We start from the raw sequence: 57,671 nt of genomic DNA, 5'->3' as shown, positions 1-57,671 counted from the left end.
ACAAATAAAGAAATGAATATCAAGCACGCGTGGCGTTACGACTACCCAGGTGAGAAGGTTTACGCACCGTACTTATTAAACCAACTGAGCCAACGCATGCCAAAAACTGGCGTTGTGTGTTGCGATGTAGGTCAGCATCAAATGTGGGTAGCACAACACATGAAGTTTACTCACCCGAGTAATCATTTAAGTAGTGGTGGCGCAGGCACAATGGGCTTTGGTTTACCGGCTGCTATTGGCGCACAAGTAGCACGCCCTGATGACTTTGTTATCACTGTATCGGGCGATGGCTCAATAATGATGAATATTCAAGAGTTGGCCACGATTCGCCGTAATAATTTACCTGTAAAAATATTAATTTTAGATAACCAGCGCTTGGGTATGGTTCGCCAATGGCAGGAACTGTTTTTTGAAGGACGTTACTCTGAAACTAACCTTTCGGATAACCCAGACTTTGTGCAACTAGCTGCTGTATTTGGTATTCCAGGGCAAACAATTACCCACGCTAACCAAGTTGATGATGCTATTACAGCATTAGTTAACAGCAAAGGCCCGTACATAGTACATGCCTGTATTGATGATAAAGAAAATGTTTGGCCACTTGTACCACCTGGGGCTGCTAACGACGAAATGATGACGGAGAAAGCAAAATGAAACACAGCCTAACTATTGCATTAAAAAGCCAAAGTATAGCGGTAGAGCGCTTTTTACGAGTGGTGCGTCATCGTGGTTTTAACCTAACGCATTTTCAGCTCAATATGGATGATGGCTTATACAACGTAGCCATGACGGTAGATAGTGATAAACCTATTCACCTACTAACCAGCCAGCTAAACAAGCTGGTGGATGTTAAAGAAGTCACTTTACAGAGTTTACAGCACCAACAGGCTGTGTAATTACGAATTAAAAAATAATTTACGAGTAACTGAGTCACTCGGTTATTCACCAATTTTAGAATGAGGAATGCCCGCTTATATTGCGGCAAAAACTGAGGTAACTATGGCTAAATTAAGAAGTGCAACAACAACTGAAGGACGTAAACGTGCAGGCGCAAGAGCATTATGGCGCGCAACAGGTATGACAGACTCTGATTTTGGTAAACCGATTATTGCCGTAGTTAACTCGTTTACACAATTTGTACCAGGGCATGTACACCTTAATCAGCTTAGTGAGCTTATGGGTGAGACAATAACCCAAGCCGGTGGCGTTCCAAAAGAATTTAATACCATTGCTATTGATGATGGCATTGCGATGGGACACGGCGGTATGCTTTATTCGCTGCCTTCACGCGATTTAATTGCTGACTCGGTTGAATACATGGTAAATGGTCATTGTGCGGATGCGATGATCTGTATTTCAAACTGCGACAAAATCACCCCAGGGATGATGCTTGCAGCACTACGCTTAAACATTCCGGTAATATTTGTATCGGGCGGTCCAATGGAGGCAGGTAAAACTAAACTTGCTAACATCGACATTAAACTTGATTTAGTTGATGCCATGGTTAAAGGCGCAGATGAGTCGGTAAGTGATGCAGATTCAGAGCAAGTAGAGCGCTCTGCATGTCCTACATGTGGTTCGTGCTCAGGTATGTTTACTGCAAACTCAATGAACTGTTTGTTAGAGGCAATAGGTTTAGCACTGCCGGGTAACGGTACCACGCTTGCTACCCATAAAGACCGTAAACAACTGTATGTTGAAGCAGGGGCTCGTATTGTTGATTTATGTCGTGAGTACTACCAAAAAGATAATCAAGATGTATTGCCACGCGCAATTGCCAATAAAACAGCCTTTATGAATGCAATGGTTGTTGATATTGCAATGGGCGGCTCGTCAAATACCGTATTACATTTACTCGCTGCTGCGCAAGAGGCCGGCGTTGATTTTGATATGTCGCATATTGATGCGCTTTCTCGTAAAACACCGTTTTTATGTAAAGTTGCACCAGCAACACCAGAGTACCATATTGAAGATGTACACCGTGCTGGTGGCATGATGGCAGTTGTACGTGAGCTTGGTAAAGCGGGCTTAGTTGATATGTCAGTGAATCATGTCGCAGGGTCAACGATGGCTGAGCTTGTTAAAAAATGGGATGCAACTGACCCAACTAACGAAGTAGCGCGCAAATTTTATCGTGCGGGTCCTGCGGGCATTCGTACTACTAAAGCAATGAGCCAAGAGTGTCGTTGGGATGAAGGTGATAATGACCGCGTGAATGGGTGTATTCGAAGCGTTGAACATGCTTTTCGCCAAGACGGTGGTTTAGCTGTGCTTTCGGGTAATCTAGCGGTTGATGGCTGTGTTGTAAAAAGTGCTGGCGTAGTTGATGAAATGCTACATTTTGAAGGCACCGCCATTGTATACGAATCACAAGATGATTCAGTAGAAGGGATTTTAAATAACGAAGTAAAAGCCGGCGATGTTGTTGTTATTCGTTATGAAGGCCCTAGAGGCGGCCCAGGTATGCAAGAAATGCTATACCCAACAAGCTACTTAAAATCGAAAGGCTTAGCTGAAAAATGCGCACTTATTACTGATGGTCGCTTTTCGGGTGGTACTTCGGGTTTATCAATTGGCCATGTATCGCCAGAAGCGGCGAGTGGTGGTGCAATCGCTTATGTTGAAAATGGCGACAAAATCATTATTGATATCGCAACACGTGAAATCACATTAGCGCTAAGCGATGAAGAACTTGAGGCACGTAAACAAAAGCAATTAGCACGCGGAAAAATGGCGTACAAGCCAGTTGATCGTGAGCGTTATGTCTCGTCTGCTTTAAAGGCTTATGCATTACTTGCAACAAGTGCTGATAAAGGCGCTGTGCGCGACTTAGCTAAATTGGAGGCGCTTAGTTAATTATGGTCTCTCAAGAGCTCGATTATTTTCGCGCTATTATTCAAGCAAACATGGAGCCTTTGGCTAAAGTTACTGAGGTTAGCGAAATGGCTGAACTCAGTAAAAAGCTAGGTAACCATGTTTGGTTAAAGCGTGAAGACCAACAGCCCGTGTATTCATTTAAGTTACGCGGTGCGTATAACAAATTAAATAAATTACCTAAAGGCTCAGTGGTTATTACTGCTTCTGCGGGTAATCATGCTCAAGGGGTTGCATTAAGTGCATCTCACCTTGGGCATCAAGCAACTATTGTAATGCCAGTAACAACGCCTGAAATAAAAGTCAGCGCAGTGCGCGCACTTGGCGGTGAAGTTGTATTACATGGCCATCATTTTGATGCAGCAAAAGCATATGCGCTTGAGCTTACAGAGCAGCGTAACGGTATATTTGTCCCGCCATTTGACGATCCGGATGTCATTGTTGGTCAAGGCACTGTAGCACGCGAGTTAATGCAGCAATTAAACGAGCTTGATGCTGTGTTTATTCCTGTTGGCGGCGGCGGTTTACTTGCTGGTATGGCGGTTTATATTAAATCGCTGCGTCCAGATATAAAAGTAATTGGCGTAGAGGCCGACGAAAGTGCGTGTTTACAAGCAGCACTTGAAGCAGGTAAGCCAGTAGAGCTTGATCGCGTTGGTAGTTTTGCCGATGGCGTAGCGGTTAAAATTATTGGCACTGAAACATTTCGTTTAGCACAAAAGTTTTGCGATGAAGTTGTAACCGTTACCAGCGATGAAATATGTGCAGCCATGCAGGATATTTTTGTATCTACCCGTGCAATTGCAGAGCCATCAGGTGCACTTGCAACGGCTGGGCTTAAAAAATGGAGTCAGCAGTCGGGGTTAAAAGGACTACATTTAGCGGCTGTGCTTTCGGGTGCTAATTTAAACTTTGATCGCCTGCGTTATGTTGCAGAGCGCACTGCGCTGGGTGAAAAAAACGAAGCGCTATTAGCCGTTACTATTAAAGAAGAAAAAGGCAGTTTTAAACAGTTTTGTGCTTCTTTAGGTGGCCGTGCTATTACTGAATTTAACTACCGTTATGCAGGGCCTGGTGAAGCACAAATATTTGTGGGCATTGCTCTGCGCCAAGGCGAGCAAGAGCTTAATGAGTTAAAGCAAGACTTAACAAATAACGATTATCAATTTTGCGATTTGTCGGATAACGAACTCGCTAAATTACATGTGCGTTATATGGTTGGCGGAAAAGCACCAGAGCAATTACATGAACGTTTATTGCGTTTTGAATTTCCTGAGTATCCGGGTGCGCTTGCACGCTTTTTAGATACTTTAGGCAGCAATTGGAACATTACCTTATTTCATTATCGTAATCATGGTGGTTCGATGGGGAATGTACTGGCAGGTTTTGCTATTGAGCCGAGTCAGTATGAAATGTTTAACGAGCATTTGAATCGCTTAGGTTACAGTGTACAAGATGAAACACAAAATCCGTGTTTTACCCAATTTTTAACATCAAAACCGCAAGCAGAAAAAGCCGAAAAACTCGCCTCAGTATAACCCTTCTTTAAAGGCAGGCACCTAACTAGGGTGCTTGCTTTATTACACGTTTTACATATAGTTACAGGTAATCGTCATACTTTTTGAGGACACCTATTTGCTATTTAAAGGATTAATCATTGGATTGTGCTTTTTTTGCAGCCATATCGCGGCGCAAGAATCAGTCACATTACAGCTAAAATGGACACATCAGTTTCAGTTTGCTGGCTACTATATGGCTAAGCAAAAAGGCTTTTATAATGAAGCGGGCCTTGATGTAACTATTAAACAAGCTAATCCAATGAAACCTGATACCTTTGGTCCTGTGGCCAGTGGCGAAGCACAATTTGGTGTAGGGCATTCTGGTATTTTACAGCAACGTATAAATGGCCAACCTCTTGTTGCTATGGCTGCCTTATTGCAGTTTTCACCTTATTGCTGGATGGTTAAAGACACGTCTGATATTTTTCATCCACGTGACTTTGTTAATAAACGTATCACTGCTGTGAGCAAAAATGACGGCACCGAGCTACTTATTATGCTTAAACGCAGTGGCGTTGATGTAGATAAACTCAAAGTTTACAATGGCGAAAATTTTAACCAGGCTTGGATTGAAAACAAGCTAGATGCTATGCAAGTTTATGTTACTACAGAGCCTTATTATATGACTCAACAAGGCGTAGCTCATCGGCTTGTTTGCCCACAGCGTTATGGTATGGATGTATATAGCGACATTTTATTTACCAGCGAAAACATGCTTAAGCAAAACCCACAAACGGTCGAAAAATTCTACCAAGCGAGCCTAAAAGGTTGGCGCTATGCAATGATGAATATGGATGAAGCCATTGCAGTCACCCAGCAAAACTATGCACCGAGTAAGAGCTTTCATCAGCTCGCCTTTGAGGCTGAAGTACTAAAAAGTTATATAACCCCACCCACTACCAGTTTAGGGCATATGTCGATAGCAAAGTGGCGTTTAATTGCTGACTTATATGGCATACAGCAAAACGAATTTGACGAAGTGAAATCTCACTTTATTTATAAATACCAAGAGCCAGAAAAGATGCAATTATCATGGATGCTTATAGCAGCTATTTTGGTGAGTATTATTTCAATACCTTTGTATTTACGGCTGATTTTTAGCCAAAAATAACTGCTTAATGAGAGCTCACTGAGCTGATATAATTAATTGTCTTTTTATTTTTTAAGCTGTTATGACTTTAGCCGAGCAATTTTTTGCACTTGATTCACTTTTAATGCGCCATCGTCAGTATTGGCAGTGCACCGCATTTGATTTTGACACTATTCCTTGGCCAGAGCTGCAAGGCATACTTAACGAACTAACTGATGATCAGGTAACCGTTCTTGATAACGATCAAAATCAGCTATACCAATTTTTTAGCCAACACATAAACCAACTTGATGAACTTGCTAAGCTATGTGAGTTACCTAGCTCTGCACACTCTCGATCTGATTATCCGTTTTGGATAAGTAACGGCATTAAAGGTCGTAAGTTTGATCAGTTACAAGACTTTGTATCTGCACTACCTAATACTAAGCAACCAGTTTTAGAGTGGTGCGCGGGTAAAGGGCACTTAGGGCGCATGCTTGCTTTTAATGGCGCAAGTGATGTGCATAGTATTGAACTGCAACAAAGCTTATGCGAGCAAGGACAAAAAAGTGCACAGCAACAAGGCTTGGCAATGCACTTTAGCCAAGCAGATGTATTAAAAGAGGATATCACTCAATTTTTTAATGCTGATATGCATGCCGTAGCGCTACACGCATGTGGTGGTTTGCACCAAGCATTTATGCGTCAAGCAAGTTTAGCGAAAGTACAGCAAATTAGCTTTTCACCTTGTTGCTATCATTTATTTACGGCTAATGAGTACCGTGTAATGAGTGAGGTTGCAAACCAAAGTGAGCTTAACCTAACGCATCGCGATTTAAAGCTCGCATTACAAGAAACCGTTACAGCGCCTTCTCGTCTGGAAAAAGTACGTAAAACAGAACTAGAATGGCGGCTTGGTTTTGACGCACTTAGAAAATCGATTACTGGCGAGCAATATTATGTAAGCGTACCTTCGGTTAACAAAGCTATATTCTCAGATTCGTTTAAATCATTTTGTGCATGGGCTGCAGATAAAAAGGCAATAAACCTACCTCAAGATACTGATTATAATAAATATTTATATATTGGTGTTGCTCGAAAAAAAATAACTGACCGAGTTGAACTGGTTCGACATGTGTTCAGAAGAGCAATTGAAGTTTGGCTTGTGCTCGATCGTGCTTTATATTTGCAACAGCAAGGCTATCAAGTAAGCGTTAAAACGTTTTGTGAAAAGCAGTTAACGCCTCGTAATATTTTGATTCTTGCTAATATCCATTAAATTTCCGTCCTCGACTTAATAAGAGATGCAATGAGAAAGTTAAAAAATTTATTCGATAACAATAAACGTTGGGCTGCACGTACAAGCGAAGCTGATCCTGAGTTTTTTAAAATTTTATCTATGCAACAAAATCCAGAGTATTTATGGATTGGTTGTTCAGACTCTCGTGTACCTGCTAATCAAATAGTTGATTTATTACCAGGCGAATTATTTGTGCATCGTAACGTTGCAAACGTGGTTGTACACACTGACCATAACTGTTTGTCGGTTATGCAGTACGCTGTAGAGGTTTTAAAAGTAAAACATATCATGGTAGTAGGTCACTATGGCTGTGGTGGCGTACAAGCCGTTTTAAACAATGCAAAATTTGGCTTTATTGATAATTGGCTACGCCATGTAGGGGATGTAAAAGAAAAGCATCTTGAACAACTTGATGCAATGCCAGAAAGCGAACGTTTAAGTCGCCTTATTGAGCTAAATGTAATTGAGCAAGTGCGTAATGTATGCCGTACTAACATTGTGCAAGATGCGTGGGAGCGCGGCCAAGAGCTAAGCGTTCATGGTTGGGTTTATGGTTTAGAAAACGGCCATCTTCATGATTTAGAATCTGTAGTAACGTGCGCGAGTGAAGAAACGCAAAGCTACAAAAAAGCAGTGCAGCACGTACTTAATAAAGTGGGCGAAAATAAATAAATTTATGACTAAAACGGCGATATTAATAGGTGCTACAGGTTTGGTCGGTAATGAGTTGCTACATAAGCTACTTAAGAGCGATCGTTATACCAAAGTGGTTACGTTAAGTCGTCGGGCTTTGCCTATTACACACGCAAAGCTAGTTAATCACGTTATTGATTTTGAAAAATTAACTCAATACGTTGAGCTTTTTAAAGGTGACGTATTGTTTTCGTGTTTGGGCACAACCCGTAAACAGGCGGGCTCTACACAAGCTCAGCGTAAAGTAGATTTTGATTATCAGTTTATAGCGGCGCAGTTAGCGGCATGTAATGGTGTTACGCATTACTGCTTAGTGTCATCAAGCGGGGCGAACACGCACAGTAATAGTGCTTATTTGAAAATGAAGGGTGAGCTTGAGCAACATATAAAAGCACTCCCTTTTGATAAAATAAGTATTTTACAACCATCTTTATTATTAGGTGATCGTGAGCAATTTAGAGTGGCAGAAAAGATAGGCAGTATTATTTTTCCTGTTATTACACGATTTGCGTTTTTAAAGCGTTACAAACCAATAACTGGCGAGCAAGTTGCGCAAAAAATGCTGAGTGTGAGTTTAGCGCAGCAGGCTAAATTATTTTATTACGTACTTGATGAGCTATTTGAATAAACTTAGTAAAACGCAAAAGGCAGCCTAAGCTGCCTTTTTTGTACATTAAATTAATACCAATTTTATTAAAAACATGATCATTCTAGCGTATTAAATAACTCACTAACTACGTTAAAAATTATTTATATAGAACAACTATGTATCATAATTTTAGCCTTGTTATAGAGCTATTTCCTTATCGCTATAATAGATCACTAATTTAATGCAATTGGTATAATTATTCAGCGTCAGTTTTAGTGCTAAGTTGTTGCTCAAGCAATGCAACTTTAGCTTCAAGTTCGGTTAGTTTTTCGCGAGTACGAATAAGTACTTGGCTTTGCACATCAAATTCTTCACGGCTCACAAAATCCATCTCAGCAAGCTTGTTTTGTAAAACTTGCTTTGTTTTACCTTCGAGTGTCTCTGCTAGGTTTTTTACACCTTGTGGCATATTGCTAGTAATTTGCTTAGCAATTTCTTCAAGTTTTGCTGGGTTGATCATATTTGTCCCTTTGATGCGGCCTAAAATAATAATGACTAATATTACCTTATACCCACGGTATTTAACACATGATCATCTTTACCTTAATTAATTAAGGCAATTGCTATGCTCGCAGTAATGGTTACGTTAAAATTGCGCGTCTTTTAAATTTCTTTGGTCGTTATGAAACTCAATCCTAAACAAGATGAAGCCGTAAAATATATTAGTGGTCCATGCTTAGTACTCGCAGGCGCAGGCTCTGGTAAAACCCGTGTTATTACGAATAAAATCGCTTATTTAGTGAAAAAATGTGAGTACAAAGCGCGAAATATAGCCGCTGTTACTTTTACCAATAAAGCAGCCAAAGAAATGCGTGAACGAGTACTGCAAACGCTCGGAAAGCAAGACGCTAAAGGTTTATGGGTATCAACGTTTCATACACTCGGTTTAGAAATAATAAAAAAAGAGTTAAGCACATTAGGGTTTAAACCCGGCTTTTCGTTATTTGATGATCAAGATACCAATCAGCTTCTAAGTGAGCTCACCGAAGATGAGCTAAAAAAAGACAAGGACTTACTCAAACTACTTAAAATGGAAATTGGTAGTTGGAAAAACGAATTAGTACTGCCAGAGCAAGCAATACGCGAAGCGCGTGATGCGCAAAAGGCATTGTTTGCACAGCTGTATGCTCGCTACCAAAATCAGCTACGTGCTTATAACGCACTGGATTTTGATGATTTAATTATGATCCCTACTTTGTTACTTACTAATAACGCCACATCTCGTGAGCGCTGGCAGCAACGCTTTAAATACTTGCTGGTGGATGAGTATCAAGATACCAATACAAGCCAATATCAACTTGTTAAATTGCTAGTAGGCGAGCGTGCCCGTTTTACTGTGGTAGGTGATGACGATCAATCAATTTACTCATGGCGTGGTGCTCGCCCGCAAAACTTAGTGTTATTAGGTAAAGACTACCCAGGGCTTAGACTTATAAAGCTTGAGCAAAACTATCGAAGTGCAGGGCGAATACTAAAAGCGGCTAACATTTTAATTGCGAATAACCCACATGAGATAGAGAAAAAGTTATTTAGTGAACTAGGTTATGGTGAGCCGATTAAAGTAATAGGGTGCCGCGATGAAGAGCATGAATCTGAGCGTGTGGTTGCTGAAATAATTTCACATAAGTTTATGAAGCGAACCAGCTATAAAGATTACGCGATTTTATATCGTGGTAATCATCAAGCACGTGGCTTTGAAAAATCTTTAATGAGTAACCGTATCCCTTATAAAATTAGTGGCGGTATGTCGTTTTTCGCTCGCTCAGAAATTAAAGATATTATGGCGTATTTACGTTTGCTAGTTAATCAAGATGATGACAATGCATTTTTACGTATCGTAAATACACCGCGACGCGAAATAGGCACGGTTACACTTGAAAAGCTTGGTACGCTTGCTAACGAAAAACACGCGAGCTTATTTGCTACCTGTTTTGATAACGATTTAGGCTACAGACTAAAAGGGCGTGGTTTTAATGCGCTTGCTGGATTTGCACGCTGGGTTGTTGAGCTATCTGATAACGCAGTACGCGGTGATACGCTCGAAGCTGTTAAAGACTTAGTGCGTAATATTAATTACGAGGCATATTTGTACGAGTCGTCACCGAGTGCAAAAGCGGCTGAAATGCGTATGAAAAACGTATCAGAGCTGTATCGTTGGATAACAGATATGTTGACCGGTGATGCCGACAACGAACCAATGACATTAGCCGAGGTTGTTAGCAAGCTAACCCTTCGCGATATGCTTGAGCGTAACGAAGAAGAAGATGAAACCGATGCAGTGCACTTATCAACACTACATGCATCAAAAGGCTTAGAGTACCCGTACGTATTTATGGTGGGTATGGAAGAGGGTTTACTTCCGCATCAGGTAAGTATTGATGAAGATAACGTAGATGAAGAACGCCGCTTAGCTTATGTTGGTATTACTCGTGCACAGCAGGAGTTAACACTTACTTACGCAAAAATACGTCGTCAATTTGGTGAAACCTCACAAACTGAGTTAAGCCGATTTGTACAAGAGTTACCGCAGGACGATCTCGCGTTTGAAAATAAAAAGGCGCCAAATACGCAAGCAGAGCGAATGGAAAAAGGCCAAGCAAGAGTCGCTAACCTTCGTGCAATGTTTAAAAAGCCTGAGTAATACCTCAGGCTAATTTTATAAAGACTGGGTTGCTTGTATTTCAGGTAACTCAGAACACACTAGAGCGTGTTGTTTTCCCACAAAAAATGCCAAACCGTGCTTGTCTAGTAAAGCTCTAAAATTAAGTATTGATGGGCCTTTAGCAATGACTTTCATTGCTTTGAGCTTTGTAATTGCAAGCACGCCCTGTAGCTGAAAATCGTAACTTTCTTGTTGTAAAACACGTTTACTAAAGGTCGAGCTAAGTAGCAGATAGTCAAAATTAATATCGGTTAGTAAATTAAGTTCGCATCGATCTTTAGCGAAATTGTTTAAACCAATTGAATAACCAAGTTGTGATAGCTTTTTGAGGTTTTCTATTTGTGTTGCGCTTGCGTGACGAATTTCTTGCTCATCAAATAGCAAACAGAGCTGGCTATGTCCTTGTTGCTTATTTAGCGTATCTGTAAATAAAACAAATTCGTGCTCCTCGAGTAGTAAACCAGAGCAAGGAACCAGCGCCATAGTTACATTTGCGGTAATTGCTTGTGCATAAGCGCGTTGTAATAACTGTAACTCTATCTCGAGGTGCTGTTCTTTATCTGATGCAAACTTTTTCAAAATATCAAAGCTAGTAAAGCCAAGTATTGGGTGTTCACCAAATGCTTCAAATAAAGATTCAGACTGATGTTGCTCATCAAGAGTAATTATTTCTGAGCTTCTAAAACTCATAGGTAATATATCAAGGTGATGTTGTGCTTTTAGTGCCTGCGCAGGTATTGATTGCGTTAATAGCGGATGAAATAGCTCGTAGCGATTTTTTCCGGAGTTTTTAGCGTGATACATTGCAGCATCGGCATCACGAATAATTTCATCCGTATGCGTATAGCTTTTCTTTGAGTAGGTTATTCCTATACTAGCACCACTTTGAAGTGATTCGCCTTTAAGGAAAAAAGGCTTTTTCATTAAATCGATAATACGATTAGCAACATCTTCTGCTTGTTGAGGCTCAGTTAAGTGCGTTAATAAAATAACAAACTCATCGCCACCTAAGCGTGCTAGTAAATCATGTTCGCGTATACACTGGGCAAATAACTCACTAACGTTAATTAAAAACTGATCGCCAGCATGGTGACCAAGTTGGTCGTTAATGTCTTTAAACTTATCTAAATCAATAAATAAAACAGCAAAATTATGTTCAGGAAAGCGCTGATAATGTTGTAGCGTTTTTTCAAGCTGAGTTAAAAAGAGGCTGCGATTAGGTAAGCTAGTAAGAGAGTCGTGATGTGCGTCGTGATAAAGCTGCTGCTCTATTTTTTTACGCTCATCTATTTGCATTTGTAAGTGCAGATTTGTTTGACGCAGTTCTTTGGTTTTTTCGTTTACTCTAAATTCGAGTTCTTGATGGCTTTTTGCAATCGCTTGATTGGTGAGCTTTGTTTGTAAAACCGCTGCAATTTGATGAGATACAAAGGTAATTAACTCGCAATCATCCCGGCTGAAAATATGTTTGTTATCGTAAGCTTGGCAAACAATAAGGCCGATAACACCTTGAGCTGTTTTAAGTGGAGCGCCTAACCAACTAGTGGCCATTTGCTCTTTTTGTACAGGCTTAGCTCTTTGTACTACACCGCTTTCTATTAATTCTTTTGCTCTACACGGGTGTATAAGTTGCGTTTCTTCAGTGCTTATTACCAGTTCACTATAACCTTTAGCAAAGCGTCTTGGTTGTGTGTTTTCTTTAAATTCATCTACACAATAAGGGAAGCTTATCCAGCCAGACTCTTTATCGTAAAGTGCAATATATAAGTTCTCTGCGTAGGTAATTGTTTTTATTATTTCATGTATCTTAAAGTAAGCATCATCAAGGTTTTTAGCTTGCGTTGCTATTTCAGATATTTTAAACAGAATTTGTTGGCGTTGAAGTGCGCGTTTGCGTTGTTCTATTTCAAGGTTTAACGCGTCGTTACTTTGAGTGAGTGCACGGGTACGAATTTTAACTTCTGACTCAAGGAGCTCTCGTTTTTTTACACGCTCTATTGCAGTTGCTAAATAAAGCGACATAAACTCAAGTAATTGTATTTGTTGTGAGCTATAGCCTTGTTTTGTATCGTAACTTTGCGCTGCTAAAACACCGATAATATTATGTTCTTGGTAAACCGGAACACCTACCCAATGCTCTGCTGGAGTGCCTAATGCTTTAAATAAGCCTTCTGCTGCGGCATTTTGCATTTGCTGCTTGGTAAAACATGTGGTTTTACCCTGTTTAAATACATAACCAGTGGCGCCTTCATCAAAGCTATTTGATTGGTTAAGGGCGACGGCAATACCATCTTTTTCATCTGAAAAGTAAGAAAGTTCTAACGATTGACTGTATTGATTTAATAGCACCACATAAAAACTTTTACTCGGCACATATTTTTGTAAAATGTCGTGGATAGCGGGATAAAGTAGGGTTAGCTCGGCAACAGTACTTGCTTGCTCTGATAATTGTATCAGCGCATTTTGTAAGTGATGTGATTGTTTGTATTTATTGAGTAATGTTTTTAGACGTTTATTTTGATACGCCAATTTACTCGATACTGAGAGTTTATCTTCCAATGATCTAACCGGCTATTTTTATTGTATAGTTATTAGCCTTATACTTTCACTTTTAGCGCTTATCGTCAAGTTGATATTCGTACTATCATACTGGCTAGAAACACTATTTTAGGTATTAAAAAAGGCTTACCGAAGTAAACCTTTTTTGTGTATTTCAGCTGTATTTACTTAGATGTCATGAAGTCGATGGCAGCGCTTATCTCATCATCAGAACAATCCATACAGGTACCTTTTGGAGGCATCGCATTAAAGCCATTTAGTGCATGCTCAAGTAAAGTGTCTTTACCTTTAGCTATACGTGGAGCCCAATCGTCAGGCGATTTAGGCGCGCCTAGTGCACCAGTACCGTGACATGCAAAACATGCACCTTGATACACTTGCTCACCAGAACGAGGGCCTGTAGGCGCCGCTGCTACAGCAGCTTTATCGCCTTCAAGGTATACAGCACCAACCGGCGCGAGACGTGCTTTAATTGCATCTTCAGTCATAGAGTTATCATATGGCTGTGCGTATGCAGTGGTTGCTAGCATTAATAATGCTGCAGCTGTTAATTTTTTCATTTTGCCTTGCTCACTTCGATTTGAACGTGATCAATCACGATTAAAGATGACGGAAATTAAACCGATTATAACTCTCTGAGCCAATTTATAAAATGCTAAGAGGCGTTTTTATTAATAAAACTGACTACTTTTTGCGTTAACGCAATAAAATTTAATTATTTACTGTTTTTTGTTAAGCAATTTAATAAGCGCAAACAGTCATACAATTAACTTTTAGATCCTAAGATCAATTTATTGATAATACGCTACTAACTAGTTTTTCGATCCCTGCATCGGCTTCAATAATTGATTGCGCAAGCATATAAGCTGGGGTTGTAACTAGCTTATTTGGCTGATCAATAACAACATCATCTACTGCACAATTTATATGTTTAGCGCCTAATGTGCTTAGCGCTTGTGCTGTCTCTGCATCGTTACCAATAGTAAGTACAGCGTTATCGTAAATAAATGGGATCAAAGCGGGTGCAATACACATATAACCAGCAGGCTTATTTTCTTTTGCAAATGATTTACAAGCATTAAGTACGTCTTCATTAATATTTGCTTTTGCGCCTTTAATTGCAAAGTCACATAAGTTTTTTGCAGCGCCAAAACCGCCAGGTACAATTAATGCGTCAAACTGAGTTACGTCTAGTTCAAGCAGCGATTTAATGTCACCCCGTGCAATACGAGCCGCTTCTGTTAATACATTACGTTTATCAGGCATTACTTCGCCCGTTAAATGGTTAATGGTATGAAGTTGTTCAATATCCGGTGCAAAACACTGATAAGTTGCGCCATTTTTGGCTATATGTAATAAAGTTAAAATTGCTTCATTAATTTCACTACCATCGTACACACCAGACCCTGCTAATATTACCGCTACGTTTTTCATGCTTTTGTGCCCCTAAAGTCTTTTTTATAAGTCGATCGGATGAAGTCTAACATGCTCAAAATTTCTCGCGAAAATAAATTTTTAGTACAAAAATCATTCTCTATGCAAGTTGTATTGCGGTTTATGCCATTTGCGATCACTTTGCCTTTAAAAAAATTATAAAGGATCGCTATGATCTTCGATCCATTGTGCTAGAATACTCCTCCGGTTATTTAAATGGACGCGAATAATCAAAGTGAATAACAACACAAGCAGTCGTTAGAAAACCTTTTTCCACATTGGTTTAAAATAATAAAAAAAGAACCTCGTATTATCTTTTTTAAATTAAAACATACAGTTAAAGTATTTTCTAGGCATTTTATAATGCTTTGGAAGAATACCTCGTGGCTGTTATCTACACACTTATCCACAGCTTGCTATAGTTTTAATAACACGATAAGCAGTAATTCACTGTCGTTTTATTTACTACCTTATGGCATGCTTATAATTACCTTAATTTTTTGCATTTAGGATCCAAATTCACCATGGCTCAGATCCCCGAAAACCCACTTATTTTAGTTGATGGCTCGTCATATTTATTTCGTGCTTATCATTCTCCGCCGCATTTAACTAATTCTAAAGGTGAAGCTACGGGCGCTATTTATGGCGTGATCAACATGCTTAAAAGCTTGATCAGACAATACGATCCCTCACATATGGTGGTTATATTTGATGCTAAAGGTAAAACGTTCCGTAACGATATGTATAGCGAGTATAAGGCAAATCGTCCGCCTATGCCGGATGACTTACGCACTCAAATAGCACCAATACACAGTATTATTAAAGCGATGGGCTTTCCGCTAATTAGTATTGAAGGCGTTGAAGCTGATGATGTTATTGGTACATTTGCACGTATAGCGTCAGAGCAAAAACGACATGTACTCGTCTCTACTGGCGATAAAGACATGGCACAGCTTGTTAATGAACACGTTACGCTAATAAACACGATGACTGACAGTATTTCAGATCCCGTTACCGTGGTTGAAAAGTTTGGTGTAGGCCCTGAACTTATTATTGATTACTTAGCATTAATGGGTGATAAGGTCGATAATATTCCGGGTGTTGAAGGTTGTGGTCCTAAAACTGCAGTTAAATGGTTAGAAAAATATGGTTCTTTACAAGGTGTAATGGATCACGCCAGTGAGATTAAAGGTAAAATAGGTGAAAAGTTAGCAATTGCTCTTGATCATCTGCCTTTAAGCTACGAACTTGCGACAATTAAGTGTGATGTTGAAGTTGAATCTGATCTTGATACATTCAAACTTCAAGAGCCTAATAAAGACGAATTAATTGCATTATATGGTGAGTGCGAATTCCGTCGTTGGTTAGCTGAATTACTTGATAATCCTAAAGATGCTGAAACACATTTAGCTGTACCTACCCAAGCCACTGAATTACCAAAAGTAGAAGATGCTCATTACGAAACTATTTTAACGCAAGTGCAATTTGATACGCTAATAGAGCAATTAAATAGTGCTGAGTTATTTGCATTTGATACTGAAACAACCAGCCTTGATTACATGAAAGCGCAATTGGTGGGTATGAGCTTTGCCGTAAAAGCGGGTGAAGCTGTGTATTTACCGGTAGCGCATGACTACCCAGGTGCGCCTGAGCAATTAAGCCTTGAATTTGTAATGCAAAAGCTAGGTCCAATTTTGGCAGATGAAAACAAAGCTAAAGTAGGGCAAAACCTTAAATATGACAAAAGCGTATTAGCGAATGCAGGTTTTGCGCTAAATGGTATTAAGTTTGACACCATGCTTGAGTCGTATGTATTTAATAGTGTAGGCACGCGTCACGATATGGACTCGCTAGCACTTAAATACCTAGGTCATAAAAATATTAGCTTTGAAGATATTGCTGGCAAAGGTAAAAAGCAACTTACCTTTAACCAAATTGAACTTGAAAAAGCAGCGCCTTACGCCGCAGAAGATGCCGATATTACTTTGCGTTTACACGAAGTGCTTTGGCCAAAAATAGCAGCTGATGAAAAGCTAAAATCGGTATTTGAAGATATAGAAATGCCACTTATTAGTGTGATTTCTGATATTGAACGCACCGGTGTTGCGATAGATAGCAATATGCTTGCAGCGCACAGCCAACGTTTAGGCGAGCGTTTAATTGAGCTTGAAAAAGAAGCGTTTGAAATAGCAGGCGAACCATTTAATTTAAGCTCTCCTAAGCAGCTACAAGTACTGTTGTTTGAAAAGCTTGGGCTGCCTATTATTAAAAAAACGCCTAAAGGTGCACCTTCTACCGCAGAAGAAGTACTGCAAGAACTTGCTCATGATTATCCGCTACCTAAAGTAATTATAGAGCATCGTGGTTTATCAAAGCTTAAATCAACGTATACCGATAAATTACCATTAATGGTGAATGAGAAAACCCAGCGTGTACATACGTCTTATCATCAGGCAATTACAGCTACGGGGCGCTTGAGTTCAACTGATCCTAATTTACAAAATATTCCTATTCGTTCAGAAGAAGGACGTCGTATTCGTGAAGCGTTTATAGCCGCAGATGGTTATAAAATTGTCGCTGCCGATTACAGTCAAATTGAGCTACGTATTATGGCGCATCTTTCACAAGACAAAGGTCTATTAAATGCATTTGCTAACGGCTTAGATGTACATAGTGCAACTGCCGCTGAAGTATTTGGTGTAGAGCTTGATGATGTAACTACCGATATGCGCCGTAAGGCGAAAGCAGTAAACTTTGGCTTAATTTACGGTATGTCGGCATTTGGTTTAGCACGTCAACTAGATGTGCCACGCCACGAAGCGCAGCATTACATAGATAAATACTTTGAGCGTTTTCCAGGTGTATTAGAGTACATGGAAACAACACGCGAAAAAGCAGCTGAAAATGGCTACGTTGAAACAATATTTGGTCGTCGCCTACATTTACCAGAAATAAACGCACGTAATGGGGCGCGTAGAAAAGGAGCCGAACGTGCTGCTATAAACGCACCAATGCAAGGTACTGCCGCCGATATTATTAAAAAGGCAATGCTGAGCGTTAACCGCTGGGTACACGAACAAGCGCCAAATACAATTAAGCTGCTTATGCAAGTGCACGATGAATTAGTATTTGAAATCAAAACAGACTGCGCACCACAGTACACAAAACACATTTGTGAACTGATGTCGCAAGCTGCTGCGCTAGATGTACCACTTATAGTTGAAGCTGATGAAGGTGACAACTGGGAACAAGCTCATTAATGCAATTTTAGCATTTTAATTAAAGCGCCTTTTGGCGCTTTTTTTATGTTTAATAAAAATGGCGAATAACAGCGATTCAATCAGGTATATGCAAGCTTTAGTTAAAATAAGGTTAATTTAAGCAACTATTTGTATTAAATAGTTATATGTTCGTCAATTCGAGCTGTTTTACAGGAATATGATTGTATTTTAATGCGTGCTTTTGTTAAAGTCCTGCCTGTCCTATCCTGTAGGACATCCTGTTGATGATGCATCTGAAAGGGTGCAACAAATTGATAGCTTCTCCCCAGTTTGCTATACCGGCCTACCAACTTGTTTGGTGGGCCGTTTTTTGTTTTACGCCTGAAAATCCTATCTAATTAATTCTTTATTGCGCTATACCAATTGTATTATTCATTCGTCATTTCGAGGTGGTTTGGGTACATCGCAGGTGATACCATCGAAGTGATATTATTTTTATTCTTTTTCATTTTATTACTAAGGAGTGCGTTATGTTTAAAGCATTAGCTATTGCAGGTTTTTCTTTATCAAGTTTAGTTATTTCTAATGTTGCTCAGGCCAATTGGCAGCTAGTGAATGATAAAAGCCAACTAAGCTTTGTTTCAATTAAAAAAGATTCGATTGCTGAAGCTCACCATTTTACTAACCTTGAAGGTATGCTTTCTGATAAAGGCGAGTTTAGCGTTAATGTTGATTTAACATCAGCCGAAACTCTAATTCCTATTCGTAATGAGCGTTTAACAACATTTTTATTCGAAGCGGCTAAATTTCCAAATGCTGTTTTAACTGCAAATTTAACTAAAGAACTGAGCAATATTAAAAAGCCTGGTCAATATGTATTGAAGGGTATTAAAGCTGAGCTTGATTTTCACGGTAATAAAAAGCCATTGGCAATTGATGTACTCGTTAACAGCACGCAAAGTGGTGATTTAACGGTATCATCATTAACACCTATTATTATTAATAGTGATGATTTTGGTGTAACTGAAGGCGTTAAAAAGCTGCAAGAGCTAGCGGGCTTACCTTCAATTGCAACAGCAGTGCCTGTTACATTTGCAATTACACTTAAAAAACAGTGATTTCTTTAAGTGAGCTTAGCAAGCAATTAAGCGAGCCAAGCAAACCTTTTGATAGTTGGCAGCCTAATCATTGTGGTGAACTGCCAATTGTCATTAATCATGAGGGGAAATGGTTTTACGATGGCAGCGAAATAACACGCCCAGCCATGGTGAAGCTGTTTGCTTCTGTTTTATGTAAAGAAGGTGAGCAATTTTATTTAAAAACACCTGTCGAAAAAATAACAATAACGGTTGATGATGCGCCGTTTATTATTGTTGATTGGCGTTTTGAAAATACAGTGCAAGGGCAGGTGTTGTGTTGTATTGATAATTTAGCTAGGCAGTGGTTGGTGAGCGCTCAGCAGCCTTTAGTTATAAAAGACTATAAAGGGTCAAAAGTGCCTTATCTAAAGCTACCTTATGGCTGTAGTGCGCGTGTTGCGCGAAGCGTATTTTATCAGTGGGCTGAAAAAGCCGAGTCTGATAAGCTCGGCTATTTTATTAAATCTGCAGGAAAGCAGTTTTATTTATCGTAACGCCAGCGTTTAAGCCTCTGGGTTTGTTTCGTCTGTGATTGTTTCATCGGTAGGTGGTACAGCAATAACAGGACCTAAAAACCATTCATCTAGTTTTTTAGCTACTTCTGGTAAACCCGTGCCTTTTAATGATGAAAATGCATGAACTGTAATATCCCCATCAAGCGTGCTTAATTCACGACGAACTTGCAGTACTTGTGATTTACGAGGGCCTTGCTTTAATTTATCGGCTTTAGTTAATAGTGCCAATACTGGAATTTCACTACCAATAGCCCAATTAATTAAATCGCGGTCTAAATCTTTTAATGGATGACGAATATCCATTAAAATAACAATACCTTTTAAGCTTTGACGCTTTTGTAGGTATTCGCCTAGCGATTTTTGCCATTTCTTTTTCATTTCGATTGGTACTTTAGCAAAACCATAGCCTGGTAAATCGATAAGGCGCATATCGTCAACATCAGCTAAATCGAATGTATTGATTAGCTGAGTACGTCCAGGTGTTTTACTTGTACGTGCTAGCTTCTGATCGGTTAATGCATTTAATGCACTCGACTTACCTGCGTTGGAGCGACCGGCAAACGCAACTTCAATTCCCGTATCAGCAGGTAATTTAGTAATGTCGGGAGCGCTTGTTACGAAAGACGCAGTATTATATTTGATACGAGATTTGAGCACAGGCTCTCCTAAAACTTAAATAAATAACGTTGAGTAAACCAAATTCACCCAGGGCGCGTATTTTATACTATAAAGGATGTATTAAAAAGCGTATTTAACCACCTAAAAACAGCACCTATGGTACATTTAAAACATGTTAAAGCTTAATCTAAGTCAAAACCCTGTAAATTATAAGCTTAATATGTGTAGAAAACGTGCCAGAGAATTTATTATCGTGTAGAATATATGTATTACAACATCACGATTGTAGATGATACAGGGTCGGAAACAGAGAATTCACCATGAAAAAAATAGCACTATCTTTAACAATATTGCTTGGTGCGTTGTCAGCAAGCAACGCAACAGCATTTGATGGCGATGTAAACGCAGGTAAAGAAAAATCAGCAACGTGTGCGGCTTGTCACGGCCCAGACGGTAATGCGCCGGTTAATATTTACCCTAAAATTGCAGGTCAACATCCAGATTATATCCTTAAGCAACTTCAGGATTTAAAATTAGGTATGACATCAGGCGGCAAAGAAGGGCGTATGGATCCAGTAATGAGCGCTATGGCTATGCCACTTAGCGAGCAAGACATGAAAGATCTAGCTGCTTATTTTTCTTCAATGAACATGACTGAAGGTGCTACACCTAAAGATGTTGTTGAAGTTGGCGAGATGCTTTTTAAAGCAGGCGATGCAGAACGTGGAATTCCATCATGTGCAGCATGTCATGGCCCACGTGGTAATGGCTCGTCACTTGCTAAGTTTCCAAAAATTTCTTTTCAGCATCCAGGATATATCAAGGCTCAACTTGAAAAATTCCGTGATGGTACTCGTCATAATGACTTAAATGGCATGATGGGCGATATTGCAAAAAAATTAACAGATAAAGACATCGAAGTACTTTCTCAGTATTTAGGTGGCTTACACTAAAGTCGTATTTATTTAGCAGTTAATAAAAAATAAACTACAATGTGTTAAAAAAAGCAGCCTAGGCTGCTTTTTTTGTGTCAAAAATTAACGATATCGTCCGTTTTAATGTAAGACATTGACCATGTCTGGTTGTAAGAAAAGTCTTCTTTTTATTTTTGATTATTGATTAACTTATTGTAATTTATGTTTATTTTTATATCTCAATGTAATAAAGATAATAAAAGTTATATAAACCAGTTGTAACAAAATCATTAACGAGTAAATTAACCACTGTCGCAAAACAACAATAACAAAACGGAAATAACTATCAAGGAAAGTAACGCGGCATGACTACATAGCATAAGATTAGTGCTACTAAAGGAAATAATAAAAAAGTGTCAGGATGACCGAAAATAATAAAAAACTCATGGAAGTTTAATAATAAAAACAAAATGGAATGTAACAAGGAACGTAAAAATAATAACAATACGGACTGATAATAATAAAAATAATAAAGACTAAAAAAAGTCGAAGGGAGAAGTGTCCAGATAATGGCGCTCAGATTAGCAGGCGGTAGAGATGTTTTCTCTACCGCCTTTTTATTTGTCCTGTTACAATACCCACCGTTTAAAATTAGCGATTAATTAGCTAAGGCGCTTTTAAATGAGAGACCCAACCTCTAAGCGCAAACTGAATTCTTCTGGCTAGGCCAGCACTGCGATGCCCATTAATTTGCGCTTCGCTCAAAACCTCTTAAGTGAGATGATCAAGATATGAGTAGAACTAAAAAGTCACGCAAAAGCCCAGCAAACGGACCTGTTCGTTTAAGCCAAGATAAGCTTAAAGAAATGCGCGCATTAAAAGAGCAGCGAGTTAAAAAAACCAAAGGCGCTAAGCCAGGTTCTCGTAACGCGCCAGATTTACTAGATAGCGAAAGCCATAATGCTGGTCACGCGCCTAAAGATAAGCGTGTAGGCAGTAAAAAGCCGGTACCATTAATTGCAACTGCGCCTGAACCTAAAGTTGAAATGAAACGCAACTTAAAGCCAACTATTGAGCTGAAAAAGGTAATCGAGCCTGAATTTACACCTGAACAAGAGCTAGAAGCACTTGAGAATGACGAGCGTTTACTTAAATTAGTAGAGCGTCATGAAGAAGGTGAAATGCTAACTGGTAAAGATGCTAAGTACTTTAATAGCCGTATTGCTCGCCATCAGGCGTTATGTGAAATTCTTGGTATTGAAGACGAGGATGAAGACGAATTTGAAGATGACCTTGAAGATGATATTGAAAGCAAAGGCAATTCTGATTTCGATCAATACTTATCTGACGATTTAGCCAACGAATGGTTAGATGAAGACGACAAATAGTAAGGATAAATAATGAGTACCGCGGTAATTTTAGCCTTACTTTTAGGCGCTGCTATAATAGTTGGTCTGGCATTTTATGCGGGTCAGTTGCTGTATAAGTTAAATGCGCAAAAAAAGTTAATTGCTAAAACGCAGGCTGAACAAAAGCAAAAGCTTGAGAAGTCGCGTTTAAAGCGAAATGCCAAACTAGCCGATAGTATTAATTTAATTGCGCGTGCAATGAATGAAGAGCAGTGTGAGTTTTCTGAAGGCTGTTTACGTATTTGGGTACTTATGTCTCAATATGGCTTTGAGAGCGAGCGTGATTTAACGACACAATATCCTGGCATTTATAAAATGTACCAGGTAGTTAAAGAAATGCCGACACACGATGCACGTAAAAAATATGCTAAAAAAGAAATTTTTAAGCTAGATAAAGCTCGCTGGCAAGCTGAAGAAACACTTAAAGATGAAGTTAAAGCCGATTGCGCTAAAATTATCATCGAGTTTAAAGCCGCTCCTGGCAGCGATAAAGTAGTTTTTAATTAAAGTTACAACTTAAATACAAAAAGCAGACCTAGGTCTGCTTTTTTTGTGCCGATGTATTTATTATCCAGAGTTCAGGCTAAATCACCCTTGAAAAGCGCGTTGCGTTAATTTGTTTTTGTAAATGAGCGTCAAAGCACATGCAAATAATACGAATGAATAAGTTGCCGCGTGGCGTTACGCTAATTTTATTATCATTTATAGTGACTAGTTCATCTTTTATAAGCGGCGTAAGCGCAATTAACGCATCCTCAAAGTAGTCATTAAATATAAGCGCATGCTTTTCGCTAAAGTCTTGTATATCTAATTCAAACTGGCAAATGAGCTGCTTAATTGCATCAGCACGAATTACATCATCATGTGTTAAGTGCATACCTTTATTAAGAGCACAGCCGATTTGTGTTTCGATGCTGTGGTAATAATGTTTTAATTCTTTTTGATTTTGTAAAATGGCAGTGCCAATTTGCGAAATTGATGACACGCCTAAGCCTAATAAATCACAATTTCCATGGGTTGTATAACCTTGAAAATTACGATGTAACTTGCCTTCATTTTGTGCAACAGCTAGTTCGTTGTCGGTTTTTGCAAAGTGGTCCATACCAATAAATTGATAGCCTGCTTGCTTCATCTGCTCCAGCGTGTTTTTAAACATAGTGAGTTTATTATGTGCACTGGGTAAATCTGCATCTTTAATCTTACGCTGTGCAGCAAAGCGCTCTGGTAAATGCGCGTAGTTAAACACCGATACTCGGTCAGGGCTTAACTCAATAAGTTGCTCTATAGTTTTCTTAAAGCTCTCTGGCGTTTGCAGAGGAAGCCCGTAAATCATATCTGCATTAATAGATTGAAATCCCAGCTCGCGAGCTTGTGTAATTAATTGCTTGACCGTATCTGCATTTTGCGGACGATTAACAGCAAGTTGCACGTCGTCGTTAAAGTCTTGAATCCCAAATGAGACACGGTTAAAGCCAAGCATTCTTAGATCAACAAGCATATTATCGGCAAGTGAGCGTGGGTCTATTTCAATGCCGCGCTCTGTTGTGCTTGTAAAATTAAAGTGCTGCTCTAAAAGCTTAATTAGACGAGTCATTTGTTTTGCGGTTAAAAAGGTGGGAGTACCGCCACCTAAATGTAATTGCTCAACCGTGTAGTTTTTAAATAAATGAGCTTGGGCAGTAATTTCTTTTGCTAAAAAGTCGAGGTACGTATCTGCCTTAGATTGATGGCGGGTAATTATTTTATTACAACCACAGTAGTAGCAAAGCTGGCTACAAAACGGGATATGAATATATAGAGAAAGTGAACGACTCGTTGACGATTCTACAGCGCTTAGTAGGTCTTGTTGCTGATACCCATCACGCAGTGATAGAGCGGTGGGATACGAGGTATAACGCGGGCCAGACACATTATATTTGTTTATTAGGGTTTGATCCCATTGTGGAAGTTTAATCATCACGCGCACCTAAGTATTTATTTAGGGGGTGATTATAAAAAAGTACGCAGTGAGGAGGTTTGATCTATAACAAAAAAGGTGCCGAAGCACCTTTTTTAATAAAATATCAATTAATGCGGTCTAATTAATACGTAACAGTATGGGCATCTTTGAGATATTGAAATAACTCTTTATAACCTTTACCCGGCTTTTCAGCTTTCGCTTCTTTCGCCGCATTACGAACCAATTGACGCATTTGCTGACGATCAAGAGACGGAAACTGTTCAATAGTCTCATTGATAAGGTCATCACCTTGTTCAATTAGGTCTGAACGTAATTGCTCAATTTTTTTGACCAATACTTCAGCTTGGTTATTTTTATTAAGCATTACATCGATAATCGCTCTAATAGCGTCAATGTTTTCTACAGTACGCAACGTTTTAGCGATGTAGTTTAAGTGACGGCGGTACGCGTCACTTTTATTACTTATTTTATCAGCAACAACCATTGCCGCTTTTAAATCGTCATTTAATGGCAGGCGTTCGCGCTGTTTTTTACCCATTTTGGCAATTTCAGTACCTAACTGATGAAACTCTTGCGCTTCGCGCTTAAGCTCCGTTCTTGATACATATTCAATTTCTTCTTCAATTTCAGCAGGCTTGCCTTTTTTCTTTGCCATGGGGTGCTCTTAAATAAAAATAACTTTTGCCATTATACATGAATATGATACTTAGGAATATTAGCTGATGTGATGCATTGAGTGTGTTAGCATTTAAATATAAGAAATGCGTGCATTATGCCTCTAAGGCTCAGGACTTAATTTATGAAAAGCCAACAAAACGATCCAATTTATTCTCAAATATCGCAAGTTAAAGATGCGGTAGCAGAAGTACTCGAACATGCTAAAAAATTAGGCGCTACAGCTGCAGAAGCTGCCATGTCTAGCACGTCTGGTTTATCGGTTAGTACACGAATGGGTGAAGTAGAAACCATTGAGTTTAACCAGGACGGCGGCTTAGGCATTAGTGTATACGTTGGTAATAATAAAGGTTCGGCGTCAACCGCTGATTTAAATCCAAAAACATTGCGCATGGTAGTCGAAAAAGCGATTGATATAGCCAAATTTACATCGGATGACCCATTTAACGGCGTTGCTGATAAAGAATTGCTTGAATTTAATCCTAAAGATTTAGATTTATACCATCCTTGGGATGTAAGCCCTGAGGAAGGTATTGAGCTTTGTCATGCTGCTGAGCAAGCTGCATTAAACGCAGATGAGCGTATTGTTAACTCTGATGGCGCGAGTTTTTCATCTCACCAAGGATTACGTGTTTATGGTAACAGCCATGGTTTGATAACTGGCTTTCCACGCACTCGTCATAGCATTAGTACTATGGTAATTGGTCAAGATGGTGAGCAGATGCAACGCGACTCTGCTTATACTGTTGCACGCGACCAAGCGGGTTTAAATGACGCAGCGGCAGTTGGGCTTGAAGCAGCAGCTGAAACATTGGCTAAATTAAATAGCCAAAAGTTAGGCACAATGAAAGTGCCTGTTATTTTTAGAGCCGATATTGCAAATTCATTGTTTGGTCACTTAGTGTCGGCAATTGGTGGTGGTGCACTTTATCGTAAATCAAGTTTTTTACTTGATAGCTTAGGCACACAAGTATTTAGTAATTGTGTGAATATTGCCGAGCGCCCACATATTTTAAAAGGGTTGGCGTCGTCACCGTTTGATAGCGAAGGTGTTAAAACATTCGATAGGGAAATTATTCAAGGCGGCGAGCTACAAACTTATTTATTAGCAAGTTATGCCGCGCGTAAAATGAATATGACCCCAACAGGGCATGCTGGCGGTATACATAACTGGCTTGTTGAGCAAACTCATAACGATTTAACTGCACTATTAAAAACGATGGGCACCGGCTTATTAGTTACAGAGCTAATGGGGCAGGGCGTAAATACCGTAACGGGTGATTACTCTCGTGGTGCTGCTGGTTTTTGGGTTGAAAATGGTGAAATCCAATATCCTGTAAGCGAAATTACCATTGCTGGTAATTTAAAAGATATGTTTAAAGGCATATCTGCTATTGGTGGTGACATAGAACGCCGTGGTGGTATTCAAACTGGCTCAGTATTAATAGAGCAAATGCAAATAGCCGGCGCGTAGTATTAATACGCAGTGTATACTTAGACCTAGAGTATTATCTCTGGGTCTAAGTGAGCTTTTACGAGGTGTAAAATGGCTAAAGATAGATATGCACCAAAACCGCTAACCGATATTATGGCGGGGTTAAATAATCGTTTATCAGCTTATGCAGGCAAAAGCCAAGCACTTGATACACAGCAAACCCTATTAAAAGATTTTTTGGGTCCTAAGTTGGGTGATAAATGCCGAGTCAGTAATTACCGAGACGGCACGCTAATGATAGAGGCGGTATCTGCACCTATCGCGCTTAGGCTTAATTATTTAAAAATGGATATGCTTTCACATTTTAGAGCTGCCGGAATGGCAGAGCTCGGGCAAATAAAAATAACTGCAAATCCTCAAGCAACTCAGAGATTAAGTACAGCGAATAAGTCGGGCAGTCCTGCAGTTACCAACTCACTTAAAATGAGTGAGCAAACAGCTGATTACTTAAACGCGATAGCATCTTCTGCACCCCCTTCTTTAAAAGAAAAACTAGAGCGTTTAGCGCTTCACGGAAAAAATAAAAGTAAGTCTTAACTACCCACCATCTTGTTATTGGTGGGGCTAATTTGGCAGCTCACCGCATTCAAAATACTTTGTTACATATTCCATTTTATTGTTGGCTTAATGAGGTTTATGATACTGCGTGGGCTTTATATTGATCGAAAGCTCTTTGATACCCATTCCATTAAGTAAAAGCGTGTAGGCAGTGCTATTTTTACTCCTGCTATATTCAAGAATTTAATGGAGTTGGTATGTGATACCAACCTGCATAAGTCTTTGATCAATTTAACGAATTAAATTGCACTATAACGTCGCTAAAAATTTTTTATTTAGAGCAACTAGATACAAAAAGTTTTGCCTGGTTCTAGCGTAATTTTCTTAACGTTAAATAGACCCCATATATAAGCAGATTGGTATGATTCAATTCTAACTAACAAACGGAATAATTATGAATAAAGTAACAATGGCTGCTGCAAGTATCGCACTTGCGCTTGGCTTGGTAGGTTGTGGTGAAAAACAACAAGAAACAAAAGTAACCGACACTCCAGTAGTAACAGCACCCGCTGAAAAACCACTAGAGCTTGGTATTGAATTAGCTAATATGGATAGTTCAGTACGCGCACAAGACGATTTTTACTACCATGTAAATGGTCAGTGGTTAGCTAAAACTGAAATACCAGGTGATAAATCTAACTACGGTTCTTTTTCGCAGTTATATGATGAGTCGCAAAAAGCGATGAAAATAGCCCTTGAAAGTGCAGCCGCAAACAAAGCCGCTAAAAAAGGCAGTGATGAGTACAAAATTGGTGCATTTTATAAAAGCTATATGAATAAAGATGCGCGTAATGAGCTAGGTATTACGCCATTACAACCGTCATTAGATACAATTGATAGCGTTAAATCTAAAGCTGATTTAGTGGGTTTAATGTCTAAAATTCAAAAACAAGGCGGTACTTTACCGTTTGGTTGGTTTGTAAATAACGATGCTAAAAACTCAAGTGAGTATGCATTGTATTTATCTCAGTCGGGTCTTGGTTTACCAGATCGTGACTATTACTTAAAAGATGACGAAAAATTCACTAAAATTCGCGCTTCTTACGAGCAATACATCACTGATGTTTTAGCAAAGTCAGGCGTTAAGGATGCGGCAGAAGCAGCTAAGAGCGTACTTGCATTTGAAAAAACACTAGCTGATGCTCAGTGGAGCCGTGTGCAAAGCCGTGATGCAACTAAATCTTATAATAAGATGACAGTAGCAGATGCAAGCAAGTTGATGGGTGACCTTGATTTAGCTGCATTCTTTAAAGATGCAGGCGTGAGTGCAAGTGACATTATTGTACGTCAACCAAGCTACTTAGAAGCACTTGCTACTATTTACAAAGACACTGATTTAGCGACGTGGAAAAACTACTTAAAATTTCATTTTGTAAGTGGTTATGCAGAACTACTTAGTGAAGATTTAGTTAACCTTAACTTTGACTTTTACAGCACAACACTTCGTGGCGTAGAAGAACAAGCACCTCTTTGGAAACAAGCGGTTGATGCATCTAACAGTGTACTTGGTGAAATTTTAGGTAAGGTATACGTTAAAGATAACTTCCCGCCAGAAGCTAAAGCACGCATGGAAGAGCTAGTTGATAACGTAATTAAAGGTTATGGCGTTGCTATTGAAAATCTTGAGTGGATGAGCCCTGAAACAAAGCTTGCAGCGAAAGAAAAACTAGACAAATTTACGCCTAAAATTGGTTACCCAGACACGTGGAAAGATTACTCTGAGCTAGATATTAACTCCGATGAGCTAGTAGGCAATTACATTCGTTATAGCGAATGGGCGTACGCAGACATGATTGCTAAATTGGGTAAACCAGTTGATCGCTCTGAGTGGCACATGACTCCGCAAACAGTAAATGCGTATTACAATCCAGTAAACAACGAAATTGTATTTCCAGCAGCTATTTTACAACCGCCATTCTTTAATTTAGAAGCGGATGATGCTGTAAACTACGGCGCAATTGGTGCAGTAATTGGGCATGAGCTTGGTCATGGTTTTGACGACCAAGGTGCTAAATACGACGGTGATGGCAACTTACGTAACTGGTGGAGTGAGACTGACCTTAAGCAATTTGAAGAGCGTACAGCGGCTCTAGTTGCACAGTATAACGAATATAAACCGTTTGAAGATGCAAGTGTTAATGGCGAGCTAACGCTTGGCGAAAACATTGGTGACTTAGGTGGCTTAACGGTTGCGCATAAAGCGTATATGCTGTCTTTAGGTGATAAAAAATCACCAGTGATTGATGGTTACACAGGCGATCAACGCTTCTTTATGGGTTGGTCACAAATTTGGCGTCGTAACTATCGCGATGAAGAGTTACGTAATCGTTTATTAACAGACCCTCATTCACCAAGTCACTACCGTGTAATCGGTATCTTGTCGAATATGCCTGAGTTTTACGAAGCGTTTGACGTAAAAGAAGGTGATAAAATGTATATCAAACCAGAAGATCGCGTAAAAATCTGGTAATTTACTAAATAGACCGATTTAAAGTTAACAAAAAACCAGTAAGTTTTTAGCTTACTGGTTTTTTTGTATCTTGAATTTGTAAATAACCTGAACTATGGATAATAAAACTATCTCAAGCAGCTATTTTCAGCGCTAACTGCGTTGAATTTACTTGCAATAGGCCAGCTATTGACGCGTAAATTCGCCTTGTTTTCACTAAAAATCTCTGGCTAGAGAAAATAAATTTAAATATCACCATGATTCAATACGTTAATAAATCTCTTAACCAGAGTTCAGGTTAAATAAGCTTTAGCTCATTAAGCATTGGTGCATCCATTTTTCGTTACTGAGTATGTTTTTATAAAGCGCGAGTTGGTTTTGTGCTCGCTCTAAATTATGCTCTGCATGAGCCACTTTAAAGTACACATCGTTATTTAAGTAATCAGTTAAAAAGCGCACACTTAACATGAGCGGCATTATTTTAGCGCCTAACAGCAGGCTTTCTTGTTCTTTTGTACTCATGCTACTTTTTAATGGCGTCACATAGCCTTTAACAATGGCTGAAAATATATCTTTTCGAATAATAACGTTGTGTAAGTTTGTTGAATCCTCGGCTTCGGGGGAGCAGAAAGTGCGTACCATGTCGCCAAAATCATAAAGCCTAAATCCCGCCATGCAGGTATCTAAATCAATCACTGCTTTTGCTTTGTGAGTTGCACTACAAAACAGCATATTATTTATTTTTGTATCGTTATGACACACTCTAAGTGGTATCTGCTTAGCTATACTACTAAGCTCGGTAATTAAATGCTGCTGTGATAAGCAATATTCTATTTCGTCAGCGCAGTGCTTTACTCTATTTACAGAGTTATTTGTGATTGCGGTATTTAATTGCTCAAAGCGCATCGCTAAGTTATGAAAATCAGGGATTACAATATGTAGTTGTTGTGCATCAAAATCTTGTAATGCATGGGCGAATACGCCAAAGGCGTAAGCCGCTTGCTCGCTCTGTTGCGCATTTTTAACAACGTCTTCGCTGTAACTGTCACTAATATAGCTAAGGACGCGATAATGCGCGCTATCAATTTCTATTAAGTGTTCGTTGTTTTGTATGGCTATATGCTTAACTGTTTCAAGGGGGTAGTTGCTTTGTAGTTGTTTGGTATTTAAATGCTGCTCAATTAGTTTTGCATTACTTACTAACTGAGCAGGGTATTTAAATACCTCAGTATTAAGTTTTTGCACAATAAACTGTTTATCAATACACGTAAGTAGCCATGTACTATTTATATGGCCGCTACCAATCACACTAACTTGAGTTAACTCAGGATTTAATGATAATTGTTCGCTTAGCTTATTTTGTATTGAGATGTTCATTGTGCTCACTTGTACCTAGTTTGTTATGCGTATCGGGCTACTATTTTCTCGATAATTTCAGCATTAGCTTCAGGAAAATCATAATTTTCTAATTCACTAATTGCTACCCATTCACTAGGTTGCCCTTCAGCGCCATGTGCTTCACCGCTAAAGTTACTTACTACGTGTACATCTAATTTAACGCACTTATCGCCGTAGTCATGCTCAATCACCATAAGTTGACTAGAGCTGTGAATTGTTAATCCAACTTCTTCAATAAGCTCGCGTTTAAGTGCAACAAAAACACTTTCACCTGCTTCTACTTTGCCACCAGGAAATTCCCATAAACCGCCTTGATGTTGTTCATCTGCGCGTTTACAAATGAATATAGCGTTATTTTTCTTAATAACACCAACAGCTACATGTACAATTTCTATAGTCATTACTTTAAAACTCCATAAAAAAAAGCGACGCTAGCGCCGCTTTTTAATAAGCTAATAACAATACTGGGCTATTTTAATTTACCGCAACATTGTTTGAATTTTTGACCTGATTTACAAGGACAAGGGTCATTACGACCTACTTTTGGTTCTGTACGAGCCATTACAGTAGCTGTTTCTGGTGCTGGCGCTTCGCCACCTACTTGCTCAGCTTCTTCATGTTGGTATTCGCGAGGAGCATTTTCACTTTTACGGTGTTGCTCTTCTACTTTTTCAACATCTTCTTCTGCGCGTACTTGTACTTTACTTAGGATGCTTACAACATCTACTTTCAAGTTTTCAAGCATTTCAGAAAACAGCTCAAACGATTCACGCTTATACTCTTGCTTAGGATTCTTTTGCGCGTAACCACGTAAATGAATACCTTGACGTAAGTGATCCATAGCAGCAAGGTGATCTTTCCAATGCTGATCAAGACTCTGTAGCATAATCGCTTTTTCGAATTGACGTAAAACAGAATCGCCAACTTGCTCTTCTTTTTGCTTGTATGACTGCTCAACCGCCTGCTCAATACGCTCACGAAGTTTTTCTTCGTATAGTTTATTGTCATCTGCTAACCACTGAGTGATTGGCAACTCAAGTAAGAAGTCTTGTTTTAAACGCTCTTCAAGGCCAGGAATATCCCACATTTCAGCAAGGCTTTGTGGTGCAATGTATTGATCAATTACACTAGCAAGAACATCACCACGAATTGCTGTGATAGTCTCTGAAATATCGCCTTCTTCAAGTAGCTCATTACGTTGAGAGTAAACAACGCGACGTTGATCGTTTGCTACATCATCGTACTCAAGCAATTGCTTACGAACATCAAAGTTACGTGCTTCTACTTTACGCTGTGCATTTTCAATCGCACGGTTTACCCATGGATGTTCAATTGCTTCACCGCGTTGCATACCTAGTTTACGCATCATGTTAGTCATGCGTTCACCAGCGAAGATACGCATTAGTGCATCGTCCATCGATAAGTAGAAACGGCTAGAACCGGCGTCACCTTGACGACCAGAACGACCACGTAATTGGTTATCTATACGACGAGATTCGTGACGTTCAGTACCAATGATATGTAAACCGCCAGCATCAATTACCGCATCATGGCGAATTTTCCAAGCTGCTTTAATTTCAGCAATTTGCTCAGCAGTTGGGTTCTCAAGTTTTTCAACTTCACTGTTCCAGTTACCACCTAACACGATATCGGTACCACGACCGGCCATGTTGGTTGCAATTGTTACTGTACCTGGTAGGCCAGCATCTGAAACGATATCTGCTTCTTGCGCATGAAATTTGGCATTAAGTACGTTGTGCTTAATTTTTTCTTTGCGTAAAAACTGCGATAAATACTCAGAGCTTTCAATTGAAATAGTACCTACAAGTACCGGTTGTCCGCGGTCTTGACAGTCTTTAATGTCAATTAAAATTGCTTCGTATTTTTCTTCTTGTGTTAGGTAAACTAAGTCGGCGCGATCATCACGAACCATTGGCTTATTAGTTGGCATAACAACAGTATCTAGGCCGTAGATAGATTGAAACTCAAAAGCTTCAGTATCGGCAGTACCTGTCATACCTGCTAATGTTTCGTATAAACGGAAGTAGTTTTGGAACGTAATAGACGCAAGTGTTTGGTTTTCGTTCTGAATATTTACACCTTCTTTAGCTTCAACAGCTTGGTGTAAACCTTCTGACCAACGACGACCTTCCATTGAACGACCAGTATGCTCATCGATAATGATTACTTCGTTTTCTTTTACTACGTAATCAACATCTTTTTGGTATAGCTTGTGGGCACGAAGGGCGGCATAAACGTGACTTAGTAGCGTAATGCTTGCTGCTGAGTAAAGCGAATCGCCTTCTTCAATTAAGCCGCGTTCAGTAAGTAGCTCTTCTACTTTAATTTGACCACGTTCTGTTAAATGAACTTGCTTAGACTTTTCATCAATAGTGTAATCGCCGTCGCCTTCAACACCTTCTTCGTCTTCTTTTTCTTGAAGTTCAAGTAAAGGAACGATGGTATTTATTTCAGTGTATAGCTCAGAGCTGTCCTCAGCTGGGCCTGAAATAATAAGCGGAGTACGCGCTTCATCAATTAAGATTGAATCCACTTCATCGACTACGGCATAAAATAATGGACGCTGAACACGTTCATCAATGCTAAAAGCCATATTATCGCGAAGGTAGTCAAAACCAAATTCGTTATTTGTACCGTACGTAATGTCAGCAGTATAAGCTAGCTTCTTCTGCTGTGGCATCATACCTGGTACGTTACAGCCTACAGTAAGGCCTAAAAATTCAAATAACGCACGGTTGGTTTCAGCATCACGTTTAGCAAGGTAGTCATTCACAGTAATTACGTGAACACCTTTGCCTGTTAAGCCGTTTAAATAAGCTGGTAGGGTAGCTGTTAGTGTTTTACCTTCACCGGTACGCATTTCTGCAATGCGACCTTGATGTAAAACCATACCACCTAATAACTGCACGTCGAAATGACGCATGCCATTTACACGCTTTGACGCTTCACGTACCACAGCAAAAGCTTCAGGTAGGATATCGTCAAGGCCTTGTCCGTTATCGTAACGTTCTCTAAACTCAGCTGTTTTAGCTCTTAAATCTTCATCAGAAAGCGCTTCAAGTTGCGTTTCTAGCGCATTGATTAGCGCGACCGTCTTTCTTAAGTTTTTAATAGTGCGGTCATTGCGACTACCAAAAAGCTTGGTAAATAAATTAGATATCATGATAAAACCGTTACAATGTATTCTTTGTCAGCCGAGTATCGGCTAACCCATTTTTAACAATTGGTAATTAATATGTGCTTTTAAATAACACTTAGAACATATTAATTAGCAATATCGTATTAAACCGCTCAAAAAGCACTGTTTATTACGTGCGCTACTATACCAGACTCTGCCAAACAACAAACTATCTCAATAAAAAGATCTGTGTATAAAATCGAAAAATTTGATCTGGTTCGTAAAAATAACTTTGTATTACTCAATTACAGTAAAAATAGTAGCGAACTGTAAAGATATGGTGCTAAATAAATTAAAAACAAGGGTTATAGCTGCGCTTAAGTTTGACGCTTAAACACAGCTATTAAATGAGTGTTTTATAATTTAAATTGGTTAACCGTTTTGTTAAGTGCCGCAGCTAGATCACTTAAGTCACGAGCTTCGTCAGCGAGGGTATGTGCATGGTCAGCGGTACTGTTCACTAAGTTATTAATTGCCGAAAGGCTCGTATTAATATCTTCAGCAACGACTGTTTGCTCCTCAGTTGACGTGGCTATTTGATGACTTTGGTCTTGTACTTTAGTGACCGACTGCGCAATATTGTGAAGTGAGCTAAGTACTTCTTTAGTTTGCAGTACTGAGCCCTCGGTTTGATCTTGTCCTTGTTGCATCATCACTGAGGCCTGTTGAGCTATTTGCTGCAAGCGCGAAATCATATTACGAATATCGTCAGTTGATTCTTGTGTGCGACTTGCTAGTGAGCGTACTTCATCAGCAACAACGGCAAAGCCTCGACCGTGTTCACCGGCACGAGCTGCCTCTATAGCCGCATTAAGTGCAAGTAAGTTGGTTTGATCGGCTATTGAATTAATTACATCGACTAATGCACCAATATTATTACTTTCTTGCTCAAGGCCTGCAACCACTTTAGATGCTTCGCCAATATGCAACGCCAGTTCAGTCATTACTTTTTGCGCCTGTGTAGAACGGCTTGCACCTTCAGCTGTAATTGCCTGAACTTCTTCAGCTGCATTATTTGTATGTTGTGCATTACGTGATATTTCAAGCACAGTAGTCGCCATTTCAGTTACCGCGGCGCTGACGCTATCAACTTGCTGCTTCTCTTGCTGAATTTCAGAATTAGTTTGCTCAGAAACATGTCTTAGCTGAGCTGCTGCATTACTTAGCTGTTCTGCTTGCGCTGCGGTTTCTAGCATCATGGCCCGTAATTTATCAATAAAAGTGTTCATATGATTGGCCAGCTGTCCCACTTCATCTTGGCTATTAATATCAATTTTTTGAGTAAGGTCGCCTTCACCCGATGCTATATCACGCATAATGTGCGTAAGTGTAGTGATGGGTTTTGAAATCATATGGGTAGCCCATAAAATCATGGCTAATATAATAATTAAGATAATAACTACTGCAGTTGTTGTTGCGGTTACTGCGGCATTTACGGGCTCTTCAATCATGCTAGTAGGAATAAGTAGACCTACATACCAATCTATATGAGGCTGATCTAGCTGTAAGCGATGGTAAACCACATAAAACTGCTCACCTTTAAAAGTAACCATTTGGCTGCCTTTAAGGTTATTTCGCATTTGTGTATTTAATTCTTTAAAGCCTGCTGTATCTGTAAATTGTTGCTCAAGCGCATCGAGTCCTTCTTTACCGTTTGCACCTTCATCTGTAATTGAAAGTTTGTGTCCAGTGGCTTTTGAAAAGTGAACTACTTTTTGATTTCCATCGAGTAAAAATCCATAACCTTGGCCGTTAAAGCGAATATTTTCGACCATGTCGTTAATTTTGTTTAGTTGTAAATCAACACCGCCCATACCAATGAGTTTACGCTGTGCGTTATAAACAGGTTGTTGTACTACTGCAGATGCTACGCCTGTGGTTAAATCAACAGAGATTGGACCTACATAAAGTTTGTTAACTTGCATGGCTTCTTGCCACCAACCACGCTTGTAGGCGTAATAAGGCTGGCCGTTGTAGTGACTTGTACGTTCATTTTCTTTAAAGTATTCACCGGTGGTTGCTGAGGCAAAAAAGGCCGATAAAATGTTTTCGTCGTTTGAGCTTAAACGCACAAAGTCTTGGTTTACTTCGTTGTAACCTGGCGCGCTTTCGAGTGCTTGATCGCGAGTATCCCAATTTTCAAAAAAGTTGATTAAATGTGGGTTATTAACAAAGGTTGATACCATTTTACCGTACATTGCAAAGTAACTTTGCATTGAAAGTTGCTCGGTCTGTAGATAACTTTGTGCTTCGTTTTCTATGTTTTCTCTAGAGAGGTTTGCAATGTGTTTAACAAAAAATGTTGAGGCGATAATTAGTAAAACGGTAATTGTTCCACCAATCAATAATAATATTTTCTTCCGTAATGATAAATTATTTAGCATGAGTGCGCATATTTTTATTATTTATGAAATTATATCTAATCATATCTTACTTAAAATCTCTATAAAGTTAGATAGAAAGAACTAATTATGCGTTTAAAATAAAGGCTTATACAAAAATGACAAATAAAAGTAATAAATTAGTAGTATTAGGTGCAGGTTGGTTAGGGCATGCTTTATGCGTAAGTGCGCAAAAAACTGATTGGCAAGTACAAGGAACGCATAGAACAGATATACACGAGTTTGATTTTGAGCGTCAGTTTACACTTGAAGATGGGCAATTAAGACATCAAGTTGATTTACAAAATGCTTATTGGGTATGTACTATTCCACCACGTAGCAGGCACAGTGAAAGTAATTATCCTGAAACACTCACCGCAGCGCTTAAGCTCTCAAAGGAGTTAAACGCAAAGGGCTTTTTATTGTGCTCATCAACCGGGGTGTACGATCAAGAGCCTGGTGTATATAGCGAAAGTTGCGATATTTCATGCACAAACGAGCGCCAAATAAAGCTCTATGAGGCAGAAGAGCAAGTACTTGAGCAAGACGGGAAAGTGCTGCGTTTAGCTGGATTACTAGGGCCTAATAGAGAATCGGGTCGTTTTGTGGCAGGCAAAGAGCTTAATACATCAAGTGAGCAAGTAGTAAATATGGTGCATCAACAAGATGTAATTAATGCTGTTTTTGCGGTGATAGAGCACTGGCAAGTAGGGCAAAATATTTATAATGTTGTTAATCCTGCGCACCCAACAAAAGCTGAATACTACGCAGTGAAGTGTGCAGAACATGGTGGCGAGTTACCACGCTTTACCAGTGATGATAAAGCTGAGCGCAAAGTTATTGGCTCAGCTATTGAAGCGCTAGGCTTTACTTACCAATATGGTATTTAATATGCTGAAGGCAGGGGACTGCTCTCTATGAAGTCGCATAGCTTACCTTCACTTAGTAATGTATTAGCAGCTTCGATATCGGGAGCAAAGTAGCGGTCTTTATCATAGTAACTTACATGCTCGCGTAACAACGCTTTAGCGCTTTGCACTTTATGTGATGGTTCAAGCGGCTTTCTAAATTCTAGCCCTTGAACCGATGCTAACCATTCTATTGCCAAAACACCTTGGGTATTATTGGCCATTTCATCTAAGCGCCTTGCTGCAAAGGTTGCCATAGAAACATGATCTTCTTGATTTGCAGATGTAGGCAAGCTATCGACCGAAGCCGGATGTGCTAATGATTTGTTTTCTGACGCAAGCGCTGCTGCGGTAACTTGGGCAATCATAAATCCTGAATTTACACCGCCGTTTTCAACTAAAAATGGCGGTAATTTGGATAGGTTTGAATCGATAAGTAATGCAATTCGCCTTTCTGCTAATGCACCAATTTCGGCAATTGCGATAGCTAAGTTATCGGCGGCCATTGCAACGGGTTCTGCATGAAAGTTACCTCCCGATATTATGTCGCCTACATCGGCAAAAACTAGCGGATTATCGGTTACACCGTTTGACTCGCATAACAATACTTCTGCGGCTTGGCGTATTTGAGTTAGGCAAGCACCTAGCACTTGAGGTTGGCAGCGAAGGCAGTATGGATCTTGTACTTTTTCACAATTTACGTGGGAATCACTAATTTGAGAGTGCGTATCGAGTAGCTCTCTAAATACTTGAGCGGTGTCTATTTGTCCGCGCTGACCACGAATATCATGAATACGTGCATCAAATGGCGCGCGACTACCCATTGCAGCTTCTATGCTTATCGAGCCGATAACGCAGCTTTGTGCATATAAGTTCTCGCTTCTAAATAGGCCTTGTAGTGCAAACGCAGTCGACGCTTGTGTGCCATTTAATAATGCTAAGCCTTCTTTAGCTGCAAGGGTAAGAGGTTCAAGCCCCGCTATTTTTAACCCTTGTGCTGCACTAATTATTTTTCCTTTGTGTCGCATTTGTCCTTCAGCTAATAAAGGTAGGCACATATGCGCAAGAGGGGCTAAATCCCCCGATGCCCCCACGGAGCCCTTTTTAGGCACGCACGGATATACTTCGCTACTAAGCAGCTGCATAAAAAATTGGATTACTTGCAGGCGAATACCCGAGTAGCCGCGCGAAAGCGAGTTTACTTTTAAGGTGATCATTAACCTTACTGTGCTGTCATCCATGTATTCGCCAATGCCCGCAGCGTGTGAAAGCACAATGGAGCGCTGTAATAATTCAAGTTCGTCGTCGGCAATTTTGGTATTAGCTAATAACCCAAACCCGGTGTTAATTCCGTATACAGTGCGGTGCTCATTAATAACGTTTTGAACGGTTTGTGCGCTGGCTGCTATTTGTGATTCAGCATGCTTTACAAGGTTTAACTTTACCGGTGAATTATTAATTTTTCTCAATGTGTTTAAATCAAGTGAGCCTGGTGTGAGAGTAAGTTCGAACATGATCATTCCTCGTTTAGCATAGGTAGGTCTAAATTTTGTTCTTTAGCGCAGTTCTTTGCTATGTCGTATCCAGCATCAGCATGGCGCATTACACCCGTTGCAGGGTCGTTCCAAAGTACGCGAGCAATACGCTCTTTAGCTTCATTTGTACCATCGGCAACAATAACCACACCTGAGTGTTGGCTAAAGCCCATACCTACACCGCCACCATGATGAAGAGACACCCAAGTAGCACCACTTGCCGTATTAAGCAGTGCATTGAGTAATGGCCAGTCCGATACCGCATCTGAGCCATCTTTCATACTTTCTGTTTCGCGGTTAGGGCTGGCAACTGAGCCCGAGTCGAGGTGATCGCGACCAATAACGATAGGGGCTTTAAGTTCGCCATTTTTAACCATTTCGTTAAAGGCCAATGCAAGGCGTGCTCTATCTTTTAAACCTACCCAACAAATACGTGCAGGTAGCCCTTGAAATTGAATGCGTTCACGCGCCATATCAAGCCAATTATGTAAATGCGCATCATCAGGAATAAGCTCTTTTACTTTAGCGTCGGTTTTATAAATATCTTCAGGATCGCCCGATAATGCTACCCATCTAAATGGTCCAATACCTTCACAAAATAAAGGGCGAATATAGGCGGGTACAAATCCAGGAAAATCAAATGCGTTGGTAACACCTTCATCAAACGCCATTTGACGAATATTATTTCCGTAATCAGTAGTGGCGGCACCCGCTTTTTGCAGCGCCAGCATGGCTCTAACTTGGACTGCCATTGATTGTTTAGCCGCTTTTACTACCGCTTTTGGATCTTGCTCACGCATTTTTGCTGCGTGCTCCATTGTCCAGTTTTGTGGTAAGTAACCATTTAATGGATCGTGAGCTGATGTTTGATCTGTGACTACATCAGGTGTAATACCTGTTTTAACCAGTGTACTAAATACATCGGCAGCGTTACCAAGTAAGCCAACTGATAGGGCTTCACCTTTTATGCACGCGTCGGTTATTAATTGCAGTGCGTGTTCAAGGTTCGTTGCTTTTACATCAACGTAGCCTGTTTTTATACGAAAATCGATACGGCTTTCATCACATTCAACAACTAGCGCACTAAACCCTGCCATTGTAGCGGCAAGTGGTTGCGCACCGCCCATACCTCCAAGGCCACCCGTTAATACCCACTTGCCTTTAGCACTGCCTGAAAAATGTTGCTTTGCCATGGCTATAAAGGTCTCGTAAGTGCCTTGTACAATGCCTTGCGAGCCAATATAAATCCAAGAACCCGCTGTCATTTGTCCGTACATCATCAAGCCTTTTTTATCGAGCTCGTTAAAGTGCTCCCAATTTGCCCAGTGTGGAACAAGGTTTGAGTTGGCAATAAGTACACGAGGGGCATTACTGTGGGTTTTAAATACACCAACGGGTTTTCCTGATTGTACAAGCAGAGTTTCGTCGCTTTCGAGTCTATCGAGGGTCTCTATAATTTTGTCATAACTTGGCCAATCACGAGCTGCTCGGCCAATACCACCATATACAACAAGTGCATGAGGATGTTCTGCAACTTCAGGGTCTAAATTATTCATTAGCATGCGCTTAGCAGCTTCAGTTTGCCAGCTTTTAGCACTTATTTTATCGCCATGAGGTGCACGTATTACGCGACTTGTGTCGAGTCGGTTGTTCATGTTTTGCTCCTGTTGTATATACAAGGTGATTTGTTATAAAAAAAGCGCAGTAAGCGCTATTGTTTGTTATTTTTTAAATGTTAAGTGACCACCTAAGCGATATTTACTGCCTGGTGATACAAGGCGCGCAAAGCTTACAATGCCGTTAATAGACCATGTGCGTCGAATAACTTGTAAGCACGGCTCTTCGTTGTATAAGTTTAACCATTGGCACATTTCGCTGTTTGGCATAATAGCCTCTACGGTATGCCTCGCTTGGGTAAGTGGTGCAACACTAGATAGATATTCATGAGGTGTAAGCGTGCTAAAGTCTTGTTGTAAGTAACCAGCCGCAAGTGCAGGGTTTACAAAACGCTCTTCTAGCTGCAAGGGGCTGTCGTTTTCGTTATGAACGAGTACACTTCGATATACAACACTGTCAATCTCAACACCAAGCGCAATGGCAATAGGTGCGACTGCATTTATTGATTCAAGTATGAGTACACTACAGGTGTAGTTGCCGTTACGCTCTTTTACTTCATCAGCAATGTTTTTTATTTCGAGTAACGATGACTGCGATTTAAATGTGGCTACAAATGTACCAAGCCCTTGGCTGCGGGTTAAAATACCTGCCTCGGTTAATTCGCTTAGTGCTCGGCGGGCTGTCATTCTGCTGACACTAAATTGACTACTTAGTTCGTTTTCAGAGGGAACACGTTGGTTTTCTTGCCACGTACCGCTGCGAATTTTATCAACAATGAATTGTTTTATTTGCGCAAATTTAGGTGTCGTCATTAAATTTATGGTTACATTAAAAATAAACTATATAAATAAGATGACACAATTATCTTGTATATACAAGATGGGTTGTTAGACTATATTTTCATCACTCTGGGCGTAAAAAGGGCTGTAAAATGCAAAGCACAACAAAAAATGATGAGTTAGAAGAAATCGACTTACTTTTAACTGATGCCAATATTGCCACTATGGATAGCAATATAAATGCCCCTTATGGCGCAATCGAAAATGCTGCCATAGCTATTAAAAATGGTAAAATTGCGTGGATTGGAGAGCAATCAACGTTGCCCAGTTTTGATGTGTTTGCAACGCCGACATTGAGTATAAAGGGGCAGTGGTTAACGCCGGGCTTAATAGATTGTCATACACATTTAGTGTTTGCAGGTTCAAGGTCGCAAGAGTTTGAGCAGCGCTTGCAGGGTGTAAGTTATGAGCAAATTGCGGCACAAGGCGGTGGCATAGCAAGTACGGTTAAGGCGACGAGAGCAGCCGATCGAGAGCAATTATTTGTTGATGCAAAAGATCGCTTAAATACGTTGTTAAAAGAAGGTGTAACCACCGTTGAAATAAAATCAGGCTATGGGCTAGATACTGAAAACGAGATAAAAATATTAGAAGTAGCTCGTTTGTTGGGTGAGCATCATCCTATTGATATTAAAGCTACTTTTTTAGGGGCGCATGCTCTACCGCCTGAATACAAAGACCGTGCTGATGAATATATTGATTTGGTATGTACTGACATGCTTGATCAGGTAGTGGCTAATAATCTTGCTGATGCAGTCGATGTATTTTGTGAAAATGTAGGGTTTAGTTATTCGCAAACCAAACGTGTTTTCCAGGCGGCTAAAAAGCATAACCTCCCAGTAAAATGCCATGCTGAGCAGTTATCTAATCAACATGGTGCTGAGCTGGTGGCGCAGTTCAATGGCCTTTCGGCAGATCATATTGAGCATCTCGATGAAGAGGGTGTAAAAGCCATGGCAAACGCTGGGACGGTCGCGGTGTTATTGCCCGGTGCATTTTATTTTTTAAGAGAAACTAAATTCCCACCTATTGAGTTACTTAATCAATATAAAGTACCTATAGCTATTGCGAGTGATTTTAATCCTGGCACTTCACCGCTGTGCTCAGTGCACTTGATGATGAACATGGCATGCACATTGTTTAGATTAACACCCGAGCAAGCATTGGCAGGTGTTACTCGCAATGCTGCTAAAGCACTAGGGTTAGACGACCGTGGTATTTTAAAGGTTGGTGCAAGAGCTGATATTGCGCATTGGCAAATAAGTCATCCATCACAATTAAGTTACCAATTTGGCGTAAATAAACTGTTAAATTTATGGATTTTGGGTAGAATTAACTAGTTTGTATTATTTTTGCCCACATATAATCTGGTTTAAACTTTTTTAGCGAATACGGATGCCGTTAATTTGAACATACTAACCGACAGTAACTTCCCAATATTTTTTAGTGGTGCACTATTGATGGCGATGATTGCCACTTTATTTGCCGTTAAAAATGCCAGTATTAAATTTAGCTATTTATGCACAGCAGCTGTTGGTTTGGCTATTTTAAGCAGTGGTGCGGCCTGGCTTGCCATTTTGCTTGCTTTTGGATTTTGTTTTCATTTATGGCAAGCCTTCGAGCGAAATAATTGGAGCATGATTATTACCAGCTCAATGGCTGGCCTTTTATTTGTTGTTCTATTTTCAGCTCATTTATTATTGGAAGTTCCGTTATTTTGGGTTGTGTTAGCAATATTATTATTAGCTATTGTTGGCTTTTTAAATGACGAAAGCGCTGAAATAGAAGTCGTGATAGAGCCAGAACCTACAGGTGATACATTTATAGAAGAGTCTCCGCTTTCGGTTTTTGCAGATAGAAAACAGTTACGCCAAGGTTACTATGCATGGTGCGACAACAAGCAAGTAAGTGCAGCGTTAATCGTTATTCGTCTTGAAGGATTTGAGCAAGTTAACCAGCATATAGGACGTGACTTTGGCGATATACTTTTAGCACAATCGGCTAATCGAATAAAAGAACTGCTTTCAAGTGACGAGATAGTGACTTTAGTTGGGCAAGAAAAGCTAGCTCACTTAGGGGGCCTTAACTTTGCATTTATTTGTAGTTTCGCGAATCAAAAACATTTACATGAGTTGGTTATTGAACAAATACTGGGTGCAACGCTTAAGCCATTTAATGTTGCTAACTGCACTGTAGAGGTAAAAGCGAGGGCGAGTTATGTTGATTGTAATGAGCAAGACAATAACTTTGATAATTTAATATCGTACGCATACCTAGCACTCGATAGCCACCCAAATCGCAAGGTTGTGCCTTATCATCAACAAATGATGATTGAACTGCGAGAGCAACAAGCGCGACTAAAAGAATTAGCAAATATTGATTTTTCGAGCGAATTAGAACTCTATTTTCAACCTATAATTTGTAACGAAAACGGTCAAATTGAGTTTTTAGAATTACTACTGCGTTGGCAGCATCCTAAGCAAGGGATTTTATCTGCTAATCGTTTTATTGACGACATAAGAATAGCTGGGCTTGGTTATCCGCTTGCTAAATTTGTAATGGAGAGAGCCGCTGAGCTTGCAATGGCGCTTAGAGTAGAAGGTATTTCCATACCGCTTAGCATTAACGTATTTGGCCCTGAAATGCTAAATGAAGAGTTTGTTGAATTTGTTGATATTGTTATAAATGAACATCACTTAGAGGCGGGAGACTTAATTGTTGAATGCCCTTTACATATTTTTGCTGGTTTAGATGACAAAGGCCGAGGCATGATCGCAAGGCTTAATAACATAGGCTTAAAAGTATGTGTGGATGGACTTGGTGATAACCCGGTACTACTTTCTAAGTTACCAAGTTTAGCGGTTGAGTATATTAAGGTTTCACCTTCACTTACCGCTGACTTTAGTAATCAAAACAATATACGCAGTTTAGTTGGTGGAATGGTTGATATGCATAGCCAACAAAAAACAAAAGTGATTTTTGAAGGAGTTGAAACACTTGAGCAACTTAAGTTTGTAAAAAGCTTAAAAGGTTATGCTGCCCAAGGTTATTACTTTGGTCACCCGCTAAGTAGTATCGGTTTAATGAGCTGGCTAAAAGAGTGGCGATCGGTTCAACAACGTTAAGAGTTTTCTTTGCCTTGTAGGTAGCTATTTACAAGTGCACTAATCACTTGCCCTACATGGGCAGCACCGGCATCTAACCCGTTAGGGTGCTGGCTAGGCGCTGCTTCACATAAGTGTAAGTACTTAGAGTGCCGGTGGCTTGCAGCTAAATGCACAAAGTGCTCAGTGTCACTCACACTAAATCCGCAGTATGTATATGCACTAACTGGCATATAAGTAATACTATCTAAATCAACTTCAACACCCAGTGGTAAATCATTAAAATTACTTAGTGCATTTTCAATTGCCTGCGTTAGTGTAATTTTTCGCTTAACTTGTATAGATTGATAGCTATCAAACTTAAAGTTAGCTTCACTCATTGCATCTATAATTGCTTGATTATTTTTTAATTCATGTAAGCCAATAACATGGTAATTACTTAGATGTTGCTCGTTATACGCGTAGCGAAAACCATTACCACTATGGCGACCTTCACATTCTCTAAAATCGGCATGAGGGTCAAAATTGATAGCATTAACAGACGTGTTTTTTGACTTACTTAGCGCGCGAATAATACCTAAGCAATTATTGTGACCTCCGCCAATGACGATTGGCTCAAGCCCTGCTTTAAAAATAAGGCTTAATACTGACTCTACGCGTTCATCAAGTTGTTGGCATAAATCTCGTAATTGAGTTAACTGCTGGGCTTGCTGATTATTAAGTTGGTTGCTTTGCGCCATTAAATCATCAGTATTTACTTCACCCAATAAAAGTACTTTTTGAGTGGCAATAAATTGATTATGAGGTTGGTTTAAAAAACGTTTTAAAAAAGCAGACCATGCTTCGTTTGCACCGCCATTTCCTAAATTTGCTTTTGGGCCAATATCTTCGCAAATACCAAGAAGTACGTAGCGAATACCAAATTGAGCTGCGTCAATAAGTGCTTGTTGCAGGTTTACTTGAGTGTCTAGCAAGGCCATTGATTGCCATGCTTTTTTTTCATTTACGCGGCTAGAGCAAAGTGCTCTAACCGCGCTTTCATCATATACTTTTAAATGGGAGGTCACGTTATACTTCTACAACTTCCAATTCTTCTGCAGATAAAACAATGCCAGTACTATCAGCATAAATAAAGTCATCATCAAAAAATGATACACCGGCAAAGTTAACGCCTATAGCATCCTCGCCAGCACCTTCACTGTCAGCTGCAACAGGGATAGAAGCAATTGCTTGAATGCCTAAATCAAGTTCTTCAAGCTCATCAACGTGGCGTACTGCGCCGTAAACAACAATACCATTCCAGTTATTTTCAAGTGCAAGTTCGGCCAATTCAATATCAATAAGTGCACGGCGAGTTGAGCCACCACCGTCAATAAGAAGCACTAAGTCTGTACCGTCTTGAGAAAGTAATTCGCGGATCAGTTCATTATTTTCAAAACATTTAACCGTTTTAATGCGGCCACCAAAGCTGTGTCGACCACCAAAGTTGATGAACATTGGCTCTAGCACGTCAACCACATCAGCAAAGTGGTCACATAAATCAGAAGTGCTGTAATCCATTATTTTATCCTCAAAAGGTACATTAATTTATACCTCAGTATACCCTCCTTATAAGCAATAACAACGACTTAATCGCAGTAAATTTAGACAAAACAAGCGCTAAATCATTAATCGCAATAATAGTGTCTTAAAAGCGTCACTCAATTGTTATTTACAACACATAAGCTAAATCGGTGTTCATATATTATGCAATGAGGGGGGAGTGATGGATAACAATAATATGTTTAAAAGGGCAGCTCTGCTAGATGAGCAATTATTTTTAACTCTGTTTAATTGCAACTCACCGAAGTGGTTTAAAACAATGGCGTTTGGCTTATCTAAGAGCGGTGATGGTGGGCTTTACATACTTGTGTGTTTAGCGGTGTGGTGGCTTAGTAATAATGAGCAGCAACAATTATTACCTGTAACGATATTAGTTGGTTTTGCTATAGAAAGGCCCATTTATTTACTTGCCAAAAATAGATTTGCCCGTATCCGTCCATGCGACTGCTTAGTAACAAATGCTTACATAGTACCAAGTGATAAATTTAGTTTGCCCTCGGGTCACAGCGCTGCAGCGTTCTTAGTTGCGATTATACTAAGTCACTTTTTCCCTGAATATATATGGCTACTACTTAGTTGGGCTGCTGGTGTGGCTATTTCTCGTGTTGTATTAGGCGTACATTTTCCTGCTGATATTATTATAGGTGCGATTATTGGCAGTGTTTGTGGCTTATTCGCATTAGCGCTTGTGGTACCTGTATGAAAATATTGTATGGAGTGCAGGGTACCGGTAATGGTCATATAACGCGGGCTAGGGTTATGGCAAGCTGCTTTAATAAACTTGGTATTGATGTTGATTATGTGTTTTCAGGGCGAGCAAATAAAGATTACTTTGATATGCACGAATTCTCAGATTATAAAGCGTATCGGGGCTTATCGTTTAGTACTGAAAATGGGCAAGTCAAAAATTTAAAAACACTTAAAAACATGCGAGTTTGTAAGCTGGTGAGTGATATAAAATCGCTTGATATAAAACAGTACGATTTTGTACTTAATGACTTTGAGCCAGTTACAGCATGGGCTGCAAAACGGGCCGATATACCCGTTATCGGTATTAGTCACCAAGCCGCATTTTTGTCAGAAAACGTACCTATATTTGGTCGTGGTGTACTTAGAAAATCGCTCATCAAGCATTATGCACCAGCATCTACCTACTTAGGCGTACACTGGAAGCCATTTGCAAATAATATAATCCCGCCTTTTATTGCTCATCATAATCATGAGAATCCTGTCGCGGTACTAAATAAGGTATTGGTATATTTACCGTTTGAAAACTTAGATAGCATTGTTGATTACTTAAAAGACTTTCCCGAAAAAGAATTTTATTGTTATCACCCAAATGCCTGCAATCAGTCTTTTGGGCATATACATTTGCGACCACCCTCACGTTCTGGTTTTTTAAATGACTTAGCAAACACGAGTGGCGTTATTGGCAATGCGGGGTTTGAGCTTGCCAGTGAAGCGCTTAAGTTAGGTAAGAAGTTACTATTAAAGCCTTTAGATGGTCAGTTTGAGCAAACCGCAAATGCACAAACTTTGTTTGCCATGGGCATGGCGCATGTTATGAACTATTTAAACCCGCAAGCCCTTGATGACTGGAATAGCGCCCCGCAAAATAAGCAAATAAATTACCCTAGCGATCCCGCGCCTTTAATTGATTGGTTGGTTAAACAACAGTGGAATAACACACAATCGTTACATAAAGGTTTGTGGGATAGTGTCGCTTTATAGCCATCATAATTAAGTAGCTTAGAATAACCAATAATAAAAAGTTAAATTAATGAGTCGCTTCTGAGCTATCAGCTATAATACAAATGCATATTTAAAAAAGGCGTTAGCGATGAATTTTTTACAAAACTTAACAATCAAACGACGTTTACAGTTAAACGCAGTCGTTGTTGGTTTAGCAATGGTGGTCCTTTTATGCGTAATAATTTATGAAGCGAGAACAACGTTAAGCTTAAATAAAACAATTCAGCTTGCTGAAGAGCTTAATATCCATGAATTAGAACTGCGTAAACATGAAAAAAACTTTCTTTTTTATAAACAAGAAGAAGCATTAGACTTATTTGAACAAGATTATAACCAGCTTAAAAGTAAAATTGCTAAGTTGAATGTAATTATGCAAGAGCAGGGCATCGAAACCCAAAAAATAAGTAATCTCGATAATTTGGTAAGTGCTTATAACAATGACTTTATGAGTGTTGTTGTGCTACAAAAACGCATAGGATTACACCCAAAAGATGGGCTGTATGGCGAACTAAGAAGTGCAGTACACGAGGTCGAAAGCTTGCTCAAAGAGCAAGATAATTACAAACTCTTATCTTCTATATTACAATTAAGACGGGCTGAAAAAGATTTTATGCTACGTTTTGATCTTAAGTATTTAACTCGATTTGATGAAGGGGTTGATACTTTAAAACAGCAAATCGCTCAGGCTCAATTTGATACAGGGTACACAGCTCAATTAAATGGCTTTTTAAATTCCTACCAAACGCAATTTCAAGCATTGGTCCAGGCACAGGTTGAATTGGGCTTAGATTTAAATTCAGGTGCACTTGGAAAAATGCGTAAAAGTGTTGAACAAAGTGATGCAATCGTTGCGCAGATACTATTAAGCACTAAGCAACAGGTAGATAAAAGCGTTGAACAGGCACAATTTTTAGCCATTCTTATTTTTGTGATTGCTGGCATTATTGTTTTAATGTTGGTTTATTTCACGAGCCGCTCGATTATTGTGCCTATAGAGCGGGTTTATCACACCATTAACGATATTCGTCGTAATAATGATTTAAGCGTGATGATAGAGCAAACAGGTAAAGACGAAATTACCACCATGACGGTCGACTTTAATAGTTTAATAGGCGATTTTAAAAACTTAATTAACGAAGTTAATGGTGCTTTAAATACGCTTAACATAGCAACAGAGCATTTATCAGAAAGTACCGCAGCAACAAGCTCCGGTATGCAAGAGCAATTACATGAAGCCGACATGGTTGCAACTGCAGCCACCGAAATGCAGGCGACGATTCAGGATATTTCACATAATACTGAAGCGGCTGCTAAAAAAGCAGAGTCAACAAACTTAAGTGCTCAACAAGGGCGCAGTGAAGTTGACTCTACCGTTAAGCACATTAGAGCCCTATCTGATTCGTTAGGGAATGCATCAAATGTAGTATCGCAACTTGAAAAAGATGGCGAAACAATTGGTTCAGTGCTTGATGTAATTCGGGGGATTGCAGATCAAACAAATTTACTCGCACTTAATGCGGCAATAGAAGCGGCACGTGCTGGTGAGTATGGTCGTGGTTTTGCTGTTGTTGCAGATGAGGTTCGTTCATTAGCGAAGCGTACTCAAGAGTCCACGAGTGAGATTGAAGGTATTATAAGTACCTTACAGCAGCGTACTCAAGAAGTGGTGAGTATTATGCACAAATGTCGTTCTCAAGGCGATGAAAGTGCCTCGCAAGCAATTAAAGCAGGTGAGTTATTAGGCGCAATTACTGAAGATGTACAAACAATAATGGAAATGAGCTCTCAAATAGCGGTTGCTATTGACGAGCAAAGCCAAGTGGCATCAGAGGTTAATAAAAATGTAGTAAGAATTCGCGATATTGCGCAAGATGCAACTGAACATGCTGCTAAAAACGCCCAAACTAGCGAAGAAGTATCTGAGCAAGCTAGAGTGTTATTTAGCGCTATTGATAAGTTTAAAGTGTAACTAACCTGAACTCTGGATAGTAAATATCTTAACCAGGGTTTAGGTTAACTAATCTAAAAATACCCACCTAAAGTTACCAATAAGGTTTAAGGAATAAACTTTATTGGTACACTGTTTTTGTTTTGTTCGTGCTCGGCTACGCGTGCCGAATATTCATCGCTCAACGTTTGTTGCTGCGCTTGTAGTTTTTCAAAGTAACTCCAACTGAACAGTCCGCTATTGTGACCATCATCGAAATCTAAACGCAGTGCATAATGCCCGACAGGTACTATGTTTTTTATACCTACAGATTGTTTATTAAGTACTAGCTTCATTGGACCAGAGCCATGGCCTTGCACTTCAGCAGAGGGAGAGTGAACGCGTAAAAATTCACAGCTAAAGACTGCTTGGCTATTGTCGTCAAAATAAACATCTAAATTTTTACTCACGCTGTGGTAATGCACTTTTGTAACGTGTTTCATTTTATATATCCCATTAAAAAGCCCCCAATCTGGAGGCTTTTAGTATAACGTTTATATTCGTTTTATAGAATGAAGCGGCTTAAGTCTTCATCTTCAACAAGTGCGCCTAGATGTTTTTCAACGTAAGCGGCGTCAATCACAAGTGATGAACCTGCTTTTTCAGAAGCATCGTATGAAATTTCTTCCATCAATCTTTCCATCACAGTATGCAAGCGACGAGCACCGATGTTTTCGGTTTTTTCGTTAACTTGCCACGCAGCCTTAGCAATACGCTCAATAGCATCATCACTAAACTCAATCGTTACTTGCTCAGTTTTAAGGAGCTCTCGTTGTTGCTCAGTAAGCGATGCATGTGGCTCTGTCAGGATACGTTTAAAGTCATCTGCAGTTAGTGGCTCAAGTTCTACTCGAATCGGTAAGCGACCTTGTAGCTCAGGTATCATGTCTGATGGTTTAGACATTTGGAACGCACCTGAGGCAATAAACAACATATGGTCAGTTTTAACCATACCGTGTTTAGTGTTTACTGTTGAGCCTTCAATTAACGGTAGTAAGTCGCGCTGAACACCTTCTCGGCTCACATCAGGGCCTGAAGAATCACCACGTTTACAAATTTTGTCTATTTCATCAATAAACACAATACCGTTTTGCTCTACTGCAAAAATAGCTTGTTCTTTTAGCTCTTCAGGGTTTACTAATTTAGCGGCTTCTTCTTCCGTTAATAGTTTGAAGGCTTCTTTGATTTTTAACTTACGTTTAGTGCGTTTATCGCCGCCCATGTTTTGAAACATGCTTTGTAACTGGTTGGTCATATCTTCCATACCAGGAGGCGCCATAATTTCTACGTTTGATTGAGCTTGCGCTAATTCAATCTCGATTTCTTTATCATCTAATTGACCTTCACGTAATTTTTTACGAAATGTTTGGCGAGTAGATGAAGTATCGTCGCGTTGGCTTTCGCCATATTGATCTTTAACCGGTGGTAAAAGTGCATCTAAAATTCGCTCTTCTGCTGCTTCTTCGGCGCGATGTTTAAACTTTTTAGTTTGCTGTTCGCGAGTCATTTTAATTGAAACATCAACGAGGTCACGTATGATCGTATCTACTTCTTTACCAACATAACCAACTTCAGTAAATTTAGTCGCTTCTACTTTAATGAATGGTGCGTTAGCAAGTTTTGCTAAACGGCGGGCAATTTCTGTTTTACCTACACCTGTTGGACCAATCATTAATATATTTTTTGGTGTTACTTCACTGCGTAAATCTTCATTTAATTGCATACGGCGCCAGCGATTACGAAGCGCAATAGCGACCGCTTTTTTAGCTTTAGCCTGACCTATAATGTGCTGATCTAGCTCGTGAACAATTTCTCTTGGGGTCATATCAGACATAATAGTTCCTATTATAATTCTTCGATTGTTTGGAAGTTATTAGTAAATACGCAGATGTTGCCTGCAATAGTTAAGCTTTTCTCTACTATTTCACGAGCGCTTAAATCTGTATTTTCTAAAAGGGCGGTTGCAGCTGATTGCGCAAAGTTACCACCACTACCAATTGCAATTAAATCGTTTTCTGGCTGAACTACATCGCCATTACCGGTAATAATTAAAGAGGCTGTTTCGTCTGCTACGGCGAGCAGCGCTTCGAGTTTTCGAAGGGCACGGTCGCTTCGCCAATCTTTAGCCATTTCTACTGCGGCTTTAGTTAGGTTACCTTGGTGCATTTCTAATTTGCTTTCAAAACGTTCGAAAAGAGTGAAGGCATCAGCAGTACCGCCGGCAAAACCAGCGATTACTTTGCCATTATAAAGACGTCGAACTTTGCGGGCGTTGCCCTTCATTACGGTGTTACCAAGTGAAACTTGGCCATCGCCGCCAATTACAACTTTGTCGCCGCGGCGAACACTTACGATAGTAGTCATGTTATTCCTCATCATCGAGCTGCAGAGGCAACTCGTAAAAAACGATTATGATGAGGTTATATGGGTGAATGGTTTATTTTCAAGTCCAGCCCCAAATTCCGCAGCCGACTATTTTTACACGTTTAAGTTTGTTTTTATCGCTTTCGGCTTGGCGTTTGGTTTTATAAGGGCCTAAACGTACTTTATACCAAGTACCATTGCTGCCTTCAGCTTGTTTTATCTCAGAAATGAGTCCTGCAAATGCGATTTTAGCTTTTAACGATTCAGCTTGTGCATGAGTCCTGAACGAACCGCATTGCATAACATAAGGACCTTTTTGCTCAAGTTCTTTTACTTCAACTTGAATCTCGTGGTTTCTAATTTCTTTAATAAATTCCGGTGTACGTGGAATAACAACTTCTACTTTTGCGGGTGCAGTTGGGTTAGCTTGTTTTTCGACAAGTTTTGGGTCGGCATTACTTTTTATAAACCATAGTGTGTAGGCAAAACCACCTACAAGTAAGATGGCTATAACGGCTAAAAGAATAGGAAATGGTTTTTTAGCGGGTGCGTTTTTTTTACTGTTTCTGCCTGCAGGCTTTTTATTAATATAATCGTGCTGTGCCATGGTGTTATTTTGGCCTTAACCTAAATCATGTCTATAGGGTCTACGTCTAAGCTCCAGCGTACTTTTTGTGCAAGTTTACTGGTACTTAAATAATCAACCATTTGCGCAAGGTACTGATGTAATATGCGACGATCTTGCGCTTGAATATGCAATTGAAAACGATACATGCCTGCGACTCTTTCAAGTGGGGCAGGGATCGGACCGAGCAATTGTATACCAGATACCCCATTCACAGGAACCAAATCCGTCAAAAAATCGACGACTAGTTTAATACTATGTCCTTGTGCACGCACAATGGCCATATTTGTAATGGGCGGTAAGTCAGCATCATCGCGCTCACTAAGAGCAAAGCGGGCAAAGTCTTGGTAACCATTATTAACTAAGTCTTGTAAAAGAGGGTGTTCTGGAAAGTGTGTTTGTAATAACACTTGACCAGGCTCTCCTGAACGTCCAGCACGCCCCGCTACTTGGGTGACTAATTGCGCTAAATGCTCTGTCGCTCTAAAGTCGCATGAGTATAAGCCGCTATCTACATCTAAAATTATAACAAGGCTCACATCTGCAAAGTGATGTCCTTTGGCAAGCATTTGTGTGCCCACTAAAATGCGTGCGCCGCCTAGGTTTATTTCATCAAGTGCTTTTTCAAGGCTACCTTTACGGCGAGTTGAATCGCGGTCTATACGAGTAACGGGTGTATCAGGAAACTCGGTCGATAAAAACTCTTCAATTTGCTCTGTGCCTTTACCGTTAGGAAATATTTGCGTACTTCCACAGTCAGGGCATTGGTGAGGGACAGGGTACTGGTCGCCACAGTGATGACAGATCATTTGCCCAATCGCTTTATGAAATGTAGCGCTGGTACTGCATCGTTTACACTCGCTCAACCACCCGCACTCATGGCAAATAAGGGTTGGTGAGAAACCTCGACGATTTAAAAATACCATAACCTGTTTACCGCGATTTAAGTGCTGACGCATAGTAGCAAGGCTTGCATGTGCAATACCTGCTTGGTCGGGCTGACCTTTCATATCGAGTAACTTAAACTGGTTGTCAGTCGCTGTTTGCGCACGCTCGGTTAAACTTAACAGCTGGTATTTGTTATTAATTGCTTTGTGAAGTGTTTCAAGCGCGGGTGTGGCGCTGCCTAATATAAGCGGAATTTTATGCTGAAAAGCTCTGTAAGCAGCTAAGTCGCGGGCATGATAGCGAAGCGTATCTTGTTGTTTAAATGATGAATCGTGTTCTTCATCAACAACAATCATTCCGAGTTTTAAAAATGGTAGAAAAATACTCGAACGCGTGCCAATAACTATCGCACAACTGCCTTTTTCGCAAAAACGCCATGTTTGTAAACGTTCGTTGTCGGTAAGTGCTGAGTGCCAAAGCATAATGGGTGTATCAGGAAAGCGGCGGCGAAAACGGTTTACGGTTTGTGGTGTTAGGCCGATTTCGGGCACGAGTACGAGGGCTTGCTCGCCACGTTTGAGTACTTCTTCTAGGCACTGTAAATACACTTCGGTTTTACCGCTGCCCGTTACGCCTTCTAATAAGAAGCTGCTAAAGCCAGTACTTTGATTTATAGCTGTGCAAGCAACCGCTTGTTCTTTATTAAGTACTGGTTTACTACCGACGGTTGGAGCAACACTTTGCCATTGGTTATCGTGCTCAATAGTTTGTGTTATGAGTTCTTTATCTATTAAGCTATCTATTGTTTTTTTACTAAAGCCCAGTGCTTTTAACTCAGTTAATGATGACTTACCTGATTGCGATAACTGCTTTAATAGGTTGAGCTGTGTTTTAGCTTTTAATGACGGTACTTTTGCACCTTTTTCTGTCAGGGCAACCATATTAATACTGGTTTTATCAGGCGATTCACCTTGACGAAGTGCACCAGGTAGCGCTATATGAATAGTTTCGCCTAATGGATAGCAATAATAGCGGGCAGTAAAGCTAAGGAGTTCTAAATGCTGGGCACTTAAAATAGGGGCGTCGTCTATTACCTCTATAATATTTTTAATTTTATTTAAAGGGACGTCGGTACTACTTTTAATACCCAGAACAACCGCTACTTTTTTTTGATTACCAAAAGGTACCAAAACTCGCATGCCAGGTAGTAAGGGAATTGATAAGCCACTGAGCTGTTCTTCTATTTTATAATCAAAGGTGCGTGGAAGCGGAACTTTAATAGCAACTTCAACAAAACTCATAACAACTCAACCCGTAAAATTAATGCTGTAATGTACTAAAAATAACGCTAAAAACCTACTAGCAATAGTACTTGAGAAAGAGATTGTTCACTTTTTTGGCAAAAATATAAATAAATACTTGTGTGGGGGGAGGTTGTTGGATAAAATCCGCCACCAACAAATTTGTTTTAACGACGTATGGTGCCAAACTCCGGGTTTGGAGAGCGATGCGGCCTTAACTAGAGGTTCCTATGAAAGAAGGTATTCACCCTAAGTACGAAGTAATTTCTGCAACATGTTCATGTGGAAATAAATTCGAAACTAGCTCAACTCTTTGTAAAGACATTCACTTAGACGTATGTTCTGCGTGTCACCCGTTTTACACTGGTAAGCAAAAAGTTTTAGACACTGGCGGACGTGTTGATCGCTTCAACAAGCGCTTCGGTGCACTTGCCAGCAAGAAGTAATTATTGCTGTTTAGTTAAAAAAAGCACCTTAGGGTGCTTTTTTTGTGCCTAAAATTTGTTATTTATTATCTTAAACTAACCTACATAAATCTTTGAGCAATTTAACGAATTAAATTGCACTATAACATCGTTAAAAATTTTTTATTTAGAACAACTAGATACAAAAATTTTTGCCTAGTTCTAGCGTAATTTTCTTAACGTTAAATAGACCCCATATATAAGCAGATTGGTATTATTTCGTTGATTTTAACTATCCCCTCCTTTTGCATAACTATTTCCTATTCTTATTCTGAGTATGCATAATCCTTTACAGACAAATCGATAGATATTCTCTATATTTTAAATAGTACAATTTTTAACTAGGTTGATAAAAGCATCTAACGTGGGCTTATCTGTTTTTAAAGTAGGGTAGTAGGCTGTTATTCTAAGTTTATGCTGATACTTTAAGTATACATTTTATAAGATTTTGATAGGCATAAAAGCACCTTAAAACTTACTTTTCAGGTGAATTTTTATTTATTAAATGTTGATATAATCCTGCAAAGTTACTGAAAAACCTCTTAAAATTATAGGATATAGCATATAACAGGATAGACCTGATATTGCTTGGAATTTAAAAATAATAAGGGTATCGTACCCCAAGACTCCATCTCTCACTTTAACTTAAATTGCAGGATACCATCGCGTTATGTCTGACTTTCGTGAACAAGCACTACATTACCACTCACATCCCGTACCAGGTAAAATTAGCATTGAGCTTACAAAACCAGCTGAAACGGCTCATGATCTTGCACTTGCGTATAGCCCAGGTGTTGCCGAACCTGTACGTGAAATAGCTGCAGATCCTGCAAATGCTTATAAATATACTGGTAAAGGTAACATGGTTGCGGTTATTACTAATGGTACTGCAATTCTAGGCCTTGGTAATTTAGGTCCTTTAGCGTCTAAGCCTGTAATGGAAGGTAAAGCGTTATTGTTTAAACGTTTTGCAGGGCTTGATTCTATCGATATTGAAGTTAAGCACAAAACAACAGAAGACTTTATTAATACGGTTGCCAACATTGCCGACACATTCGGTGGTATTAACCTTGAAGATATTAAAGCACCAGAGTGTTTTGAAATAGAAAAAGCATTAATAGAGCGTTGTAGTATTCCTGTTTTTCATGACGATCAACACGGTACTGCCATTGTAACGGCTGCTGGTATGTTAAATGCGCTAGAAGTACAAGGTAAGTCAATTGAAGATGCAATTATTGTATGTTTAGGTGCAGGCGCTGCCGCTGTTGCGTGTATGGAGCTGTTAATTAAGTGTGGTGCACTGCGTGAACACATTTATATGCTTGACCGCAAAGGTGTTATTCATACCCGCCGCGATGACTTAAATGAATACAAACAGCTTTTTGCTAATAATACCGATAAGCGTACATTGCAAGATGTAATTGCAGATGCAGATGTATTTGTAGGCGTTTCTGGCCCTAACTTATTAGCGGCTGAAGATTTAAAGCTAATGGCTGCAAAACCAGTTGTGTTTGCATGTTCAAATCCAGATCCTGAGATTGATCCTGCTCTTGCGCACGGCGCACGCAACGATTTAATCATGGCAACAGGGCGCTCTGATTACCCTAACCAAGTTAATAATGTTTTATGTTTCCCGTTTATTTTCCGTGGTGCGCTTGATGTACGTGCAAGCGCTATTAACGATGAAATGAAAATTGCTGCAGTAGATGCTATTCGAAGTATTGCCAAAGAGCCAGTACCTGCAGAAGTTTTAAAAGCCGCTGGTGTAGATAAACTAGAATTTGGTGCGCAGTATATTATTCCAAAACCAATGGATCCACGTTTACTGCCGCGTATAGCAAGAGCTGTTGCACTTGCTGCTATTGAGTCAGGTGTTGCACAAATTGAGCTACCTGAAAACTATATGCAGTAAATCTATACAGTAGAGCTATGCAATAAAATTTAGATATAAAAAA

General features: G+C 39.7%; 47 protein-coding genes (1 of these 47 running past the window's edge). 26 read left to right on the top strand and 21 right to left on the bottom strand.

Annotation, left to right across the window (positions count from 1 at the left end):
• From ilvG to P20429_RS12775, 8 genes are all read left to right on the top strand, one after another.
• On the top strand, window positions 1-654 hold the 3' end of the coding sequence (gene ilvG / locus P20429_RS12740; RefSeq protein WP_007582116.1) for an acetolactate synthase 2 catalytic subunit. 996 nt of this gene lie to the left of the window's left edge; 654 of the gene's 1,650 nt are visible here — the last part of the coding sequence; the start codon falls outside the window, past its left edge; it ends in the stop codon at window positions 652-654.
• Window positions 651-896, top strand: a complete 246-nt coding sequence (gene ilvM, locus P20429_RS12745) for an acetolactate synthase 2 small subunit (RefSeq protein ID WP_007582114.1) — start codon at window positions 651-653, stop codon at window positions 894-896. The genes ilvG and ilvM overlap by 4 nt, the downstream gene beginning before the upstream one ends.
• A gap of 103 nt (window positions 897-999) precedes the next feature.
• The gene (gene ilvD / locus P20429_RS12750; protein WP_010553830.1) at window positions 1,000-2,856 is read left to right on the top strand and encodes a dihydroxy-acid dehydratase; all 1,857 of its coding nucleotides are present in this window, start codon (window positions 1,000-1,002) and stop codon (window positions 2,854-2,856) included.
• Window positions 2,857-2,858: 2 nt separating this feature from the next.
• Window positions 2,859-4,412, top strand: a complete 1,554-nt coding sequence (ilvA, locus tag P20429_RS12755) for a threonine ammonia-lyase, biosynthetic (RefSeq protein WP_007582109.1) — start codon at window positions 2,859-2,861, stop codon at window positions 4,410-4,412.
• A 97-nt stretch (window positions 4,413-4,509) separates the two neighbouring features.
• The gene (locus tag P20429_RS12760) at window positions 4,510-5,544 is read left to right on the top strand and encodes an ABC transporter substrate-binding protein (protein ID WP_024591429.1); all 1,035 of its coding nucleotides are present in this window, start codon (window positions 4,510-4,512) and stop codon (window positions 5,542-5,544) included.
• A 61-nt stretch (window positions 5,545-5,605) separates the two neighbouring features.
• A complete protein-coding gene (locus P20429_RS12765; protein ID WP_007582105.1) occupies window positions 5,606-6,781 on the top strand; it encodes a methyltransferase in 1,176 nt (391 codons plus the stop codon).
• A gap of 30 nt (window positions 6,782-6,811) precedes the next feature.
• Window positions 6,812-7,474 carry a carbonate dehydratase gene (gene can / locus P20429_RS12770; protein ID WP_007582103.1) on the top strand — a complete coding sequence of 221 codons (663 nt, stop codon included), beginning with the start codon at window positions 6,812-6,814 and terminating at the stop codon, window positions 7,472-7,474.
• 4 nt (window positions 7,475-7,478) lie between these two features.
• On the top strand, window positions 7,479-8,123 hold the full coding sequence (locus P20429_RS12775; RefSeq protein ID WP_007582101.1) for an NAD(P)H-binding protein: 645 nt from the start codon (window positions 7,479-7,481) through the stop codon (window positions 8,121-8,123).
• Between the two features lie 217 nt (window positions 8,124-8,340).
• Here P20429_RS12775 and P20429_RS12780 read toward each other — a convergent pair whose 3' ends face one another.
• Window positions 8,341-8,604 carry an accessory factor UbiK family protein gene (locus tag P20429_RS12780; protein WP_007582099.1) on the bottom strand — a complete coding sequence of 88 codons (264 nt, stop codon included), beginning with the start codon at window positions 8,602-8,604 and terminating at the stop codon, window positions 8,341-8,343.
• A gap of 162 nt (window positions 8,605-8,766) precedes the next feature.
• Here P20429_RS12780 and rep point away from each other — a divergent pair, with 162 nt between their 5' ends.
• A complete protein-coding gene (gene rep / locus P20429_RS12785) occupies window positions 8,767-10,785 on the top strand; it encodes a DNA helicase Rep (RefSeq protein ID WP_007582097.1) in 2,019 nt (672 codons plus the stop codon).
• Window positions 10,786-10,800: 15 nt separating this feature from the next.
• On the opposite strand, the gene P20429_RS12790 is transcribed toward rep, so the two are convergent.
• From P20429_RS12790 to elbB, 3 genes are all read right to left on the bottom strand, one after another.
• The gene (locus P20429_RS12790; RefSeq protein ID WP_007582095.1) at window positions 10,801-13,365 is read right to left on the bottom strand and encodes a diguanylate cyclase domain-containing protein; all 2,565 of its coding nucleotides are present in this window, start codon (window positions 13,363-13,365) and stop codon (window positions 10,801-10,803) included.
• Between the two features lie 164 nt (window positions 13,366-13,529).
• Window positions 13,530-13,925, bottom strand: a complete 396-nt coding sequence (locus P20429_RS12795; RefSeq protein WP_007582093.1) for a cytochrome c5 family protein — start codon at window positions 13,923-13,925, stop codon at window positions 13,530-13,532.
• A 226-nt stretch (window positions 13,926-14,151) separates the two neighbouring features.
• A complete protein-coding gene (gene elbB, locus P20429_RS12800; RefSeq protein ID WP_007582090.1) occupies window positions 14,152-14,799 on the bottom strand; it encodes an isoprenoid biosynthesis glyoxalase ElbB in 648 nt (215 codons plus the stop codon).
• A 524-nt stretch (window positions 14,800-15,323) separates the two neighbouring features.
• Between elbB and polA the strand changes: the two genes are divergently transcribed.
• From polA to P20429_RS12815, 3 genes are all read left to right on the top strand, one after another.
• A complete protein-coding gene (gene polA, locus P20429_RS12805; protein WP_007582086.1) occupies window positions 15,324-18,059 on the top strand; it encodes a DNA polymerase I in 2,736 nt (911 codons plus the stop codon).
• 491 nt (window positions 18,060-18,550) lie between these two features.
• On the top strand, window positions 18,551-19,138 hold the full coding sequence (locus P20429_RS12810; RefSeq protein WP_007582084.1) for a YceI family protein: 588 nt from the start codon (window positions 18,551-18,553) through the stop codon (window positions 19,136-19,138).
• Complete coding sequence (locus tag P20429_RS12815) at window positions 19,135-19,653, top strand: DUF1285 domain-containing protein (protein WP_007377273.1); 519 nt, start codon at window positions 19,135-19,137, stop codon at window positions 19,651-19,653. The genes P20429_RS12810 and P20429_RS12815 overlap by 4 nt, the downstream gene beginning before the upstream one ends.
• Window positions 19,654-19,662: 9 nt before the next feature.
• On the opposite strand, the gene yihA is transcribed toward P20429_RS12815, so the two are convergent.
• Window positions 19,663-20,331 carry a ribosome biogenesis GTP-binding protein YihA/YsxC gene (gene yihA / locus P20429_RS12820; RefSeq protein WP_007377272.1) on the bottom strand — a complete coding sequence of 223 codons (669 nt, stop codon included), beginning with the start codon at window positions 20,329-20,331 and terminating at the stop codon, window positions 19,663-19,665.
• A gap of 281 nt (window positions 20,332-20,612) precedes the next feature.
• On the opposite strand from yihA, the gene P20429_RS12825 reads away from it, so the two are divergent.
• The 3 genes from P20429_RS12825 (at window position 20,613) to P20429_RS12835 (ending at window position 23,122) form a co-directional block, all read left to right on the top strand.
• Window positions 20,613-21,245: a cytochrome c gene (locus P20429_RS12825; RefSeq protein ID WP_007582080.1), complete on the top strand. Its 633-nt coding sequence runs from the start codon at window positions 20,613-20,615 to the stop codon at window positions 21,243-21,245.
• 752 nt (window positions 21,246-21,997) lie between these two features.
• Window positions 21,998-22,594 carry a Der GTPase-activating protein YihI gene (gene yihI, locus P20429_RS12830; RefSeq protein ID WP_007582074.1) on the top strand — a complete coding sequence of 199 codons (597 nt, stop codon included), beginning with the start codon at window positions 21,998-22,000 and terminating at the stop codon, window positions 22,592-22,594.
• 12 nt (window positions 22,595-22,606) lie between these two features.
• Window positions 22,607-23,122 carry a DUF2489 domain-containing protein gene (locus tag P20429_RS12835; protein ID WP_007582071.1) on the top strand — a complete coding sequence of 172 codons (516 nt, stop codon included), beginning with the start codon at window positions 22,607-22,609 and terminating at the stop codon, window positions 23,120-23,122.
• 76 nt (window positions 23,123-23,198) lie between these two features.
• Here P20429_RS12835 and hemN read toward each other — a convergent pair whose 3' ends face one another.
• Together hemN and yjgA are read right to left on the bottom strand one after the other, a co-directional pair.
• The gene (gene hemN / locus P20429_RS12840; protein WP_007582069.1) at window positions 23,199-24,572 is read right to left on the bottom strand and encodes an oxygen-independent coproporphyrinogen III oxidase; all 1,374 of its coding nucleotides are present in this window, start codon (window positions 24,570-24,572) and stop codon (window positions 23,199-23,201) included.
• Between the two features lie 124 nt (window positions 24,573-24,696).
• Window positions 24,697-25,230 carry a ribosome biogenesis factor YjgA gene (yjgA, locus tag P20429_RS12845; RefSeq protein WP_007582068.1) on the bottom strand — a complete coding sequence of 178 codons (534 nt, stop codon included), beginning with the start codon at window positions 25,228-25,230 and terminating at the stop codon, window positions 24,697-24,699.
• Window positions 25,231-25,374: 144 nt separating this feature from the next.
• On the opposite strand from yjgA, the gene pmbA reads away from it, so the two are divergent.
• From pmbA to P20429_RS12860, 3 genes are all read left to right on the top strand, one after another.
• Entirely contained in the window at window positions 25,375-26,724 is a 1,350-nt protein-coding gene (pmbA, locus tag P20429_RS12850; protein WP_007582066.1) for a metalloprotease PmbA, read from the top strand.
• A gap of 72 nt (window positions 26,725-26,796) precedes the next feature.
• The gene (locus P20429_RS12855; RefSeq protein WP_007582065.1) at window positions 26,797-27,282 is read left to right on the top strand and encodes a DUF721 domain-containing protein; all 486 of its coding nucleotides are present in this window, start codon (window positions 26,797-26,799) and stop codon (window positions 27,280-27,282) included.
• A gap of 415 nt (window positions 27,283-27,697) precedes the next feature.
• Window positions 27,698-29,773 carry a M13 family metallopeptidase gene (locus tag P20429_RS12860; RefSeq protein ID WP_007582064.1) on the top strand — a complete coding sequence of 692 codons (2,076 nt, stop codon included), beginning with the start codon at window positions 27,698-27,700 and terminating at the stop codon, window positions 29,771-29,773.
• Window positions 29,774-30,061: 288 nt separating this feature from the next.
• Here the strand turns inward: P20429_RS12860 and P20429_RS12865 are convergent, their stop codons facing one another.
• The 4 genes from P20429_RS12865 to P20429_RS12880 form a co-directional block, all read right to left on the bottom strand.
• Window positions 30,062-31,129: a phosphotransferase enzyme family protein gene (locus tag P20429_RS12865; protein WP_007582063.1), complete on the bottom strand. Its 1,068-nt coding sequence runs from the start codon at window positions 31,127-31,129 to the stop codon at window positions 30,062-30,064.
• A 23-nt stretch (window positions 31,130-31,152) separates the two neighbouring features.
• A complete protein-coding gene (gene mutT / locus P20429_RS12870) occupies window positions 31,153-31,551 on the bottom strand; it encodes an 8-oxo-dGTP diphosphatase MutT (RefSeq protein WP_007582062.1) in 399 nt (132 codons plus the stop codon).
• A 68-nt stretch (window positions 31,552-31,619) separates the two neighbouring features.
• Complete coding sequence (gene secA / locus P20429_RS12875; protein ID WP_007582061.1) at window positions 31,620-34,334, bottom strand: preprotein translocase subunit SecA; 2,715 nt, start codon at window positions 34,332-34,334, stop codon at window positions 31,620-31,622.
• Window positions 34,335-34,705: 371 nt separating this feature from the next.
• Window positions 34,706-36,733, bottom strand: a complete 2,028-nt coding sequence (locus P20429_RS12880; RefSeq protein WP_033026557.1) for a methyl-accepting chemotaxis protein — start codon at window positions 36,731-36,733, stop codon at window positions 34,706-34,708.
• A gap of 116 nt (window positions 36,734-36,849) precedes the next feature.
• On the opposite strand from P20429_RS12880, the gene P20429_RS12885 reads away from it, so the two are divergent.
• On the top strand, window positions 36,850-37,620 hold the full coding sequence (locus P20429_RS12885) for a hypothetical protein (RefSeq protein ID WP_007582048.1): 771 nt from the start codon (window positions 36,850-36,852) through the stop codon (window positions 37,618-37,620).
• Here the strand turns inward: P20429_RS12885 and hutH are convergent.
• From hutH to hutC, 3 genes are all read right to left on the bottom strand, one after another.
• On the bottom strand, window positions 37,617-39,152 hold the full coding sequence (gene hutH / locus P20429_RS12890; RefSeq protein WP_007582047.1) for a histidine ammonia-lyase: 1,536 nt from the start codon (window positions 39,150-39,152) through the stop codon (window positions 37,617-37,619). The genes P20429_RS12885 and hutH overlap by 4 nt on opposite strands.
• Before the next feature lie 2 nt (window positions 39,153-39,154).
• Window positions 39,155-40,828 (bottom strand): urocanate hydratase, encoded by a 1,674-nt coding sequence (gene hutU, locus P20429_RS12895; protein WP_007582046.1) that lies wholly within the window; start codon window positions 40,826-40,828, stop codon window positions 39,155-39,157.
• A 66-nt stretch (window positions 40,829-40,894) separates the two neighbouring features.
• A complete protein-coding gene (gene hutC / locus P20429_RS12900) occupies window positions 40,895-41,602 on the bottom strand; it encodes a histidine utilization repressor (protein ID WP_007582045.1) in 708 nt (235 codons plus the stop codon).
• A 119-nt stretch (window positions 41,603-41,721) separates the two neighbouring features.
• On the opposite strand from hutC, the gene hutI reads away from it, so the two are divergent.
• Together hutI and P20429_RS12910 are read left to right on the top strand one after the other, a co-directional pair.
• Window positions 41,722-42,969: an imidazolonepropionase gene (gene hutI / locus P20429_RS12905; RefSeq protein WP_007582044.1), complete on the top strand. Its 1,248-nt coding sequence runs from the start codon at window positions 41,722-41,724 to the stop codon at window positions 42,967-42,969.
• 120 nt (window positions 42,970-43,089) lie between these two features.
• Window positions 43,090-44,754, top strand: coding sequence for a GGDEF domain-containing phosphodiesterase (locus P20429_RS12910; protein WP_033026554.1), 1,665 nt, complete (start codon window positions 43,090-43,092; stop codon window positions 44,752-44,754).
• Here P20429_RS12910 and P20429_RS12915 read toward each other — a convergent pair.
• Together P20429_RS12915 and rraA are read right to left on the bottom strand one after the other, a co-directional pair.
• On the bottom strand, window positions 44,751-45,800 hold the full coding sequence (locus tag P20429_RS12915) for a formimidoylglutamase (RefSeq protein ID WP_007582042.1): 1,050 nt from the start codon (window positions 45,798-45,800) through the stop codon (window positions 44,751-44,753). The genes P20429_RS12910 and P20429_RS12915 overlap by 4 nt on opposite strands.
• A 1-nt stretch (window position 45,801) precedes the next feature.
• The gene (gene rraA, locus P20429_RS12920; RefSeq protein ID WP_007582040.1) at window positions 45,802-46,293 is read right to left on the bottom strand and encodes a ribonuclease E activity regulator RraA; all 492 of its coding nucleotides are present in this window, start codon (window positions 46,291-46,293) and stop codon (window positions 45,802-45,804) included.
• A 205-nt stretch (window positions 46,294-46,498) separates the two neighbouring features.
• Here rraA and P20429_RS12925 point away from each other — a divergent pair, with 205 nt between their 5' ends.
• From P20429_RS12925 to P20429_RS12935, 3 genes are all read left to right on the top strand, one after another.
• Entirely contained in the window at window positions 46,499-47,038 is a 540-nt protein-coding gene (locus P20429_RS12925) for a phosphatase PAP2 family protein (RefSeq protein ID WP_033026551.1), read from the top strand.
• Window positions 47,035-48,066, top strand: coding sequence for an MJ1255/VC2487 family glycosyltransferase (locus P20429_RS12930; protein WP_033026549.1), 1,032 nt, complete (start codon window positions 47,035-47,037; stop codon window positions 48,064-48,066). Before P20429_RS12925 ends, P20429_RS12930 begins: the two co-directional genes overlap by 4 nt.
• A gap of 109 nt (window positions 48,067-48,175) precedes the next feature.
• Window positions 48,176-50,056, top strand: coding sequence for a methyl-accepting chemotaxis protein (locus tag P20429_RS12935; protein WP_007582034.1), 1,881 nt, complete (start codon window positions 48,176-48,178; stop codon window positions 50,054-50,056).
• A gap of 86 nt (window positions 50,057-50,142) precedes the next feature.
• On the opposite strand, the gene P20429_RS12940 is transcribed toward P20429_RS12935, so the two are convergent.
• The 5 genes from P20429_RS12940 to priA form a co-directional block, all read right to left on the bottom strand.
• Window positions 50,143-50,517, bottom strand: coding sequence for a gamma-butyrobetaine hydroxylase-like domain-containing protein (locus P20429_RS12940; protein WP_007582033.1), 375 nt, complete (start codon window positions 50,515-50,517; stop codon window positions 50,143-50,145).
• A 62-nt stretch (window positions 50,518-50,579) separates the two neighbouring features.
• Entirely contained in the window at window positions 50,580-51,908 is a 1,329-nt protein-coding gene (hslU, locus tag P20429_RS12945) for an HslU--HslV peptidase ATPase subunit (protein ID WP_007582032.1), read from the bottom strand.
• Window positions 51,909-51,919: 11 nt separating this feature from the next.
• The gene (gene hslV, locus P20429_RS12950) at window positions 51,920-52,438 is read right to left on the bottom strand and encodes an ATP-dependent protease subunit HslV (protein ID WP_002958366.1); all 519 of its coding nucleotides are present in this window, start codon (window positions 52,436-52,438) and stop codon (window positions 51,920-51,922) included.
• A gap of 79 nt (window positions 52,439-52,517) precedes the next feature.
• Window positions 52,518-53,045: an SPOR domain-containing protein gene (locus P20429_RS12955; RefSeq protein ID WP_007582031.1), complete on the bottom strand. Its 528-nt coding sequence runs from the start codon at window positions 53,043-53,045 to the stop codon at window positions 52,518-52,520.
• 20 nt (window positions 53,046-53,065) lie between these two features.
• On the bottom strand, window positions 53,066-55,252 hold the full coding sequence (gene priA, locus P20429_RS12960; protein ID WP_007582030.1) for a primosomal protein N': 2,187 nt from the start codon (window positions 55,250-55,252) through the stop codon (window positions 53,066-53,068).
• A 230-nt stretch (window positions 55,253-55,482) separates the two neighbouring features.
• On the opposite strand from priA, the gene rpmE reads away from it, so the two are divergent.
• Both rpmE and P20429_RS12970 read left to right on the top strand, forming a co-directional pair.
• On the top strand, window positions 55,483-55,698 hold the full coding sequence (gene rpmE / locus P20429_RS12965; RefSeq protein ID WP_007582029.1) for a 50S ribosomal protein L31: 216 nt from the start codon (window positions 55,483-55,485) through the stop codon (window positions 55,696-55,698).
• A gap of 688 nt (window positions 55,699-56,386) precedes the next feature.
• Window positions 56,387-57,628 (top strand): malic enzyme-like NAD(P)-binding protein, encoded by a 1,242-nt coding sequence (locus P20429_RS12970; protein ID WP_007582028.1) that lies wholly within the window; start codon window positions 56,387-56,389, stop codon window positions 57,626-57,628.
• Window positions 57,629-57,671: the final 43 nt, after the last annotated feature.

It is taken from the genome of Pseudoalteromonas sp. BSi20429 (genome assembly GCF_000238895.1).
In the GTDB taxonomy this organism is placed as follows: Bacteria; Pseudomonadota; Gammaproteobacteria; order Enterobacterales; family Alteromonadaceae; genus Pseudoalteromonas; species Pseudoalteromonas arctica.
This window is presented reverse-complemented; position numbering and strand designations above follow the sequence as displayed.

Coding starts and splice junctions, on each gene's coding strand:
- ilvM (WP_007582114.1), top strand. CDS start 651: ATGAAACACAGCCTAACTATTGCATTAAAAAGCCAAAGTATAGCGGTA.
- ilvD (WP_010553830.1), top strand. CDS start 1,000: ATGGCTAAATTAAGAAGTGCAACAACAACTGAAGGACGTAAACGTGCA.
- ilvA (WP_007582109.1), top strand. CDS start 2,859: ATGGTCTCTCAAGAGCTCGATTATTTTCGCGCTATTATTCAAGCAAAC.
- P20429_RS12765 (WP_007582105.1), top strand. CDS start 5,606: ATGACTTTAGCCGAGCAATTTTTTGCACTTGATTCACTTTTAATGCGC.
- can (WP_007582103.1), top strand. CDS start 6,812: ATGAGAAAGTTAAAAAATTTATTCGATAACAATAAACGTTGGGCTGCA.
- P20429_RS12775 (WP_007582101.1), top strand. CDS start 7,479: ATGACTAAAACGGCGATATTAATAGGTGCTACAGGTTTGGTCGGTAAT.
- P20429_RS12780 (WP_007582099.1), bottom strand. CDS start 8,604: ATGATCAACCCAGCAAAACTTGAAGAAATTGCTAAGCAAATTACTAGC.
- rep (WP_007582097.1), top strand. CDS start 8,767: ATGAAACTCAATCCTAAACAAGATGAAGCCGTAAAATATATTAGTGGT.
- P20429_RS12795 (WP_007582093.1), bottom strand. CDS start 13,925: ATGAAAAAATTAACAGCTGCAGCATTATTAATGCTAGCAACCACTGCA.
- elbB (WP_007582090.1), bottom strand. CDS start 14,799: ATGAAAAACGTAGCGGTAATATTAGCAGGGTCTGGTGTGTACGATGGT.
- polA (WP_007582086.1), top strand. CDS start 15,324: ATGGCTCAGATCCCCGAAAACCCACTTATTTTAGTTGATGGCTCGTCA.
- P20429_RS12810 (WP_007582084.1), top strand. CDS start 18,551: ATGTTTAAAGCATTAGCTATTGCAGGTTTTTCTTTATCAAGTTTAGTT.
- P20429_RS12825 (WP_007582080.1), top strand. CDS start 20,613: ATGAAAAAAATAGCACTATCTTTAACAATATTGCTTGGTGCGTTGTCA.
- yihI (WP_007582074.1), top strand. CDS start 21,998: ATGAGTAGAACTAAAAAGTCACGCAAAAGCCCAGCAAACGGACCTGTT.
- P20429_RS12835 (WP_007582071.1), top strand. CDS start 22,607: ATGAGTACCGCGGTAATTTTAGCCTTACTTTTAGGCGCTGCTATAATA.
- hemN (WP_007582069.1), bottom strand. CDS start 24,572: ATGATTAAACTTCCACAATGGGATCAAACCCTAATAAACAAATATAAT.
- yjgA (WP_007582068.1), bottom strand. CDS start 25,230: ATGGCAAAGAAAAAAGGCAAGCCTGCTGAAATTGAAGAAGAAATTGAA.
- pmbA (WP_007582066.1), top strand. CDS start 25,375: ATGAAAAGCCAACAAAACGATCCAATTTATTCTCAAATATCGCAAGTT.
- P20429_RS12855 (WP_007582065.1), top strand. CDS start 26,797: ATGGCTAAAGATAGATATGCACCAAAACCGCTAACCGATATTATGGCG.
- P20429_RS12860 (WP_007582064.1), top strand. CDS start 27,698: ATGAATAAAGTAACAATGGCTGCTGCAAGTATCGCACTTGCGCTTGGC.
- P20429_RS12865 (WP_007582063.1), bottom strand. CDS start 31,129: ATGAACATCTCAATACAAAATAAGCTAAGCGAACAATTATCATTAAAT.
- mutT (WP_007582062.1), bottom strand. CDS start 31,551: ATGACTATAGAAATTGTACATGTAGCTGTTGGTGTTATTAAGAAAAAT.
- secA (WP_007582061.1), bottom strand. CDS start 34,334: ATGATATCTAATTTATTTACCAAGCTTTTTGGTAGTCGCAATGACCGC.
- P20429_RS12880 (WP_033026557.1), bottom strand. CDS start 36,733: ATGCTAAATAATTTATCATTACGGAAGAAAATATTATTATTGATTGGT.
- P20429_RS12885 (WP_007582048.1), top strand. CDS start 36,850: ATGACAAATAAAAGTAATAAATTAGTAGTATTAGGTGCAGGTTGGTTA.
- hutH (WP_007582047.1), bottom strand. CDS start 39,152: ATGTTCGAACTTACTCTCACACCAGGCTCACTTGATTTAAACACATTG.
- hutU (WP_007582046.1), bottom strand. CDS start 40,828: ATGAACAACCGACTCGACACAAGTCGCGTAATACGTGCACCTCATGGC.
- hutC (WP_007582045.1), bottom strand. CDS start 41,602: ATGACGACACCTAAATTTGCGCAAATAAAACAATTCATTGTTGATAAA.
- hutI (WP_007582044.1), top strand. CDS start 41,722: ATGCAAAGCACAACAAAAAATGATGAGTTAGAAGAAATCGACTTACTT.
- P20429_RS12910 (WP_033026554.1), top strand. CDS start 43,090: ATGGCGATGATTGCCACTTTATTTGCCGTTAAAAATGCCAGTATTAAA.
- rraA (WP_007582040.1), bottom strand. CDS start 46,293: ATGGATTACAGCACTTCTGATTTATGTGACCACTTTGCTGATGTGGTT.
- P20429_RS12925 (WP_033026551.1), top strand. CDS start 46,499: ATGGATAACAATAATATGTTTAAAAGGGCAGCTCTGCTAGATGAGCAA.
- P20429_RS12930 (WP_033026549.1), top strand. CDS start 47,035: ATGAAAATATTGTATGGAGTGCAGGGTACCGGTAATGGTCATATAACG.
- P20429_RS12935 (WP_007582034.1), top strand. CDS start 48,176: ATGAATTTTTTACAAAACTTAACAATCAAACGACGTTTACAGTTAAAC.
- P20429_RS12940 (WP_007582033.1), bottom strand. CDS start 50,517: ATGAAACACGTTACAAAAGTGCATTACCACAGCGTGAGTAAAAATTTA.
- hslU (WP_007582032.1), bottom strand. CDS start 51,908: ATGTCTGATATGACCCCAAGAGAAATTGTTCACGAGCTAGATCAGCAC.
- hslV (WP_002958366.1), bottom strand. CDS start 52,438: ATGACTACTATCGTAAGTGTTCGCCGCGGCGACAAAGTTGTAATTGGC.
- P20429_RS12955 (WP_007582031.1), bottom strand. CDS start 53,045: ATGGCACAGCACGATTATATTAATAAAAAGCCTGCAGGCAGAAACAGT.
- priA (WP_007582030.1), bottom strand. CDS start 55,252: ATGAGTTTTGTTGAAGTTGCTATTAAAGTTCCGCTTCCACGCACCTTT.
- rpmE (WP_007582029.1), top strand. CDS start 55,483: ATGAAAGAAGGTATTCACCCTAAGTACGAAGTAATTTCTGCAACATGT.
- P20429_RS12970 (WP_007582028.1), top strand. CDS start 56,387: ATGTCTGACTTTCGTGAACAAGCACTACATTACCACTCACATCCCGTA.